The organism is Pseudomonas sp. Teo4 (assembly GCF_034387475.1).
GTDB lineage: Bacteria > Pseudomonadota > Gammaproteobacteria > Pseudomonadales > Pseudomonadaceae > Aquipseudomonas.
In genome coordinates, this window is record NZ_JAXCIL010000001.1 from 3,425,621 (window position 1) to 3,483,291 (window position 57,671).

At 63.5% G+C, this 57,671-nt stretch carries 27 protein-coding genes and 34 pseudogenes (2 of these 61 running past the window's edge); 31 read left to right on the forward strand and 30 right to left on the reverse strand.

Features of this window, described 5'->3' with window-relative positions; all coding sequences use genetic code 11:
- The 17 genes and pseudogenes from PspTeo4_RS15410 to PspTeo4_RS15490 all read left to right on the forward strand — a co-directional run.
- Window positions 1-93, forward strand: a pseudogene (locus PspTeo4_RS15410) (ABC transporter substrate-binding protein); it begins 935 nt to the left of the window's first position.
- Entirely contained in the window at window positions 90-866 is a 777-nt protein-coding gene (locus PspTeo4_RS15415) for an ABC transporter permease (protein ID WP_322364641.1), read from the forward strand. Before PspTeo4_RS15410 ends, PspTeo4_RS15415 begins: the two are co-directional and overlap by 4 nt.
- Window positions 863-1,628 (forward strand): annotated as a pseudogene (locus tag PspTeo4_RS15420) (SDR family oxidoreductase). The gene PspTeo4_RS15415 and the pseudogene PspTeo4_RS15420 overlap by 4 nt, the downstream one beginning before the upstream one ends.
- Before the next feature lie 16 nt (window positions 1,629-1,644).
- Window positions 1,645-2,183, forward strand: a pseudogene (locus tag PspTeo4_RS15425) (cupin domain-containing protein).
- A gap of 7 nt (window positions 2,184-2,190) precedes the next feature.
- Window positions 2,191-2,379, forward strand: a complete 189-nt coding sequence (locus PspTeo4_RS15430; RefSeq protein ID WP_322364642.1) for a hypothetical protein — start codon at window positions 2,191-2,193, stop codon at window positions 2,377-2,379.
- Window positions 2,337-3,017 (forward strand): alpha/beta hydrolase, encoded by a 681-nt coding sequence (locus PspTeo4_RS15435; RefSeq protein ID WP_322364879.1) that lies wholly within the window; start codon window positions 2,337-2,339, stop codon window positions 3,015-3,017. The genes PspTeo4_RS15430 and PspTeo4_RS15435 overlap by 43 nt, the downstream gene beginning before the upstream one ends.
- Window positions 3,018-3,030: 13 nt before the next feature.
- Window positions 3,031-3,851, forward strand: a pseudogene (locus PspTeo4_RS15440) (IclR family transcriptional regulator).
- A 1-nt stretch (window position 3,852) separates the two neighbouring features.
- Window positions 3,853-4,648: pseudogene (locus tag PspTeo4_RS15445) on the forward strand (SDR family oxidoreductase).
- Window positions 4,641-6,324: pseudogene (locus PspTeo4_RS15450) on the forward strand (thiamine pyrophosphate-binding protein). Before PspTeo4_RS15445 ends, PspTeo4_RS15450 begins: the two co-directional pseudogenes overlap by 8 nt.
- Before the next feature lie 10 nt (window positions 6,325-6,334).
- Window positions 6,335-7,138, forward strand: a complete 804-nt coding sequence (locus PspTeo4_RS15455) for an aspartate dehydrogenase (protein ID WP_322364643.1) — start codon at window positions 6,335-6,337, stop codon at window positions 7,136-7,138.
- Between the two features lie 9 nt (window positions 7,139-7,147).
- Window positions 7,148-8,636: pseudogene (locus PspTeo4_RS15460) on the forward strand (aldehyde dehydrogenase).
- Window positions 8,633-9,603 (forward strand): annotated as a pseudogene (locus PspTeo4_RS15465) (VOC family protein). The pseudogenes PspTeo4_RS15460 and PspTeo4_RS15465 overlap by 4 nt, the downstream one beginning before the upstream one ends.
- Window positions 9,604-9,613: 10 nt before the next feature.
- Entirely contained in the window at window positions 9,614-9,841 is a 228-nt protein-coding gene (locus PspTeo4_RS15470; RefSeq protein ID WP_322364644.1) for a recombinase-like helix-turn-helix domain-containing protein, read from the forward strand.
- A 20-nt stretch (window positions 9,842-9,861) separates the two neighbouring features.
- Window positions 9,862-10,896 carry an aromatic ring-hydroxylating dioxygenase subunit alpha gene (locus tag PspTeo4_RS15475; RefSeq protein WP_322364645.1) on the forward strand — a complete coding sequence of 345 codons (1,035 nt, stop codon included), beginning with the start codon at window positions 9,862-9,864 and terminating at the stop codon, window positions 10,894-10,896.
- A gap of 8 nt (window positions 10,897-10,904) precedes the next feature.
- Window positions 10,905-11,864, forward strand: a complete 960-nt coding sequence (locus PspTeo4_RS15480; protein WP_322364646.1) for a PDR/VanB family oxidoreductase — start codon at window positions 10,905-10,907, stop codon at window positions 11,862-11,864.
- A gap of 392 nt (window positions 11,865-12,256) precedes the next feature.
- Window positions 12,257-13,486, forward strand: a complete 1,230-nt coding sequence (locus PspTeo4_RS15485; protein WP_322364647.1) for a hypothetical protein — start codon at window positions 12,257-12,259, stop codon at window positions 13,484-13,486.
- A gap of 120 nt (window positions 13,487-13,606) precedes the next feature.
- Window positions 13,607-14,064: pseudogene (locus tag PspTeo4_RS15490) on the forward strand (DUF4265 domain-containing protein).
- A gap of 2 nt (window positions 14,065-14,066) precedes the next feature.
- Here the strand turns inward: PspTeo4_RS15490 and PspTeo4_RS15495 are convergent.
- The 4 genes and pseudogenes from PspTeo4_RS15495 to cysK all read right to left on the reverse strand — a co-directional run bounded on the left by PspTeo4_RS15495 (window position 14,067) and on the right by cysK (window position 17,453).
- Window positions 14,067-14,945 (reverse strand): annotated as a pseudogene (locus tag PspTeo4_RS15495) (DMT family transporter).
- 115 nt (window positions 14,946-15,060) lie between these two features.
- Window positions 15,061-15,222: a hypothetical protein gene (locus PspTeo4_RS15500; RefSeq protein WP_322364648.1), complete on the reverse strand. Its 162-nt coding sequence runs from the start codon at window positions 15,220-15,222 to the stop codon at window positions 15,061-15,063.
- A gap of 159 nt (window positions 15,223-15,381) precedes the next feature.
- Window positions 15,382-16,317, reverse strand: coding sequence for an aspartyl/asparaginyl beta-hydroxylase domain-containing protein (locus PspTeo4_RS15505; protein WP_322364649.1), 936 nt, complete (start codon window positions 16,315-16,317; stop codon window positions 15,382-15,384).
- Between the two features lie 161 nt (window positions 16,318-16,478).
- Window positions 16,479-17,453 (reverse strand): cysteine synthase A, encoded by a 975-nt coding sequence (gene cysK / locus PspTeo4_RS15510; RefSeq protein WP_322364650.1) that lies wholly within the window; start codon window positions 17,451-17,453, stop codon window positions 16,479-16,481.
- Window positions 17,454-17,805: 352 nt separating this feature from the next.
- Here cysK and PspTeo4_RS15515 point away from each other — a divergent pair.
- A pseudogene (locus tag PspTeo4_RS15515) lies at window positions 17,806-18,652 on the forward strand (AAA family ATPase).
- Between the two features lie 12 nt (window positions 18,653-18,664).
- Window positions 18,665-19,842 (forward strand): annotated as a pseudogene (locus PspTeo4_RS15520) (vWA domain-containing protein).
- Window positions 19,843-19,940: 98 nt separating this feature from the next.
- Here the strand turns inward: PspTeo4_RS15520 and PspTeo4_RS15525 are convergent.
- From PspTeo4_RS15525 to PspTeo4_RS29965, 5 genes and pseudogenes are all read right to left on the reverse strand, one after another.
- Window positions 19,941-20,856 (reverse strand): annotated as a pseudogene (locus PspTeo4_RS15525) (biotin-dependent carboxyltransferase family protein).
- A pseudogene (pxpB, locus tag PspTeo4_RS15530) lies at window positions 20,853-21,547 on the reverse strand (5-oxoprolinase subunit PxpB). Before pxpB ends, PspTeo4_RS15525 begins: the two co-directional pseudogenes overlap by 4 nt.
- Window positions 21,544-22,323, reverse strand: coding sequence for a 5-oxoprolinase subunit PxpA (locus tag PspTeo4_RS15535; protein ID WP_322364651.1), 780 nt, complete (start codon window positions 22,321-22,323; stop codon window positions 21,544-21,546). The pseudogene pxpB and the gene PspTeo4_RS15535 overlap by 4 nt, the downstream one beginning before the upstream one ends.
- A gap of 9 nt (window positions 22,324-22,332) precedes the next feature.
- The gene (locus PspTeo4_RS15540; protein WP_416196932.1) at window positions 22,333-23,139 is read right to left on the reverse strand and encodes an MFS transporter; all 807 of its coding nucleotides are present in this window, start codon (window positions 23,137-23,139) and stop codon (window positions 22,333-22,335) included.
- A complete protein-coding gene (locus PspTeo4_RS29965) occupies window positions 23,037-23,543 on the reverse strand; it encodes an MFS transporter (RefSeq protein WP_416196933.1) in 507 nt (168 codons plus the stop codon). Before PspTeo4_RS29965 ends, PspTeo4_RS15540 begins: the two co-directional genes overlap by 103 nt.
- A gap of 129 nt (window positions 23,544-23,672) precedes the next feature.
- On the opposite strand from PspTeo4_RS29965, the gene PspTeo4_RS15545 reads away from it, so the two are divergent.
- Window positions 23,673-24,587, forward strand: coding sequence for a LysR family transcriptional regulator (locus PspTeo4_RS15545; RefSeq protein ID WP_322364652.1), 915 nt, complete (start codon window positions 23,673-23,675; stop codon window positions 24,585-24,587).
- 289 nt (window positions 24,588-24,876) lie between these two features.
- Here the strand turns inward: PspTeo4_RS15545 and PspTeo4_RS15550 are convergent.
- From PspTeo4_RS15550 to PspTeo4_RS15560, 3 genes and pseudogenes are all read right to left on the reverse strand, one after another.
- Window positions 24,877-25,397, reverse strand: a pseudogene (locus PspTeo4_RS15550) (DUF2937 family protein).
- Window positions 25,398-25,406: 9 nt separating this feature from the next.
- A complete protein-coding gene (locus tag PspTeo4_RS15555; protein ID WP_322364653.1) occupies window positions 25,407-26,180 on the reverse strand; it encodes a class II glutamine amidotransferase in 774 nt (257 codons plus the stop codon).
- 14 nt (window positions 26,181-26,194) lie between these two features.
- Window positions 26,195-26,691 (reverse strand): annotated as a pseudogene (locus PspTeo4_RS15560) (MFS transporter).
- 200 nt (window positions 26,692-26,891) lie between these two features.
- Between PspTeo4_RS15560 and PspTeo4_RS15565 the strand changes: the two are divergent.
- Window positions 26,892-28,931, forward strand: a pseudogene (locus tag PspTeo4_RS15565) (S9 family peptidase).
- A 124-nt stretch (window positions 28,932-29,055) separates the two neighbouring features.
- Window positions 29,056-29,527 (forward strand): annotated as a pseudogene (locus tag PspTeo4_RS15570) (cyclic nucleotide-binding domain-containing protein).
- Here PspTeo4_RS15570 and PspTeo4_RS15575 read toward each other — a convergent pair.
- On the reverse strand, window positions 29,524-29,802 hold the full coding sequence (locus PspTeo4_RS15575; protein WP_322364654.1) for a hypothetical protein: 279 nt from the start codon (window positions 29,800-29,802) through the stop codon (window positions 29,524-29,526). The pseudogene PspTeo4_RS15570 and the gene PspTeo4_RS15575 sit on opposite strands and share 4 nt — an antisense overlap.
- A gap of 132 nt (window positions 29,803-29,934) precedes the next feature.
- On the opposite strand from PspTeo4_RS15575, the gene PspTeo4_RS15580 reads away from it, so the two are divergent.
- On the forward strand, window positions 29,935-30,306 hold the full coding sequence (locus PspTeo4_RS15580; RefSeq protein ID WP_023381762.1) for a YajD family HNH nuclease: 372 nt from the start codon (window positions 29,935-29,937) through the stop codon (window positions 30,304-30,306).
- Between the two features lie 69 nt (window positions 30,307-30,375).
- The gene (locus PspTeo4_RS15585; RefSeq protein WP_008095669.1) at window positions 30,376-30,846 is read left to right on the forward strand and encodes an RNA methyltransferase; all 471 of its coding nucleotides are present in this window, start codon (window positions 30,376-30,378) and stop codon (window positions 30,844-30,846) included.
- Window positions 30,847-31,019: 173 nt separating this feature from the next.
- Here the strand turns inward: PspTeo4_RS15585 and PspTeo4_RS15590 are convergent.
- The 8 genes and pseudogenes from PspTeo4_RS15590 to PspTeo4_RS15625 all read right to left on the reverse strand — a co-directional run bounded on the left by PspTeo4_RS15590 (window position 31,020) and on the right by PspTeo4_RS15625 (window position 40,987).
- Window positions 31,020-32,590, reverse strand: a pseudogene (locus PspTeo4_RS15590) (aldehyde dehydrogenase).
- Window positions 32,511-33,413 (reverse strand): dihydrodipicolinate synthase family protein, encoded by a 903-nt coding sequence (locus tag PspTeo4_RS15595; protein WP_322364655.1) that lies wholly within the window; start codon window positions 33,411-33,413, stop codon window positions 32,511-32,513. The pseudogene PspTeo4_RS15590 and the gene PspTeo4_RS15595 overlap by 80 nt, the downstream one beginning before the upstream one ends.
- Before the next feature lie 75 nt (window positions 33,414-33,488).
- Window positions 33,489-34,816: pseudogene (locus PspTeo4_RS15600) on the reverse strand (MFS transporter).
- A gap of 183 nt (window positions 34,817-34,999) precedes the next feature.
- A pseudogene (locus PspTeo4_RS15605) lies at window positions 35,000-36,318 on the reverse strand (NAD(P)/FAD-dependent oxidoreductase).
- Between the two features lie 86 nt (window positions 36,319-36,404).
- Window positions 36,405-37,097, reverse strand: a pseudogene (locus tag PspTeo4_RS15610) (GntR family transcriptional regulator); the annotation flags it as partial.
- Between the two features lie 411 nt (window positions 37,098-37,508).
- Window positions 37,509-38,904: pseudogene (gene gabP / locus PspTeo4_RS15615) on the reverse strand (GABA permease).
- Between the two features lie 375 nt (window positions 38,905-39,279).
- On the reverse strand, window positions 39,280-40,497 hold the full coding sequence (locus PspTeo4_RS15620; protein WP_322364656.1) for a hypothetical protein: 1,218 nt from the start codon (window positions 40,495-40,497) through the stop codon (window positions 39,280-39,282).
- A gap of 40 nt (window positions 40,498-40,537) precedes the next feature.
- Complete coding sequence (locus PspTeo4_RS15625; RefSeq protein WP_322364657.1) at window positions 40,538-40,987, reverse strand: YcgN family cysteine cluster protein; 450 nt, start codon at window positions 40,985-40,987, stop codon at window positions 40,538-40,540.
- Window positions 40,988-41,133: 146 nt separating this feature from the next.
- Between PspTeo4_RS15625 and PspTeo4_RS15630 the strand changes: the two genes are divergently transcribed.
- Window positions 41,134-41,727 carry a nitroreductase family protein gene (locus PspTeo4_RS15630; protein WP_322364658.1) on the forward strand — a complete coding sequence of 198 codons (594 nt, stop codon included), beginning with the start codon at window positions 41,134-41,136 and terminating at the stop codon, window positions 41,725-41,727.
- Between the two features lie 117 nt (window positions 41,728-41,844).
- On the opposite strand, the pseudogene PspTeo4_RS15635 reads toward PspTeo4_RS15630, so the two are convergent.
- The 5 genes and pseudogenes from PspTeo4_RS15635 to PspTeo4_RS15655 all read right to left on the reverse strand — a co-directional run bounded on the left by PspTeo4_RS15635 (window position 41,845) and on the right by PspTeo4_RS15655 (window position 46,565).
- Window positions 41,845-42,776, reverse strand: a pseudogene (locus PspTeo4_RS15635) (D-2-hydroxyacid dehydrogenase).
- Window positions 42,777-42,854: 78 nt separating this feature from the next.
- Window positions 42,855-43,146: pseudogene (locus PspTeo4_RS15640) on the reverse strand (YcgL domain-containing protein).
- A pseudogene (gene rnd / locus PspTeo4_RS15645) lies at window positions 43,143-44,275 on the reverse strand (ribonuclease D). The pseudogenes PspTeo4_RS15640 and rnd overlap by 4 nt, the downstream one beginning before the upstream one ends.
- A gap of 123 nt (window positions 44,276-44,398) precedes the next feature.
- Window positions 44,399-46,035 (reverse strand): annotated as a pseudogene (locus PspTeo4_RS15650) (phosphoethanolamine transferase).
- A gap of 164 nt (window positions 46,036-46,199) precedes the next feature.
- Complete coding sequence (locus tag PspTeo4_RS15655) at window positions 46,200-46,565, reverse strand: 5-carboxymethyl-2-hydroxymuconate Delta-isomerase (protein ID WP_322364659.1); 366 nt, start codon at window positions 46,563-46,565, stop codon at window positions 46,200-46,202.
- Window positions 46,566-46,682: 117 nt separating this feature from the next.
- Between PspTeo4_RS15655 and PspTeo4_RS15660 the strand changes: the two genes are divergently transcribed.
- The gene (locus PspTeo4_RS15660) at window positions 46,683-46,919 is read left to right on the forward strand and encodes a YdcH family protein (protein WP_322364660.1); all 237 of its coding nucleotides are present in this window, start codon (window positions 46,683-46,685) and stop codon (window positions 46,917-46,919) included.
- A gap of 113 nt (window positions 46,920-47,032) precedes the next feature.
- Here PspTeo4_RS15660 and PspTeo4_RS15665 read toward each other — a convergent pair.
- Window positions 47,033-48,216, reverse strand: a pseudogene (locus tag PspTeo4_RS15665) (trans-sulfuration enzyme family protein).
- Between the two features lie 128 nt (window positions 48,217-48,344).
- Between PspTeo4_RS15665 and PspTeo4_RS15670 the strand changes: the two are divergent.
- A pseudogene (locus PspTeo4_RS15670) lies at window positions 48,345-48,808 on the forward strand (Lrp/AsnC family transcriptional regulator).
- 211 nt (window positions 48,809-49,019) lie between these two features.
- Here the strand turns inward: PspTeo4_RS15670 and PspTeo4_RS15675 are convergent.
- The gene (locus PspTeo4_RS15675; RefSeq protein ID WP_322364661.1) at window positions 49,020-51,350 is read right to left on the reverse strand and encodes an FdhF/YdeP family oxidoreductase; all 2,331 of its coding nucleotides are present in this window, start codon (window positions 51,348-51,350) and stop codon (window positions 49,020-49,022) included.
- A 286-nt stretch (window positions 51,351-51,636) separates the two neighbouring features.
- Here PspTeo4_RS15675 and moaA point away from each other — a divergent pair.
- Together moaA and PspTeo4_RS15685 are read left to right on the forward strand one after the other, a co-directional pair.
- Window positions 51,637-52,639, forward strand: a pseudogene (gene moaA / locus PspTeo4_RS15680) (GTP 3',8-cyclase MoaA).
- Window positions 52,640-52,659: 20 nt separating this feature from the next.
- Window positions 52,660-53,557 (forward strand): annotated as a pseudogene (locus PspTeo4_RS15685) (bestrophin family protein).
- Between the two features lie 115 nt (window positions 53,558-53,672).
- On the opposite strand, the gene moaB reads toward PspTeo4_RS15685, so the two are convergent.
- Entirely contained in the window at window positions 53,673-54,212 is a 540-nt protein-coding gene (gene moaB / locus PspTeo4_RS15690) for a molybdenum cofactor biosynthesis protein B (RefSeq protein WP_322364662.1), read from the reverse strand.
- Window positions 54,213-54,520: 308 nt separating this feature from the next.
- On the opposite strand from moaB, the pseudogene PspTeo4_RS15695 reads away from it, so the two are divergent.
- A pseudogene (locus PspTeo4_RS15695) lies at window positions 54,521-55,407 on the forward strand (LysR family transcriptional regulator).
- Here the strand turns inward: PspTeo4_RS15695 and PspTeo4_RS15700 are convergent.
- Window positions 55,395-56,176, reverse strand: a pseudogene (locus PspTeo4_RS15700) (helix-turn-helix domain-containing protein). The pseudogenes PspTeo4_RS15695 and PspTeo4_RS15700 overlap by 13 nt on opposite strands.
- Window positions 56,177-56,551: 375 nt before the next feature.
- Between PspTeo4_RS15700 and PspTeo4_RS15705 the strand changes: the two are divergent.
- Window positions 56,552-57,671: pseudogene (locus PspTeo4_RS15705) on the forward strand (APC family permease) (it continues 512 nt past the right edge of the window).

A 57,671-nucleotide genomic window follows, 5' to 3' on the forward strand; every position in this document is an offset into this window, starting at 1 on the left:
GAACCCAAGCTCGACGACCTGTACAGCAACCAGTTCATCGAAACCACGACCGCGGCCAGTGATGGCCGGCAATCACAAGGTAACGCCCGATGAGAAACCTCAATCCGTCCGTAGCCGGCAGCGTCGGTCTGCTGGTCCTGTTCCTGGTGCTCTGGCAATGGGGCCCGGGGCTGGTCGGCATGCCCGAGTTCGTCATGCCGCAACTGAGCCGCGTCGCCCAGGAAAGCCTGCTGATGTGGCAGTCCGGCAACCTGTTGGAGCACACCCTGATCACCGCCTTCGAGATCATCGTCGGCTTCGCCCTCGGCGCCCTGCTGGGTGTGGCCATCGGCGTGTCGCTGGGCCTGTCGCCGTCGGCCGAGGCCATGCTGTCGCCGTACATCCTGGCCCTGCAGATCGCGCCCAAGGTGGCCTTCGCGCCGCTGTTCGTGATGTGGCTGGGTTACACCATCTACCCGAAGATCCTCATCGCCATCCTGATCGTGTTCTTCCCGGTGATGATCAACGTGCTCTCGGCCATCCGCACCGTCGACCCAGACATGATCAACCTGGTGCGCACCATGAACGCCAGCCGCTGGCAGATCTTCCGCCTGGTGGAGTTCCCCTCGGCCATGGCCGCACTGTTCTCCGGCCTGCGCATCGCCTCGACCCTGGCGGTGATCGGCGTGACCGTCGGTGAGCTGGTCGGCGGCAACCAGGGCCTGGGCTTCCTGCTGGTGGACGCCGAAGGCCAGGGCAACACCGCGGGCGTGTTCGTGGCCATCGTCATGCTCACGCTGATCGGCGTAATCGCTTACGGCGCGGTGGTCTGGGCCGAGAAGCGGGTTCTGCACTACCTCCCCAAAGCCATGCTGAGTACTCAATGATGAGCGCATTCAACAACCTGCTCGAAGGCCGCCGCGTGCTGGTCACTGGTGGTGCCCGCGGCCTGGGCTACGCCTTCGCCCAGGCCATCGCCCAGGCCGGCGCCCGGGTGGTGATCGCCGATGTGCTGGCCGGCCGCGTGCAACAGGCCGCCTGCGAACTGAGCGGCATGGGCCTTGATGTGAGCGGCGTGTCCCTCGACCTGGCCAACCCCGAGTCGATCGACGCCTGCATGGAGCGCACCGTCAAGCGCCTGGGCGGCCTCGACGGCCTGGTCAACAACGCCTCGATCACCAACTCCGGCGGCAAGAGCTGCGAAGAACTGGACATCGAAACCTGGGACCAGGTCATGCAGGTCAACGTGCGCGGCACCTGGCTGATGACCCGCGCCGCCCTGCCCGCCCTGCGCGAAAGCGGCCGTGGCGCGATCATCAACCTCGCCTCCGACACACCGCTGTGGGGGCGCCGAACCTGCTGGCCTATGTGGCCAGCAAGGGCGCAGTGATCGCCATGACCCGCAGCCTGGCCCGCGAGCTGGGCAACGCCAACATCACCGTCAACGCCATCGCCCCCGGCCTGGTGCTGGTCGAAGCCACCGCCTACGTGCCCGAGGCCGCCACCGCCTGTACACCGAACAACGGGCCATCCAGCGCCCGCAACTGCCCGACGACGTCAGTGGCGCGGTGCTGTTCGCCCTGTCCGACCTGTCGCGCTTCATCACTGGACAAACCCTGCCGGTCAACGGCGGGTTCGTCATGCCTTGAGCCAAGGAGACCAATCATGACTGACCTTTCCCAACAGCAAGACGCCCCGAAAAGCTGGGACCGCCCCGCCGACGCCGACCTCGCCAGCTGGATGCAGACCCGCATCGCCCGCTACGAGACCCGCCGCTACGACTGGGATGCGCTGAAGTTCCAGGCCGACTACGACCCCAAGTTCCGCCGCGCGCAGATGCGCTACGTGGGCACCGGCGGCACCGGTGTAAGCAGCGACATGAACACCATTCCGTCGGAGCACTTCACTTTCTCCACCATGGTCATCCCGGCCGGCCACGAAGGCCCGCCCCACCTGCACACCGACGTCGAGGAAGTGTTCTTCGTGCTGCGCGGCAAGCTCAAGGTGATCATCGAGAAGGACGGCGAGCGTTTCGAAACCGTGCTCACCGACCGCGACCTGATTTCAGTACCGCCAGGGGTGTACCGCGAAGAGATCAACATCGGCGATGAAGACGCGCTGATGTGCGTGATGCTCGGCGCCAAGAAGCCGGTGACCCGACCTACCCGCCAGCGCACCCGCTGGCCTCGATCAAGCGCGGGTAAGCCGATGATGCCGCTCACGCCTACCACCACCCTGCTCGATCAGCGTTTCGCCGAGCGCCTGCTGCGCCTGGACGGCGGCCAATTGGCCGTGCGCCAGGCCGGCAGCGGCGAGGCCGTGGTGCTGCTGCATGGCATTGGCTCGGGCGCCGCCAGCTGGCTGCAGGTGGCCATGGGCTTGAGCGAGCGGGCCGGGTGATTGCCTGGGATGCGCCGGGTTACGGCCAGTCCACGCCCTTGCCGATGGCCGCGCCTGATGCGCAGGACTATGCCGGGCGCCTGTTGCAACTGCTGGATGCCTTGGGCATCGAGCGCTGCGTGCTGGTCGGCCATTCCCTTGGGGCACTGACCGCCAGCGCCTTCGCCCTGGCGCATCCGCAGCGGGTCAGCCGCCTGGTGCTGATCAGCCCGGCGCGCGGTTACGGCGCTGCGCCCGACCAGGGCCAGGCAGTGCGCGCCAAGCGCCTGCACAGCCTGGAGCAGTTGGGCATCGAACAGATGGCCAGCGAACGCAGCGCGCACTTGCTGTCCGCAAACGCCAGCGCCGAGGCATTGGCCTGGGTGCGCTGGAACATGGCGCGGCTACAACCCCACGGTTACCGCCAGGCCATCGAACTGCTGTGCGGCGATTACCTGCTGCGTTACGCGCCCCAAGCGGTCACCTGCGAGGTGCATTGCGGCAGCGCCGACAGCATCACCCTTGCCGAGGATTGCGCGGCCCTGGCCAACGCCCTGGCTGCGCCGTTCCACCTGATTGCCGGCGTCGGCCATGCCTGCGCCATCGAACAACCTGACACGGTGACGGCCTGCTGGCCCGCGCCCTGGACGCCTCTCTGACAGGTAGCGTGCTATGAACGAAATGGATCCGTTGAAGGAAAACCAGGACAAGTACATTGTCCGGGTCTGGAGCGCGGCCTGCTCCTGCTGTGCGAATTCAGCCGGCAGAACCGTACCCTGACCGCCCCGAGCTGGCCCGGCGCCTGTCGCTGCCGCGCTCGACCATCTTCCGCCTGCTGACCACCCTGGAAACCATGGGCTTCGTCACCCGCAGCGGCAACGAATACCGCCTCGGCATGTCGGTGCTGCGCCTGGGCTTCGAGTACCTGGCCTCGCTGGAACTCACCGAACTTGGCCAGCCGTTGCTGGCGCGGCTGTGCGACCACCTCAACTACCCGAGCAACCTGGTGGGTGCGCGATGGCCGCTCGATCGTCTACGTGGCCAAGGTCTCGCCACCCTCGGTGTTCTCCAGCGCGGTCACCGTCGGCACCCGCCTGCCGGCCCATGCCACCGTGCTGGGGCGCATCCTGCTGGCCGACCTGAGCCTGGCCGAGCTGCGCGAGCTGTACCCCGAAGAACACCTGGAGCAGTACTCGCCGTGCACGCCGAAAACCGTGCTGGAGCTGTTCAACCTGGTGCAAGCCGACCGCATGCGCGGTTATGTCAGTGGTGAAGGCTTCTTCGAGTCGACCATCTCCACGGTGGCGGCGCCGGTGCGCGATGCCAGCGGCCAGGTGGTCGCCGCCCTGGGCCTGACCATCCCCACGGTACAAATCGGCCACGTCAATTTCGACAACCTGCTCGGCCAGGTGCGCGGCAGCGCCGATGAACTGTCGCGCCTGCTCAACTACCGGCCCGGCAGCGGCCACGTCACCGCGCTGATGAGGGACTGAGATGAACCCCTATCAACTTCAAGGCAGCACCGTGATCGTCACCGGCGGTTCGTCCGGCATCGGCTACGCCTGCGTCGAACTGTTGCTCGAAGCCGGCGCCCAGGTGGCCTTCTGCGGCCGCAACGAAGACCGCCTGCGCGGCGCCGAGGCGCGCCTGCGCGAACGCTTCCCCGAAGCCCGCCTGCTGGCCCAGGTGTGCGATGTGCTCGACGCCAGCTCCGTGCAGGCCTTCGCCGCCACCAGCCTGGCTGCCCTGGGCCCGGCCCAGGTGCTGGTCAACAACGCCGGCCAAGGCCGAGTGTCGACCTTCGCCGACACCACCGACGAGGCCTGGAACGAAGAGCTGCAGCTCAAGTTCTTCTCGGTCATCAACCCGGTGCGCGCGTTCATGGCGCAGCTGCAAGGCCAGCCGAACGCCTCGATCGTCTGCGTCAATTCGCTGCTGGCCAGCCAGCCCGAACCGCATATGGTCGCCACCTCCGCCGCCCGCGCCGGGCTGAAGAACCTGGTGCGCTCGATGGCCTTCGAATTCGCCGAACACGGCATCCGGGTCAACGGCATCCTCATCGGCCTGGTCGAGTCCGGGCAATGGCGGCGCCGCTTCGAGGCCCGCGAAGAACGCGAGCTGGACTGGTCGCAATGGACCGCGCAGCTGGCACAACGCAAGCAAATTCCTGGGCCGCCTTGGCCTGCCGAAGGAAGCGGCGCAGGCCATCCTGTTCCTCGCCTCGCCCCTGTCGGCCTACACCACTGGCAGTCATATCGATGTATCCGGAGGCCTGTCCCGCCATGCGTAACGAAAACACCGTCACCGTCGGTGCCGTCATCACCGCGTTCCTCGAACAATGCGACGTCAAGGCCGCATTCGGGGTGATCTCGATCCACAACATGCCGATCCTCGATGCCTTCGCCGTGCGCGGCAACATCCGTTTCGTCATGGCGCGCGGCGAAGCCGGGGCCACCAACATGGCCGATGCCTACGCCCGCAGCATTGGCGGCCTGGGCGTATGCCTGACCTCCACCGGCACCGCAGCCGGCAATGCCGCCGCCGGGGCCATGGTCGAGGCACTGACCGCCGGCACGCCGCTGCTGCACATCACCGGGCAGATCGAAACGCCGTACCTGGACCAGGAGCTGGCCTACATCCACGAAGCTCGCGACCAGCTGACCATGCTCAAGGCAGTGTCCAAGGCCGCCTTCCGCGTACGCAGCGTGGAGACCGCGCTGAGCACCCTGAAGCTGGCCGTGCAGACGGCCCTCACCGCACCGACCGGGCCGGTGAGTGTCGAGATCCCGATCGATATCCAGTCGGCGTTCATCCCCATGCCGACCGACCTGTCGCCGCTGCCGATTCCGGTGGCCGCGCCTGCCGCCGAAGCCCTCGACCTGGTCGCCGAGCGCCTGGCCAGTGCTACGCGTCCGCTGCTGTGGCTCGGCGGCGGTGCCCGCCATGCCGGGGCGCAGGTCAAGCGTCTGCTGGACATGGGCGTCGGGGTGATCACCTCGACCCAGGGCCGTGGCGTGGTCAACGAAGACGACGAGCGCTGCCTGGGCGCGTTCTCGCAGAACAAGCTGGTCGAAGGCTTCATGCAGACCTGCGACGCACTGGTGGTGGCCGGCTCGCGTCTGCGCAGCAACGAAACCTTCAAGTACGCCCTGAAGCTGCCGCGCACCACCCTGCGTATCGACGTCAACCCGGCCATCGAAGGCCGCAGCTACCCCAGCGACCTGTTCATCTGCGGTGACGCAGCCCTGGCCCTGGAAGGCCTCGCCGACCGCCTGCAAGGCCGCCTGAACATCGACCCGAACTTCATCGACGAGCTAAAGGCCGTGCGCCGAGGCCCGCCAGCAACTGGTGGCCGACCTGGGCCCTTACTCGGCCATGGTCGAACAGTTGCAGGCCCAGACCGGGCGCAACTTCACCTGGGTGCGCGACGTGACCCTGTCCAACAGCATCTGGGGCAACCGCCTGCTCAACCTGTACCACCCGCTGTCCGGCGTGCACGCCCTGGGTGGTGGCATCGGCCAGGGCCTGGCGATGGGCATTGGCGCGGCGGTGGCCGCCGCTGAAACCGCGCCGGGGCGCAAAGTATTCGCCCTGGCCGGTGACGGCGGCTTCATCCTCAACCTGGGCGAACTGGCAACCTTGGTTCAGGAAAAAGCCAATGTGGTCATCCTGCTGATGAACGACCAGCGTTACGGCGTGATCCGCAACATCCAGGACGCCATCTACGGCGCCCGTCACGCCTACGTCGAACTGCACACCCCCGACTACAGCAAGCTCGCTGAATCCCTCGGCCTGCGCCACGGCCTGGTCAAGGACCTCAAGGATTTCGGCAGCGTACTCGGTGGCGCCCTGGAGGCCAACGGCCCGTTCCTGCTGGAAGTGGACATGCTCAGCGTCGGCGGTTTCGCCACCCGCTTCGCCGGCCCGCCCAACAGCGAAACCAAGGCGCAGAAGGCCACGGCCTGAGGACCTCGTCATGCTCAACATCACCATGATCGGTTGCGGCGCCATTGGCGTCAGCGTGCTCGAACTGCTGGAGAAAGACCCGCAGTTGCACGTCGACGCGGTGATCGCCTCGGCCGGCTCCGAAGACCTGGTGCGCCAACGCCTGGCCTGCTTCCGTGAGCCGCCGCAGGTGCTCACGGCGCTGCCGGCCGACGCCCGTCCCGACCTGCTGGTCGAATGCGCCGGCCATAAAGCCATCGAAGAGCACGTGCTGCCCGCACTGGAGCGCGGCATCGCCTGCCTGGTGGTCTCGGTCGGCGCACTGTCCGAACCCGGCCTGGTCGAGCGCCTGGAGGCAGCTGCGGCGCGGGGTAATACCCGCATCGAGCTGCTGCCCGGCGCCATCGGCGGCATCGATGCGCTGTCGGCGGCCAAGGTCGGCGGCCTGGACACCGTCGACTACATCGGCCGCAAACCGGCGCGGGCGTGGAAGAACACGCCGGCCGAGCAGGTCTGCGAACTGGACACCCTGCGCGAGCCAACGGTGATCTTCCAGGGCAGCGCCCGCGAGGCGGCGCAGCTGTACCCGAAAAACGCCAACGTCGCCGCCACGCTGTCGCTGGCCGGCATCGGCCTGGACCGCACCCGGGTGACGCTGATCGCCGACCCGCTGAGCGAAGAAAACGTCCACCACTTCGAGGCCCGTGGCGCCTTCGGCGGCTTCGAGATGAGCCTGCGTGGCAAGCCGCTGCAGGCCAACCCGAAAACCTCGGCGCTGACCGTGTACAGCGTGGTCCGCGCCTTGGGCAACCACGCCCACGCCATTTCCATCTAGGGACTGTCAATGACACTGGAACAGACCTTACCCATCTGCATCGCCGGCACTTGGCGCCAGGGCGGCGGCGAACGCTACGCCACCTGCTACCCCGCCACCGGTGAACCGGTGGCCTGGCTCAACGCCGCCAGCCTGGACGACGTCGAAGCCGCCGTGCAGGGCGCGCACCAGGCCTTCCTGCACAGCGGCTGGGCCAGCGCAAGCCGCACGAACGCGCAGCAGTGCTGTACCGCATCGCCGGGCTGATTCGCGAACGCGCCGAAGAACTGGCGCAGTTGCAACGCCAGGACAACGGCAAGCCGATCGCCGAGACCCGTGCCCTGGTCGCCAGCGCCGCCGGCACTTTCCAATTTTTCGCCGCGGCCTGCGAAACCCTGGAAGAAACCATCACCCCGTCACGCGGCGACTTCGTCAGCATGAGCGTGTACGAGCCGATGGGCGTGGTGGCGGCGATCACACCATGGAACTCGCCGATTGCCAGCGAAGCGCAGAAAGTCGCCCCAGCCTTGGCCGGTGGCAACGCCGTGGTGATCAAGCCGGCGGAAATCACCCCGCTGCTGGCCCTGCAACTGGCACGTATCTGCGAGGACGCCGGGCTGCCCAAGGGCCTGATCAGCGTACTGCCGGGCAAGGGCTCGCTGCTGGGCGATGCCCTCACCCGTCACCCGCTGGTCAAGCGTGTGTCGTTCACCGGAGGCACCCGCACCGGCAAGCACATCGCCCATATCGCCGCCGACAAGATGATGCCAGTGTCGCTGGAACTGGGCGGCAAATCGCCGACCATCGTGCTCGACGACGCCGACCTCGACCACGCCGTGGCCGGGGTGCTGTACGGCATATTCAGCTCCTCGGGCGAAGCCTGCATCGCAGGCTCCAGGCTGTTCGTCGCCCACGCCCTGTACGAGCCGTTCATGGCCCGCCTGACCGCCGCCGCCGCGCAACTGCGCGTGGGCGACCCGGCCGACGAGCGCACGCAGATGGGCCCGCTGATCAGCGCCGCCCACCGCGAATCGGTGGAGCGTTACGTGGCCTGGGCCTTGCCGAAGGTGGCCGCCTGCGCCTGGGTGGCGAGCGCCCCAGTGGCGGGCTGTTCGACCAAGGCTATTTCTACCCGCCGACCATCCTTGAAGGCTTGGGCAACCACCAGCAGGTCTGCCAGGAAGAAATCTTCGGCCCGGTGCTGGTGGCCATGCCGTTCGACAGCGAAGAGCAACTGCTCGAACAGGCCAACGACAGCCTGTACGCCCTCGCCGCTGGCATCTGGAGCCGTGACTACAAGCGCGCCTGGGCGCTGGGCCGCAAGCTTCAGGCCGGCACGGTGTGGATCAACACCTACAAGCAGTTCTCCATTTCGACCCCGTTCGGCGGCTGGCGCGACAGCGGCCTGGGCCGCGAAAAGGGCCGCCTGGGCATCCTGCAGTACATGGAACAGAAAAGCCTCTACTGGGGCATGAACGATCAACCGCTGGCCTGGGCCGGCGTGGAGGCAGGGCAATGAGCGTACTGGGCATCGACGAAGTCACCTACGGCGTGGAAGACCTCGCCACCTGCGCGCGCTTCTTCGCCGACTGGGGCCTGACCCAGGTCAGCGAACAAGCCGACGAGGTGATCTTCGAAACCCTCAATGGCTGCCGCGTGGTGCTCGCCGCCATCGACAAGCCCGGCCTGCCGCCGGCCATCGAGCCGGGCTCGACCGTGCGCGAGGTGGTCTGGGGCGTGGAAAGCCAGGCGGACCTTGCGCTGTACAGCCAGCGCATCGCCAACGACCGGGCTTCGTGGAAGGCAACGGCCGCATCGGCTGCACCGACCCCAACGGCCTGGCGATCCGCCTGCAGGTGACCCGCAAGCGTCCGCTGGACATCGAGTGCAGTGGCCACAACACCTGGCAGACCAAGGGCCGCATCAACAAGCCGGCGCCGGTCTACGACCGTGCCACGCCCATCGAGGTGGGCCACGTGGTGTTCTTCGTCAAGGACGTCAACGCCTGTGAAGCCTTCTACCACGAGCGCTTCGGCTTCCAGGCCTCGGACCGCTACCCCAACCGCGCGGCGCCTTCCTGCGCACCGCCGAGGAAGGTGGCCATCACGACCTGTTCATGCTGCAGCTGCCAGCGCCGCGTGCGGGCCTGAACCATGTGGCGTTCACCGTGCGCGACCTGCACGAAGTGTTCGGCGGCGGCATGCACATTTCCCGCTGCGGCTGGGCCACCGAAATCGGCCCAGGCCGCCACCCGTGTGTCGTCGGCGTTCTTCTGGTACTTCAAGAACCCGGCCGGCGCCTTGGTGGAGTACTACGCCGACGAAGACCAGCTGACCGGCGAGTGGCAACCGCGCGAATTCGAACCCGGCCCGACGGTATTCGCCGAGTGGGCCATTGCCGGCGGCATCGACGGCAATACCCGGCGCCAGCAACACGCCGAAGCGCCACAAGGCAAATTCCTCACCGACAAGCCAAAGAACAATTGAGGTGCATTTCATGAGCACGACCGAGGTTTACCTGCAGCCGCACCAGGCGCGCAAACGCCCCAACACGCCGTTCGAGGACCTGCTCGGCGACTCCATCGAGCGCGCCTACGGCAACGGCGTGAGCGAACTGGGCGAGTTGCTCGCCCACCTCAACCTGGCCGGCCCGCCCTGCCCGCTGACCAGCGGCGAGTGGACCGAAGAGGCTTTCAAGACCCTGATGGCACGGCTGGGCGAGTGACCCGCTGGAGGTAGAACAAGATGAACATGCACGTAACCGTCGACCCTGTTGAACAACACCTGGCCAATGGCCTGAAAGACCTCTGGTTCCCGGTTCTACCGTCGGAACTGCTGGGCGAGAAGCCGGTCTCGATTCGCCGCCTGGGCTACAAGATCGCCCTGTGGCGCGACAACGATGGCAGCGTCCACGCCCTCGAAGACCACTGTCCGCACCGCGGCGCGCCGCTGTCCCAGGGGCCGGTGCTGGGTGACCGCCTGCAGTGCCCGTACCACGGCGTGGAAGTACGCTGCGACGGCACCGTGACCAAGGTGCCCGGCAGCCCCGGCTGCAAGCTCGAAGGCAGCCGCCCGACGCGGATGTTCCATACCCGCGAGGCTGCTGGCGCGATCTTCCTGTTCAACGCCACCGACCCGCACTTGGAGACGCCGCCAGAGCTGGTGCTGCCCGAGCAATTGACCTCGCCCGAGTGGAGCAGCTTCCTCTGCTACACCGAGTGGAAAGGTGACTATCGCTACGTACTCGACAATGTCATGGACCCGATGCACGGCACCTACCTGCACAAGATGTCCCACTCCATGAGCGAAGGCGAAGCCACCGCCAAGTTCGTCACCCGCGACACCGAGCAGGGCTTCTTCTTCGAGAAGGAAGGCCAGCGCGGGGTGAACTTCGACTGGACCGAGTTCCTCGACAACGGCTGCCACTGGCTGCGCCTGGAAATCCCTTACCCGAAAACCGGCGGCCCCGGCGGCAACTTCACCATCATCGGCAGCTACACCCCCAGCAGCCGTGCCCTGTCCGCTGTGTTCCACTGGCGCGCGCGGCCGCTGACCGGCTGGCAGCGCGACACCTGGCGCTTCCTCTACAAGAACCGTCTGGAAGCGCGCCACTGGGCGGTGCTGGAACAGGACCGGGTGTTGCTGGAGTTCATGGAGTTCGACGCCAACCAGCGCGAGAACCTGTACCAGCACGACCTCGGCGTGGTGCGCCTGCGCCGTTACCTGAAGAGCAAGGCCAAGGAACAGCTGGCCCTGATCGAAACCAAGCAACTGGGCTGAGGTGACCGATGTCCAACTCCTCCACCATCAATGCGCTGGTGCACACCCTGCGCCATGAAGCCGAGGGCATCATCAGCGTCGAACTGCGCCCTTGGGGCGACACGGTGTTCGCGCCGTTCGAGGCTGGCTCGCACATCGACCTGCACCTGCCCAACGGCCTGGTGCGCAGCTATTCGCTGCTCAATGCGCCAAGCGATCAGGGCCGCTACGTGGTCGGCATTCTGCGTGACCGCGCAAGCCGTGGCGGTTCGCGCTATGTCCACGAGCAATTGCGGGTGGGCACGCAGCTGCAGATCTCGCAACCGCGTAACAACTTCGCCCTGGACACCTACGCCAGCCACAGCGTGCTGGTGGCGGGCGGTATCGGCATCACGCCGATCTACTGCATGTTCCGCCAACTGCTGGCCCTCGGCAGGTCGGCCGAGCTGATCTACTGCGCCCGCTCGCGCAAAGAGGCGGCATTGCTGGAGGACATCGCCGGGCTTGGGGCGAAGGTGGTCTACCACTTCAACGATGAAAAGGGATGCCTGCCGGACCTCGCGGGCTACCTGGCCGGGCGCCCGACGGATACGCACTTCTATTGCTGCGGGCCGACGCCGATGCTCGACGCATTCGAACAGGCGTGCGAGAGCTTGGGTTACCCCCATGCCCACATCGAACGTTTTACCGCCGCCGAAGTGGCGCCGTCCGAGGATGCCCAGGACAGTTACAGCGTCGAGCTGAGCCGGTCGGGCAAGACGGTCAGCGTCGAGCCTGGGTTGAATCTGCTGGATGTGCTGCTCGAAGCCGGGTGCGATATCGAGTACAGCTGCCGTGAAGGGGTGTGCGGCTCGTGCGAAACGCGGGTGCTGGAGGGCGATATCGACCATCGCGACGGCGTATTGACCAAGGCCGAGCGCGCGGCCAACGGCTCGATGATGGTGTGTGTGTCAGGGTGCAAGAGCCGACGGCTGGTGCTCGACCTTTGAATTGAATGAGTTGCTTACGCGTATCTTTGACCGGTCTTTGAGGCCGGTTTTTTTGGCCGGGATTCATGCCGCTTGTTATGGCCTCTTCGCGGGTAAACCCGCTCCCACAGGCCAAAATTGACACAAGCACGTCACACTGGGGTGCACTTGCGCACTATCGATGGGCATATCCGTAACCAAACTTACAACCGGTTTCAGATAGGGAACAAACTCAAGCGTTTCAAATATAAATAATTGTTTTACATAGACTTTTAACCAAAAATAAATACTGGCACAAAACCTGCTCTTATCCCTGCGTAAAACAACATATCACCCATAAAACAAAAAACCCGCAACTAAGGGCGACGCTCCTTATTGCCTGCGGAAAACCACCCAACCTTGCAGGGCATGGCATGAACAAATATGTGATAAGCCTCGGTCTCATTCTCGGCAGTTGCGCAAGTTTCGCCTCGGAACCCGGCCCCGCCGCTCCCGACCAGCCGCCGACAGCCAAAAAGCCCTTCCCGCACATCGCCTGGCGCAGCGACGATGGGCAGAGCAGCCTCGACATCGGCGGCGCTCTGCGCGTCAACTACCGCGACGAACACTGGGACACCACAGAGAACAACGGCCGCTTCCTGTTCGACACCTTCCGCCTGGACGTCCAGGCCAGCCATCGCCAATTGTTCAGCGACGTCGGCTACTGGTTCCAGGATGACGGCAAACGCTCCATCGACCGTGGCTTCGTCGGCTACCGCTTCAGCCCACAAGCCAACCTGCAACTGGGTGCGCCGTTCAAACCCTTTGGCCTGGAGCCCTACCCGCAATTTGGCTGGAGCTACCACATTCCATTTTTCATGGGCTACGGCGTCAGTGCCGGAACAGGCCTGAAGTACAGCTACAAGGACGCACAGTGGGACCTGCAATTGGGCTACTTCCCGCGCATGCTGCCTTCAAGCCTGCGTTACTCGCCAGAGGTCGGGCGCTACGCCGACCTGAACGACAACGCCGTGCCCTTCACCCAGTCGCGCCAGGACAACGAAAAGCGCCACCAGCTCAACGCACGGGTGGCCCGCACTTTCAGCGGTGAAGGCTGGAAAACCGAACTTGGCGCCTCGCTGGCCGCGGCCGAGCTGCACAACGCTGCCACCGACGATGATGGTGACTACTGGGCAGGCGGCGTACATGCCCTGTTCAATCGCGGGCCATGGACGGTGACAGGTCAGGCAATCCGTTATGAATTCAACCCGAAGAACCCGGACGGGGTCAGCGACGATGTAATTCTGATGGGAGGCAATGGCCTTACCCCGGCTTACCTGATTGCCTCGAAGGCGACCATCGGCGCGGTGAACGTCGGCTATGACGTGTTCACACCGAACCTTGGGCAGTTGAAGAAGATCAAGTTCTACACCGACTACAGCCGGATGATGAAGGACAAAAGCGGCTGGGACGATTCGCAGATGTTCACCGTCGGCGCCCAGTTCCTGGCCATGCCGATCATGGCCTGGGTCGACCTGACCTGGGCACGCAATGCCAACCCCTTCGGCGGCGCGGAGAACGGCACGGGGTGGACCAGCACCAGTTCGGTGGGCAGCAATGACTGGTATTACCGGACCAACATCAACATCGGCTATTACTTCTGAAGCGTTCGGCCCTATCGCCGCGGTTCGTCGCCACGACAAGCCGCGGCGATAGGGCCGGTGCAGACAACCTCGGCAAAGGGCATTACGATAAGCCGCCCTCAAGAAACCTGAACCCCGACCATGTCCTCCGACCACAAGATCGTGCTCTGGCCCTGGAGCAGGACGCCCAAGGCTACCCACCCGCATCGGTCGAAGGCCTCTGGGTCACACGCAGCGCCATCGGCTACCAGGTCGACAGTATCCCCTTCTATGCCTACGGCATTGCCCCCGGTGACCTCATCAGCATCCACCAGGACGGCGAGCGGGTCTGGTTCGACACGCTGTTGCACAGCGGTGGCGCCACGGTGTTTCGCGTATTGGCCAAGGCACCCGACACGCTGGAGCAAGTACGCACGGCGCTTGAGGAATTCGGCTGTACCTGCGAAACCCAGCAGGCCACGAAGATGCTGGCGGTTCACGTCCCGCCCAGCCAGACGCTGGACACCCTGCTCTACTACCTGCTGACCCAACGCCAGGCCGGCACCCTGGACTTCGAAGAAGGCGTGCTGCGACACGCCATCCCCGAAGAATTCCGCTGAAATCAGGCCTCGGCCAGGCGTGCTGAAGGCTTGCGGAACACGAACAGCAAACCAACGACGATCAGCCCCATGCCCAACAGACTCAACGGTGCCAGGCGGTTACCGAAAAACAGGAAGTCCATCACCGCGGTTACCGCAGGCACCAGGTAGAACAGGCTGGTGACGTTGACCAGGTTGCCCCGGGCAATCAGCCGGTACAGCAGCAAGGTGGCCAGCAACGACACCACCAACCCCATCCACAGCAGCGCACCGATGAAGCCACCGCTCCACTCCACATGCAGCGTTTGCAGTGGTGCGAACAGCGCGCACATGGCAAAGCCGGCCAGGTACTGCAACGGCAAGGTGCCCATGGGGTTGTCGGTGATGCGCTTCTGCAGGATCGAACCGAGGGTCATGCTGGCTAGCGCCAGCAAGGCGAACAGCATGCCGGCCAGCGACACCCGCCCAGGTTGATGCCCTGGAATACCACCATCACCAACCCGCCAAGCCCCAAGCCCAGACCGAACAGCCGGCTCCAGGAACGCTGGCGTTCCATCAGCACGACGGTGAGGATCGGTTGCACGCCCATCACCGTGGCCATTACGCCTGGGGTGACATGGGTATTGAGCGCCAGCAGGTAGAAGATCTGGTAGGCGCCAAGCAGCACGCAACCGGTGCCCAGGGCGCGCAGCACCGCAACACGGCCTTGCGGCCAGCGCAGGCCGAGCAACGGGCTGATCAGCAGCAGGCCAACCAACGCCAGAGCCGAGCGCAGCAGTAAAGGCAAAGGGGCTGGCGTGGGCCAGGCCAAGTTTGGAAACGATTGCGCCGCTGCTCCACAGCAGGACGAACAGGCTGGTCGTGGCCGCCGAGGCCACGGATGCTTTGGAAAAGACAGACATGTATTGCCACCTGTAATCGGGCAGAAAAGCCGAACGGAAGGCGTGTGCTTCAGCGAGGGAAGTAGCCGACCGTGTTCAGTAGGTTGCGTGTGCGAAGGATACGGCCAGAAGCCGATCAGCCCAGCACGACCACGCAGCGAGGCGGAGCTACGCCGCCAACGACGCCACTGACAGGTGGTGGGTAATGACTGATCATGACCGGCTGCTGACTGCCACGCACGACCATGCCCGCGACTGGCGCGATGGCAAAGCATGTGGTGGAAGGGATGGCTGGCATGATCGGGACTTCGAGAAAGTGAGTGCCTGGACTATAGCGGTGGATGCTTCGCGGGTAAACCCGCTCCCACAGTTTTTTGCACCGCCTTCAAGCGCTAAGCAAAACCTGTGGGAGCCGGTTTGTCGTGGCGACGAACCGCGACGATTGGGCTGGACTGCTTTAGAACAACCAGCGATACAGCAGATAAGCCACCACCACCGCCAGCACCGGCCGCAGGATGCGGTAGGCCTTGGGGTTGGCGCGCTTGAACTGCTTCACGTGGCTGCTGATCTTGTTGCTGAAGCGCTTGCTCCAGGCATACGCCTGATTGATGCCGCCCACACGTTCGTCATCGGTGTTCTGTGGCGCGGTGGCGCGGCCGAGGAAGGCGCTGACCTTGCGGTTGATGCGGGTCATCAGCGGGCTGCTCAGCGGACGCTCGATGTCGCAGAACAGGATCACGCGGGTCACGTCTGTTTCATTCTTGACCCAGTGCACGTAGGTTTCATCGAACATCACGTCTTCACCGTCGCGCCAGGCGTACACCTGACCATCGACGTAGATGCGGCAGTTATCGGAGTTGGGCGTGGACAGCCCCAGGTGATAACGCAAAGAGCCAGCGAAGGGGTCGCGGTGCGGGTTGAGGTGGCTGCCACCGGGCAACAGGGCAAACATCGCGCCTTTGACGTTGGGAATACGGCTGACCAGTTCGACGGTCTTGGGGCACAGAGCCTCGGCCGACGGCAGCGGTTTGTCGTACCACTTCAGGTAAAAGCGCTTCCAGCCCTTCTTGAAGAACGACCCGAAACCGGCGTCGTTGTCTTTCTCGGCGGCGCGAATGTAGCCCTCGTCGAACAGGCGCATGGCCTCTTCACGGATTTCCTGCCAGTTATCCTTGAGCACATCCAGCTCAGGGAAGCGTGTACGGTCCAGGTACGGCTTGGACGGCACGCCAGAAAACAGGTACATCAGCGCGTTATAAGGGGCGAACAGCGCCGAATGGTTGACGAACTGGCGCAACACCGGCAACCGCGCCTTGCCCCGCAGGTGCACGAACAGCACGCTGCCGAAGAACACCAACAGTACACCTGCCTTGGCGACGAAGGAAAAGGTCATGCAACACTCCTTGCTGAGCAGCAGGCCAGCGCTGCCTGATGCTGACGAAAATCATCCGGCCATCATAAACCGATCCCGCGCCGGTAAAAATAACCGGAACGGGATGGCTGTATTAAAGATTTTGTAATAAACCGGGTCGCCGAGTGTTGCCCAGGGTCAGCTTACTGCTGGTTTTCCTGCTCGCTGAACATGTCGCTGAACAGCATGCTCGACAGGTAGCGCTCGCCGGAATCCGGCAGGATCACCACGATGGTCTTGCCCTGCATTTCCGGTTTTTCGGCCAGGCGCACCGCTGCCGCCATCGCCGCGCCGCAAGAGATACCGCAAAGAATGCCCTCTTCCTGCATCAGGCGGATGGCCATGGCCTTGGATTCTTCATCGGTGACGGTCTCGACCTGGTCGACGATCGACAGGTCGAGGTTTTTCGGCACGAAGCCTGCACCGATACCCTGGATCTTGTGCGGGCTGGGCTTGAGTTCCTCGCCGGCCAGGGTCTGGGTGATCAGTGGCGAAACCACAGGCTCGACGGCCACCGACAAGATCGACTTGCCCTGGGTGTGCTTGATGTAGCGCGACACACCGGTAATGGTGCCGCCGGTACCGACGCCCGCCACCAGCACGTCGATCGCGCCGTCGGTGTCGTTCCAGATCTCCGGGCCAGTGGTCTTCTCGTGGATCGCCGGGTTGGCCGGGTTGTCGAACTGGCCAGGCAGGAAGTACTGGGCCGGGTCGGAGGCGACGATTTCATTGGCTTTCTCGATCGCACCCTTCATGCCTTTGGCAGGCTCGGTGAGTACCAGTTCGGCACCGAGGGCCTTGAGCACCTTGCGCCGCTCCAGGCTCATCGAAGCCGGCATGGTCAGGATCAGCTTGTAGCCACGGGCCGCGGCAACGAAGGCCAGGCCGATGCCGGTGTTGCCCGACGTCGGTTCGACGATGGTCATGCCCGGCTTGAGCTTGCCGCTGCTCTCGGCGTCCCAGACCATGTTCGCGCCGATACGGCATTTCACCGAATAGCCCGGGTTTCGCCCTTCGATCTTGGCCAGGATGGTCACCCCACGCGGGGCGATGCGGTTGATCTGCACCAGCGGCGTGTTGCCGATGGAATGGGCGTTGTCTGCGTAGATACGGCTCATGGCAGGGTCCTTGAACATGAAAGGAGCAGGGAAAGCTTCAAGGGTAAGCCTGCCCCGGTGGCCAGTAAAGCCTGCGAGCCCTCCGGTAACGTTATGAGCACAGGGCGCCTGATTCCGACCGAACATTAGCGCGACGCATCATTCAGAGACTGAATGCCCGGTCTGCGTTTCCAGCTGCCTGGGGGCGGGTTATAGTCGCTGGCAAATGACAAACATGTGTAGTTCGGGCTGGCCGCTTCGCGGGTAAACACGCTCCCACAGCTACAGCACAGCTCTCAAGGGCTGTGATGACCCAGTGGGAGCAGGTTTACCCGCGAAAAGGCTGGCACTGACACCCACCGAGGATCGGTTCATGAAGTTCGAAGGCACCCGCGACTACGTCGCCACAGACGACCTGAAACTGGCAGTCAACGCAGCCATCACCCTGGAGCGCCCACTGCTGGTCAAAGGTGAGCCGGGTACCGGCAAGACCATGCTCGCCGAGCAGCTCGCCGCGTCCTTCGGCGCCCGCCTGATCACCTGGCACATCAAGTCCACCACCAAGGCCCATCAGGGCCTGTACGAGTACGACGCGGTCAGCCGCCTGCGCGACTCGCAGCTGGGCGTGGACAAGGTCCATGACGTGCGCAACTACCTGAAGAAGGGCAAGTTGTGGGGAGGCCTTCGAGGCCGAAGAGCGGGTGATCCTGCTGATCGATGAAATCGACAAGGCCGACATCGAGTTCCCCAACGACCTGTTGCAAGAACTCGACAAGATGGAGTTCTACGTCTACGAAATCGACGAGACCATCAAGGCCAAGCAGCGCCCGATCATCATCATCACCTCCAACAACGAAAAAGAGCTGCCCGACGCCTTCCTGCGCCGCTGCTTCTTCCACTACATCGCCTTCCCCGACCGTGACACGCTGCAGCAGATCGTCGACGTGCACTACCCAAACATCAGCCAGTCGCTGGTCAGCGAAGCGCTGGACGTGTTCTTCGACGTGCGCAAGGTACCGGGCCTGAAGAAAAAGCCGTCCACCTCCGAGCTGGTCGACTGGCTCAAGCTGCTGATGGCCGACAACATCGGCGAAGCGGTGCTGCGCGAGCGCGACCCGACCAAGGCCATCCCGCCGCTGGCCGGTGCATTGGTGAAAAACGAGCAGGACGTGCAACTGCTGGAGCGCCTGGCCTTCATGAGCCGGCGCGGCAACCGCTGACAGGAGCCGGCCATGCTGCTCAACCTGTTCAACGAAATGCGCGCGGCCAAGGTGCCGGTGTCAGTGCGCGAATTGCTCGACCTGCACCAGGCGCTGCAAAAGCGCGTGGTGTTCGCCGACATGGACGAGTTCTACTTCCTCGCCGGGCCATCCTGGTGAAGGACGAGCGCCACTTCGACAAGTTCGACCGGGCGTTCTCGGCCTACTTCAAGGGCCTGGAAAACCTCGACCGGCACCTTGAGGCACTGATCCCCGAAGATTGGCTACGCAAGGAATTCGAGCGTTCGCTCACCGATGAGGAACGGGCGCAGATCCAGTCATTGGGCGGCCTGGACAAGCTGATCGAAGAATTCAAGAAGCGCCTCGAAGAGCAGAAAGAACGCCATGCCGGCGGCAACAAGTGGATCGGCACCGGCGGCACCAGCCCGTTCGGCTCGGGTGGTTTCAACCCCGAAGGCATTCGCGTGGGCGAGGCTGGCAAGCGCCAGGGCAAGGCGGTGAAGGTGTGGGACCAGCGCGAGTACAAGAACCTCGACGACCAGGTCGAACTCGGCACCCGCAACATCAAGCTCGCCCTGCGCCGCCTGCGCAAATTCGCCCGTGAAGGCGCCGCCGAAGAGCTGGACATCGACGGCACCATCGACCACACCGCCCGCGATGCAGGGCTGTTGAACATCCAGATGCGCCCCGAGCGGCGCAACACGGTGAAGCTGCTGTTGCTGTTCGACATTGGCGGTTCGATGGATGCCCACGTCAAAGTCTGCGAAGAGTTGTTCTCGGCCTGCAAGACCGAGTTCAAGCACCTGGAGTATTACTACTTCCACAACTTCGTGTACGAGTCGGTGTGGAAGAACAACCTGCGCCGCACTTCGGAACGCTTCTCCACCTTCGACCTGCTGCACAAGTACGGCGATGACTACAAGGTGATATTCGTCGGCGATGCGGCGATGGCGCCCTACGAGATCACCCAGCCGGGTGGCAGTGTGGAGCACTGGAACGAAGAAGCCGGGTATGTGTGGATGCAGCGGTTCATGGAGAAGTTCAAGAAGATCATCTGGATCAATCCGTATCCGAAGCAGGCTTGGGACTACACGGCGTCAACGCATCTGGTGCGGGATTTGATCGAGGACAAGATGTATCCGCTGACCTTGCAGGGGTTGGAGGATGGGATGAAGTATCTGTCCAAGTAATTTGGGGGCTGTACCGGCCCTATCGCCGGCGAGCCGGCTCCCACAGGTATCTCACACGACCTACAGGAGCCGGCTTAACGGCGATAGGGCCAGCCGCCTCACTCCCAGCGGCGCAGATACGCTTGCTGCTCCCGCCAGGCCTCATCCTGCACCACCGCCCTGAACCGCACCGCAGCCCCCGGCATGCACTGCGCCAGCTGCGCCAACGCCAGCGGCGTCAACGCCCCCAGCCGCGGATACCCACCAATGGTCTGCCGGTCATTGAGCAATACGATTGGCTGCCCGTCCGGCGGCACCTGCACCGCACCCAGCGGAATCCCTCGGAAATCATCGGAGCGCCCTGGTACACCAATTGCGGCCCCAGCAAGCGAATCCCCATGCGGTCGGCGCGACTGTCCAGGGTCCAATCCGAATTGAACGCCTCGAACAGGCTGGTACCGCTGAAATCACCGATCTGCGCGCCCATCACCAGGTCGAGCACTGGCTTTTCCAGATAGCGCGCACGCATCGTCTCAGGCACCTCGCGCAACTCGGGCGAGGCATCGGCGAACGCCAGCATCTGCCCTTTGCCCAGCGCCATCCCGCGCCCATCGAGCCCCCCAGCTCTTCGCGCACAACCGTGGCGCTGCTGCCCAGAACAGCCTCGGCCTGAACCCCACCCGGCACCGCCAGGTAGGCACGCACGCCTTGCTTTGGTTGCCTGAGGGTCAAGCGCTGCCCCTTGGCCACGATGAACGAGCGCCAAGGGGCCACGGGTTGCTCATCAATCCGCGCATCCAGGTCAGCGCCCGCCAACGCCAACACGCAATCCTGCTCGGCCAGCACGCTGAACCCGCCCAACGCTACTTCGACAACAGGAGCGCCCAGCGGGTTACCCAGTAGCCAGTTGGCCCAGTGCATCGCCACCCAATCCAGCGCCCCGCCCTGGGTCACGCCCAGGTGCCGCACGCCAAAGCGCCCAGCGTCCTGCACCTGGCACAGCGCGGTGCTGGCTTCGATCCTCAATTGCTTCATGCCTGTGCCTCCAGCGGGCTGTCATCACCGCCCAACGCCACGAACTCGGCGTGGGAAACCGCCACGAAGCGCACCCGGTCGCCCGGTTGCAGCAAGCTGTAGCCCTCGCGTTCACGGTCGAACAAGCGTACCGGGGTGCGCCCGATCAGGTTCCAGCCACCTGGCGAAACCGCTGGGTACGCCGCCGTCTGGCGCTCGGCGATACCGACACTGCCTGCGGCAACGCGCTTGCGTGGGGTGCTCAGGCGTGGCGATGCCAGCCGTTCGTCCACCAACCCCATGAAGCCGAAACCGGGGGCAAAACCAAGGGCGAACACCGGGTACTCGCGCTCGCAGTGCAGGCGAATCACTTCGTCCTCGGACAGGCCGGCACGGGCTGCCAGAACCGGAAGTTCGGGCCGACGCTGGCGTGGTACCACACCGGGATTTCATGACGACGACCACTGTTGCCCACATCCGGCTGCAAACCTTCCAGCGCCTGCTTGATCAACACCCTCGCCTGTGCTGGCGCCAAATCATGCTGCACCATCAGCGTGGTATAGGACGGCACCAAATCCACCAGGCGCTCACCGAAAGCTGCGCGCAGCCGCTGGCTGGCCGCCAGGATCCACGGCATGTTGGCTTCGTCGATGGTGTCGAACAGGCGCACCATCAGGCTGTCGATGGCCACTACCTCGATGCGCACCTTCATGCTCGCTCCAGCGCATCGAGGGCCTGGCGAATCTGCCGCACGGCGGCCACGGAACTGTCGTTGTCACCGTGCACACACAGGGTGCTGGCGTTCAGGCGCACAGCGCTGCCATCGTTGGCCACCAGAGCCTCACCACGGGCCAGGCGCAAGGCCTGTTCGAGCACCAGCGCCGGGTCATGATGCACGGCCCCCGGCAAGCGGCGGGAAACAAGATGCCCGCTGGCGGTATAGGCGCGGTCCGCGAAGGCCTCGAACCACAGCGGCACACCGATTTCATCACCCAGCGCCTGAGCCGCGCTGTCATCGGCGGTGGCCATGAGCATCACTGGCAAATTCGCGTCATAGGCCGCCACGGCTTCAAGCACGGTACGCAGCTTGAGCGGGTCGGCCATCATGTCGTTGTACAGCGCGCCATGGGGCTTCACGTACGCCACCCGGCCGCCCAGCACCTTGCAGATGCCGTCCAGCGCACCGATCTGGTAATGCAGCAGGTCACGGATTTCCTCGCTGCTGCAGGCCATCGAGCGGCGGCCGAAACCGACCAGGTCGGGGTAAGCCGGGTGGGCGCCAATGGTCACGCCATGCTCCAGCGCCATGGCCACGGTACGGCGCATGATGCTCGGGTCACCGGCGTGGTAACCGCAGGCGATGTTGGCACAGTCGATGTAAGGCATCACTTCGGCGTCCAGGCCCATGCGCCAGCTGCCGAAACTCTCGCCCATGTCGCAGTTCAGTAGCAGGCTTTTCACCTTGCGTGCTCCCGTTTCGATGTTCATATGCCTACCTTAACGTGCCTGAAGCTGTTTGCCGCGGGTTTCCGGCAGGCTCAGCGCCGCCAGAATCACCACGCCGTACGACACGGCGGAAAACACGCCAATCCCCAGCCCCAACGGCACCTTCTGGCCAAGCACGCCGATCATCAGCGGGAACAGCTCGGTGAGAAACGCTCCCATGCCACTGAAGATGCCCGAGGCGAAGAAGCCCAGTGGAAAGCCCAGCCACAGCATCACGCCATCGCTGACCTGCATTTGCGTGTACAGCAGCACGATCACGAACGAACCCACGGCGAACAGGATGAAGTTCTTCTTGCGCCCCAGCAGGTCGGAAAGGTACGCACTGACCACGTAACCCACGTACGAGCCGACAATCACCATGGCCAGGTAGCCACCGGTGCCCAGCACGCTCAGGCCACGCTCGTTCTTGAGGAAGGTTGGCAGCCACGAGGTGATGGCGTAATAGCCGCCCAGTGCACCGGTGCAACAAGGAGGCGCGCACGGTAGTCCAGAGCAGGCCGGGGGCGAAGATCTCGTAGAACTGCGCGGGGCCTCGGTTTTCTCTTCGGCCTTGGCCTGGCGATAGACCTCCGGGTCCTTGACCAGACGACGAACGAAGATCACGAACACCGCCGGCACCAGGCCCAGCAGGAACAGCGCCCGCCAGGCCTGTTCCGCTGGCAGCCAGGAGAACAGCAGCGCATACAGAATCGCCGTCAGGCCCAGCCGATGGCCCAGCCCGATTGCACCATGCCCACCGCCTTGCCGCGGTCCTGGGCGCGGATCACTTCGCCGATCAGCACCGCGCCGGCGGTCCATTCGCCGCCGAAACCGAAGCCCATCAAAGTGCGGGCAATCAACAGTTGTTCGTAGTTCTGGGCGAAGCCGCAGAGGAAGGTGAAGAAAGCGAACCACAGCACCGTCAGTTGCAAGGTGCGCACGCGACCGATGCGGTCGGAGAGGATGCCGGCGATCCAGCCGCCGATGGCCGAGGCGATCAGGGTGCTGGTATGAATCAGCCCGGCTTCGGCGGTGCTGATGCCCCACATCAGGATCAGCGTGGGGATGACGAAGCTGAGCATCTGCGTGTCCATGCCATCCAGGCCATAGCCGATCTTGCAGCTCCAGAAGGTGCGTCGTTGCTGTTTGTCGATGTCGCGGTACCAGGCGAATGGCCCGGTCGAAGGTGGGGAAGACACCTGCTGCACGCCGGATGGGTTCATGCTTGCCTCGGCTTGTTGGTATTGTTTTATGGGCGACGTCTGGCGTCGCGGCCTGGCATCCATGTTCAGAGGCCGCGCGGCTTGAGTCCAACGAGAAAAACCGCCGGTCTGGAACAAGAAAAACTGATCATGAACCTCCGTTTCCTCGAAACTTTCGTCTGGGTGGCGCGGCTCAAGAGCTTCCGCCTGACTGCGGACAAGCTGTTCACCACCCAGGCGTCGGTCTCCAGCCGTATCGCCGCGCTGGAGGCAGACCTGGGAGTGAAACTGCTGCTGCGCGACTCGCGGGGCGTCAGCCTCACGCCGGAGGGCAGCAAGGTGCTGGAATACGCCGAGCGCATGCTCGACACCGCCAAGGCGATGAAGCAGTCGCTGGACAGCGACCGGGCCAAGGTTGGGCGCATCCGCGTCGGGGTGATGGACACGGTGATTCATACCTGGATGAGCGCGCTGGTGGCCGAGTTGACCGAGCGCTATCCACAGGTGGAAATCGAGCTGGTGGCCGACACCGCGCTGAACCTGCGCGAGCAGCTGCAAAAAGGCTTTCTCGACGTGATTCTGCAGACCGACCTGCTGCGCGAACAGTCGATCCGCAGCCTGGACCTTGCCCGCTACCCGATGGGCTGGGTGGTGGCCGCAGGCTCCAGCCACCACCGCGACTATGCTTCGCTTGCCGAGCTGGGGCGCGAACGTATCGTCACGTTTTCCAAGAACTCGCGACCGCACCAAGAAGTGCTCAGCCTGCTGCAAGGCGCCGGTTGCGACATGCCACGGCTGAACTGCGTGAACTCGGTGGCGGCGATTACCCGGCTGCTACGTGATGGATTCGGCATTGGTGCGCTGCCGCCGGCGTTGGTGGAAGCGGAGCTGGGCCGTGGCGAGCTGGTGTTGATCGAAGGGCTGCAGCCGCCGCCGAGCCTGGAACTGGTGGTGGCGTGGCAGACCGGGGTGGCGTTGGTCGATGAGGTGGTTGGGGTATGCAGGCAGGTGCTGGAGGGGTATGCGCGGGAAGTGGGGGAACAGCGGATTGTGTTGGTTTCGTAGGTGTTTGCCGCAACATCTGCAGCGGTTTTGAGATCGAGCGCCGCCCGCGCGGCGCATCGCGAGCAAAGCTCGCTCCTACGTTTGTTTCGGGCCAATTATTCCTGCGAGATTCGTGCGCGACCGCTCTTGGTGCATGGCGCGTTATCGCTTCGTACAAACAAGGCGGTCGCGCGCGCCTGTCACAGGCGTTATTGGCCGTAAAACAAACGTAGGAGCGAGCCTTGCTCGCGATGCGCCGCGCGGGCGGCGCTCGACCCCACGGGCCGCGCAAAATTTGAGGCAAGCGCTCTCAGCGCCAGCTCTCTTTGACCACCTTGCGCCGCCCACCCAGAATCACCCAGCCAACCAGCACCAGCAGACTCTCGACCACGAACGCCAGCACGAACCGGCCCCGATCCCCCAGCCGATGGCTTCAGGCACCAGCAAAATCTGGTAGCTGTACCCCTTGAGCGTCTCTTCGCGCAGCTGCGGCTCCGGCTGCACCAGCACATGCCAGGTGCGGCTCACCCACGAGCCTTGCAGCGCCTGCCATTCGTCCTCGAACAGCTGATTGCGGATCAGCAGGCTTTCGATGCTGTTGGCATCGCTGTTGAACACCGGGTCATCGCTGCTGCGATAGTGCTTGAGCAACGCCTGCAGATCGCCGTTGAAGAACCGCTCGGCCGTCTGCTTGAAACCGTCGAGCGCCTGGCGCGACTCGAACAGGTGCGCCTCGACCCGCTGGCTGTAGTCCTTGACCAGCCCCGGAACCTGGATACCGGCCAACAGGCCGAAGGTGAACAGTAACAACCGCAGGTAACTTCTGAACATGCAGCGTCCTTAGCTCTGGCCGTGCGAAACGCACTCTCCGTGCCGCCACAGCGCCCACTGACCCGGCTCGTAACGGTGCCAGGTCTCGTTCTCGGTGAGGGCTTCGGTGGCGATCACCGTGACCACGTCGTTCGGGGTGGTTTCGGTATGAAAATCGACGATCAGGTCGACATCCTTCAGCCGTGCGGCGCCAAAAGGCGCGCGACGGGTAATGTGAACCAACTTGGTCGAGCAGAAGCAGAACAGCCAGTCACCGTCGCTGAGCAGGCAGTTGAACACGCCTTTGCCCCGGTAGCCGGCACAGGCTTCGACCAGTACCGGCAGCAACTGTTCCACCGCCACCGGCTCTGGGAAGGCCGCACGGACCCGGTTGAGCAGGTCGCAGAAAGCCGCTTCGCTGTCGGTGTCGCCCACCGGCCGGTAGAACGTCGCCTCCCCCTTGAATTCGCCCAACTGGCCGTTGTGCGCGAAGCACCAGTTGCGGCCCCACATTTCACGGACGAACGGATGGGTGTTGGACAGGCAGACCCGGCCGACGTTGGCCTGGCGGATGTGGCCGATGACCACTTCGCTCTTGATCGGGTAACGCTGCACCAGGTTGGCGACTTCCGACTCGCTGCTCGCCGCCGGGTCCTGGAACAGGCGCAGGCCACGGCCTTCGTAAAAGCCGATGCCCCAGCCGTCACGGTGTGGGCCGGTACGCCCGCCACGCTGCATCAGGCCGGTGAAGCTGAAGACGATGTCGGTGGGGACGTTGGCACTCATGCCCAGCAGTTCACACATGCTCGTCGCTCCGTTTACAAGCGGGGTTCTACGCGGCCACGACCGGTCGGCGGGGCGGGCGGCGGGTCATTGCGGTAACGGTCACGGCGGTCGGCACCGAAGGCAGACTCGGACGCGACCTGCTCATCTTCGGCCGCCTGACGCTTGGCGGCGGCTTCGGCGTTCTCGCGGCGCTCGCGGGCGCGCTTTTCCAGCGGCCAGCGCAACAGCACGAACAGTGCGTAAAGGGCAAAGGCAATCATGCCGTACATGGCGAAATCGGACACCGCACGCCAGGCGTTGTTACCCACCTTGAAGGCGACGTCCAGGGCAGTGATGGCGATGGCCGGGCGAAGCTTTCCTTGACCGGGTCGACGATGGTCGGGGTCAGCAGCAGCACCGCCAGGATCACCCGCAGCGGTTCACGCAGCCAGCGCCACATCCAGCCGGTGAGTTTGAAGCCCACCAGCAGGCAGCCCAGGGCGGCAAGGGCGTAGAGGCCCCAGGCGAGGGTATAGTCGTTCTCGGTCATGGTGATCGTGCAAGCCAGGCAAAGAGATGCCTATGATAAACACTTTTCAGGGCGCAGACAGCGTCTCCATGCCCCAGCCTTATCGCCGGCAAGCCGGCTCCCACATGATCACCACTGCACTCGAGACCTGTGCAGTACCTGTAGGAGCTGGCTTGCCGGCGATGAGGCCAGTGCAGGCAGCCCCAGCCAAGAGATCTCCAATGCTCAATAAGCCCCAACCGCCCATCGCCCACACCGACGACACCACCGACCCGTACGCCTGGCTGCAACAACGCGACACCCCCGAGGTGCTCGCCTACCTGCAAGCGGAAAATGCCTACCAGGAGGCCTGCCTGGCCGACCAGGCGCCCCTGCGCGAACAGCTGTTCGAGGAGATCAAGGGCCGCATACTGGAAACCGACCTGTCGCTGCCCTCGCCGTGGGGCCCATACCTGTACTACACCCGCACCACCGCAGGCGACGAGTACCCGCGCCACTACCGCTGCCCACGCCCGGCGGACGACTCCAATACCGTCGATGAAAGCCGTGAGCAGCTGCTGCTCGACCCCAACGCATTGGCCAATGGCGGTTTCCTGTCGCTCGGTGCGTTCAACGTCAGCCCCGACCACCGGTTGCTGGCCTACAGCCTCGACACCAGTGGCGACGAAATCTACACCCTGTACGTCAAGGACCTGGACAGCAACGACGTCACCACCCTGCCCTTCGACGACTGCGACGGCAGCATGACCTGGGCCAACGACAGCCAGACGCTGTTCTTCGCCGAGCTGGACGACACCCACCGCCCCTGGCGCCTGCGTCGTCACACCCTGGGCGAGGCCTCGGCGCAAACAGTGTTCGAAGAACCCGACGGCCGTTTCTTCCTGCACTGCTACCGTTCCAGCTCCGAACTGCAACTGGTGCTGCTGCTCAATAGCAAGACCACCAGCGAGGCCTGGGTGCTCGACGCCAGCACGCCACAGGCCGCATTCACCTGCCTGGCGCCGCGGGAGGAAGACCACGAATACTTCCCCGACCACGGCCAACTCGACGGTGAGTGGCGCTGGTTCATTCGCACCAACCAGGACGGCATCAATTTCGCCCTCTACCAAGCCCCGGCCGATCAGGTACCGACCCGCCAGCAATGGCAGGTGCTGGTGCCCCACCGCGATGACATCATGCTCGAAGGCCTGAGCCTCAACGCAAGCGCCTGAGCCTGAGCCTGCGTGAAGGCGGCCTGCCGATCATCGAAGTTCGCCCACAAGGCCTTGCGCACTACCGGGTCGAACTGCCCGACGCCGCTTACAGCCTGTATGTGCAGGACAGCCTGGAGTTCGCCAGCACACGCATCCGCCTGCGCTACGAGGCCCTCAACCGCCCGGCCCAGGTACGCCAGCTGGTGCTGGCCACTGGCGCCCAGGAAGTGCTCAAGCAGACCCCGGTGCTAGGCCCGTTCGATGCCGACGATTATGTTAGCCAGCGCCTGTGGGCCACCGCCCAGGACGGCACCCGCGTGCCGATCAGCCTGGTGCGTCGCCGTGACGATCTGGGCAAGGTCGTGCCGCTGTACCTGTATGGCTATGGCGCTATGGCGAAAGCCTCGACCCGTGGTTCTCCCACGCCCGCCTGAGCCTGCTGGAGCGCGGCGTAGCCTTCGCCATCGCCCACGTACGGGGCGGCGGCGAGTTGGGCGAAGCCTGGTACCGTGCGGGCAAGCAGGAACACAAGCAGAACACCTTCAACGACTTCATCGCCTGCGCCGAGCACCTGATCAGCGAAGGCGTAACCGCCTCCGATCGCCTGGCCATCAGTGGTGGCAGCGCCGGTGGGCTGTTGATGGGCGCGGTGCTCAACCTGCGCCCGGAGCTGTTCCGTTGCGCCATTGCCGAGGTGCCGTTCGTCGACGTGCTCAACACCATGCTCGACCCCGACCTGCCGCTGACCGTCACCGAGTACGACGAATGGGGCAACCCCGAAGAGCCCGAGGTGTACGAGCGGATCAAGGCCTACGCCCCTTACGAAAACGTGAAGGCCCAGGCCTACCCGGCCATGCTGGTGGTCGCGGGCTATAACGACAGCCGCGTGCAGTACTGGGAAGCCGCCAAGTGGGTGGCACGCCTGCGCACACGCAAGACCGACGACAACCTGCTGTTGCTCAAGACCGAAATGGGCGCCGGCCATGGCGGCATGAGCGGGCGCTACCAGGGCTGCGTGACGTGGCTCTGGAGTATGCGTTCGTGTTCAATGAGCTGAGCGTGGTGTAAATCGCGTTTTTTGTTGTCATACCCAGCGCGGCGCACCTGAAGGCCCTATCGCCGGCAAGCCGGTTCCTACGGGCTGGGGTGCGCCCACACGCTCTTGGACAACAGCCGCGAAGAAGAACAATACATGCCCGACCAGACTCTCCTGAACGCCGAAATCCGCGACATGCTCATGGACTGCGGCCTGTTCGATACCCTGCAGCTCAGCGACTTCCAGGCCGCTGCTGGCTATTTCAGCCTGGCCGCCATCGGCGAAGGCCAGACCATCTTCAATGAAGGCGATGCTGGCACCTTCATGTGCATCCTGCATCAGGGCGTGGTCTCGGTACGCAAGACCGACGGCAATGGCACCCAGGTCGAAATCGCTACCCTGCGCAAAGGCCGGGCCTTTGGTGAAATGGCCGTGCTCGACGGCGAACGTCGCTCGGCCAGTTGCATCGCCGCCAGCGACTGTCAGCTGCTGACTGACCCTGGGCAAGGACTCGCTGGAAAAGATGCTGAACGAAGCACCACGCATCGCCGCACGGATCATCCGCGCACTGGCCGTGGCCCTGTCGAAACGTCTGCGCATGCAGGATGGCCAGCGCCTGGCACTCTAATCGTCCTCAGGCAATGGCTTTGCCGGCTCCTGACGCAGCCCTGGCAAAGGCTGGTCCTTGGGCGGCCCCGGCACTGGCATCGGCGGCAACAACGGCGCACCAGGCTGGCTGTCATAGGCTTTGGGTGGCGAACTTGGGGTGATCTGCGGGTAGGGCGTTGGCGTCGGCGTGCCTGGTGCCCCGGGTACGGGCGTGTTGATGCGCGGTGGCGTACCCGCAGCTTCGACTGTCGGCACAAGGGCCAGCAGCAGCGCGGTGAGGATCGCATGTAGCATCTGCAACCTCCGGTCGGGAACCTTCCTACAGGCTACGCCTTCCTGGCGGTTTTTGCCTGTCCGCCCGCCCCACAAGCGCGCTAGACTCAACGGTATAACCGTCATTTGCCTGATTACAACAAAGGAAACACCATGAGCTCGGCCTCCACTTCCGCCGCCACCGCCCGCCTCGACCGCATCCTGGCCGACGCCAAGCGCGATAAAGAGATGGGCTACCGCGACAAGGCCCTGAAAATGTACCCGCACGTGTGTGGCCGCTGCGCCCGCGAGTTCTCGGGCAAGCGCCTGAGCGAACTGACCGTGCACCACCGCGACCACAACCACGACAACAACCCCCAGGACGGCTCTAACTGGGAGCTGCTGTGCCTGTACTGCCACGACAACGAGCACTCGCGCTACACCGACCAGCAGTATTTCAGCGAAGGTTCGACCAGTACGCCGAGCATCGCCAAGGCCACCCACAACCCGTTCGCCGGGCTGGCGGGCATGCTCAAGAAAGACTGAACGTCGTTTCGCCCCCGTTACCGCCGGGTAGCCGTATAATCGCGCTTTTTCTGCGAAGGGCCCCGGCACGTGGCAAACAAACGGTACAGCTGCATCGGCCTGTTCAATCCCAAGTCAGCGGAGAACGTAGGTTCGGTGATGCGCGCGGCGGGTTGCTACGGCGTCAACTCGGTGTTCTACACCGGCAAGCGTTATGAACGCGCACGTGACTTCGTCACCGACACCAAGCGTGTGCACTACGACATTCCATTGATTGGCATCGATGACCTGCAGCGCATCATTCCGCTGGGCTGCACGCCGGTGGCCGTGGAGCTGGTCGAAGGCGCCCGCCCGCTGCCCGAATACACCCACCCAGACCGCGCCATCTACATCTTCGGCCCGGAAGACGGCAGCCTGAGTGCCGATGTGCGGGCGTGGTGTGAAGAGACCATCTACATCCCGACCGAGGGCTGCATGAACCTGGCTGCGACGGTGAACGTGGTGCTGTATGACCGGTTGGCCAAGGGGTTGAATACCCGCTCAGGGCCCAAGTTCAAATAAAAAGCCGCCTTGGCGGTGGCTGTACCGGCCCTATCGCCGGCAAGCCGGCTCCCACAGTCTGTCATGAACCTGTGGGAGCCGGCTTGCCGGCGATAGGGCCAGCACTGACACAACCAAAGCGGCCAGGTGCCGAACTCCGTCAGAACAGCACCGGTCTTGCTCTTGCGATCAAATCACGAAGCGTTGATCCAGATGGTCTTCAGCTCCGTGTACTGATCATGGGCCCAGATGGACTTGTCGCGCCCACCGAAGCCGGACTCCTTGTAGCCACCAAACGGCGTCGAGGCATCGCCCTCGCCGAAGCAGTTGACCGTCACCACGCCAGCGCGAATCTCACGCGACAGACGCAGCGCATTGCGCAGGCTGCCGGTGTAGGCCGAAGCAGCCAGGCCATAGATGGTGTCGTTGGCCAGCTCGATGGCCTCATCGATGGTCTCGAAGCTGGTCACGCTCAGCACCGGCCCGAAAATTTCCTCGATGAACAGCTTGTTGTCACGGCCCACGTTGTCGACGATGGTCGGCTGCACGAACACGCCGTCCTCGGTCTCGCCACCCTGGACGATACTGAGCTTCTGCACCGCGGCGTATTCCAGGTACGACTTGACCTTCTCGAAGTGCGACTTGCTGACCATGGCGCCCAGGCGGTTTCCGGGTCCAGCGGGTCGCCCAGCTTCCAGTCCTTCAGGTGCTTGGCGATCAGGCCGAGCAGCTCGTCTTTCACGTCCTTGTGCACGATCAGGCGCGAGGAAGCCGAGCAGTTCTCGCCCATGTTCCAGAACGCACCGGCGGTGACGAACTGGGCCACTTCGTCGAGGTCTTCGCAGTCGTTCATGACCACGGCCGGGTTCTTGCCACCCAGCTCCAGGACGATGCGCTTCAAGTTGGACTCGGCGGCGTACTTCAGGAACAACCGACCGGTGTCGGTGGAACCGGTGAAGCTGACCATCGGGATGTCCATGTGGCGGCCGATGGCCTCGCCTACTTCACGGCCACCGCCAGGCACCAGGTTGAACACACCGGCAGGCACACCCGCCTGGTGGGCCAGCTCGGCCACGCGCAGGGCGCTGAGGGTAGTTTCCTTGGCCGGCTTGACCACGATCGAGCAACCGGCGGCCAGCGACGGGGCGATCTTCCAGGCCAGCATCAGCAGCGGGAAGTTCCACGGCAGCACCAGGCCAACCACGCCAATGGCTTCACGCACCACCATGGTCACGGCAGCGTTGCCGGTGGGGGCGGTGTTGTCGTAGATCTTGTCGATCAGCTCGGCGTGCCAGCGAATGGTGTGGATGGTCTCTGGCACATCGACGTTCTGGCATTCGCTGACCGGCTTGCCGCTGTCCAGGCTTTCCAGCACGGCCAGTTCATGGGCGTTGTCTTCCAGCAACTGAGCGAACTTCAGCAGGATGTGCTTGCGCTCACCCGGCTGCAGCTTGGACCACGAACCGTCTTCGAACACACGCTTGGCGGCCGCCACGGCAACGTTGACGTCATTGACGTCGCAGGCGGCGACATCAGCGAGGTGCTGGCCGGTGGCCGGGTTGGTGGTGACGAACGTCTTGCCCGAGATGGCATCGCGGAACTCACCGTCGATGAACGCTTTGGTGCGCAGTTGCAGTTCGGCGGCGATGGCCGCGTATTGTGCCTTGCTCAGCAATTCAGCCATTTCATGCACCTCCGGTGATCTGGGCGATGTTGCGCTTGAGTTCGGTAACCACGCGTTGCAGCTCCTGCTTCTCGGCCGCATCCAGGTCGTACAGCGGCTTGCGCACGCCGCCGGTGCTCAGGCCGTTCAGCGCGACGCCGTACTTGATCGACTGTACGAACTTGCCGCCTTCGAGGAAGTCCATCAGCGGCATCATGGCGCCCATGATCTTGCGGCCTTTGTCGAAGTCCTTCTCGATCACGCAGGCCTCGTAGAGGGCCACGTGCTCACGCGGGATGAAGTTGGAGCCGGCGCAGACCCAGCTTTTGGCGCCCCAGGCAAAGAACTCCAGGGCCTGGTCGTCCCAGCCGCACGACAGCTGGATGTTCGGACGCTGGGTGGCCAGGCGGTGCAGCTGGTTCATGTCACCGGAGCTTTCCTTGATGGCAACGATGTTCTTCACATCGGCGACGGCATCGAAGAATTCCTCACCCATGCTCACACTCATGCGGCCTGGGTAGTTGTAGAGCATGATCGGCAGGCCAGCGGCGGCGTCGACGGCTTTGACGTGCAGGGCGATTTCCTGCTGGGTCGGCAGCGCGTAAGGCGGGGTGCCCACCAGCAGTGCGTCGGCCTTGATTTCCTTGGCGTGCTGGGCGAAGGCCACGGCGTCTTCGGTGCGGATGCCACCGGTGCCGATGATCAGCGGCAGGCGGCCGTTCAGCACGTCCTTGGCCTGGGCGGCCAGATCGATGCGCTCTTGGGTGGTGTGGGCGTAGTACTCACCGGTGGAGCCACCGATGATCACGCCATGGATCTTCGACTCGACCAGATATTCCAGGACCTCGGCGAACGCCGCCTTGTCGATCGAGCCGTCCGCAGCCAGCGGGGTGACTGCCGGGGTGTAGATGCCTTCGAATTTCACGGTAGGTTCTCCAGTGCGTTGATCAGTGTTGTAAAGGCCGCACCGGAACGACAGTGCGGCAGGTTGTCATTCAATTCAGCCCAGCGACGCGGCCTGCTGCAGGTTCAGCGAGCGGGTTTCCGGCGCCAGCGCGAGGGAGAACGCCAGGCCGACGAAGGTCACCGCCGCGGCGGCGTACATGGTGAAAGCGATGCCGTAGCTATCGAGGGCCATGGGCACCAGCCAGGTGCCGATGGCCGCGCCGACGCGCGACAGCGAAGTGCCGACGCCCACGGCGCCTGCGCGAATTTCAGTGGGGAACAGCTCGTTCGGGTAAACCAGTTGCAGTACCTGGGCGCCGCCGATAAACAAAGCATAGGCGCCGAACAGAACCAGAATCAGCACCTCGGCGCCGTCGTGGAAGGTGGCCAGGGCCAACAGGGCCAGGCCCGACCAGAAGAAGCTGTGCAGCAGCATGCTGCGCCGGCCCATGCTGTTGATCAGGCGGGTGGCGATGATGCAGCCGACCACGAACAGGAAGGTGATCGCCACCGAGCCGAACGACGCCCAGTCGCCCTTGAGGTTGAGCGCGCCCAGCACCTTCGGGGCAAAGGCATACACCGCGAACACCGGAATCACCGAGCACGACCAGAACATGGCGACGAACAGCATGCGTTTGCCATAGCCCGAGTGCAGAAGGCTCAGGAACGAGAGTTTCTTCTGCTTGGGTTCCTCAGGCAGGTTGCGCAGCGAGAAGCCGTTGCCGTACACCTGCTTGATGACCGCCTCGGCTTCGCTTGCCCGGCCTTTGCTAAGCAACCAACGAGGCGACTCGGGGTGCCGACACGCAGCAGGAACAACACCAGGCCGATGATTGCCGGGCTGGCCAGCACCAGGCGCCAGGACTCGTCGCCACCATGGCGCAGGATCAGATCACCGATCACATAAGCGAACGCAGCCCCTGCAAACCACAGGATGGTCAGGGTCGCCAGGCGCGGGCCACGGTTCTTCTTCGGCAAGAACTCGACCAGCAGCGAAGTGGCCACCGGGTACTCGATGCCCACGGCAATACCAATGATGAAGCGCAGCACGAACAGCATGAGCGCCGATTCCACCCAGAACTGGCTGATCGAGGCCAGCATGAACAGTACGGGGCCGACGAAGAACACCCGCTTGCGGCCGAAGCGGTCGGTCAACCAACCACCGAGGAAGCCACCGAAGAAGATACCGATCAACGCCGAGGCGGCGATCATGCCCTGCCAGAAACTGCTCAGACTCAGGCCGGCGGCCATCTGCACCAGGGCCACGCCGATGATGCTAAGCACATAGCCATCGACGAACGAACCACCGCCAGAGCGGATGGTCAGCAACTGGTGAAAGCGATTGAGCGGTACATCTTCAATTGAAATATTCGGAGTTGTCATTATTGTTCCTGCTACTTCTGTTCATGCACGTGTTCAAGGCGAGCGCATCCGCGAAACTGAAAACCGCATTCAGCTCCGTTTGATCGGACTACCCATCTCGATCATGGATTTTGGGCAAAGCGAGCCCGTGCCGGATAACCAGGACCCGGCCGTTAAAGGGGTAATACCTAACTCATTGAACGATCAGCTTTCTTTTCCGGCGCGGTATTGCCCCACATCAGATTCAGGTTCAAGCCCAGTGAAACCAGGGGCTGCGGCGGGTTGGCGCAAGGCCCCGGCGCATTGAGCAGGAAGTCGATCAACTCGTTCTTCTCGCCGGCCAGCCAGTCGGCCAGCAACTTGCCGGTTACCGTACCGCGGGTGACACCAAGACCGTTGCAGCACAGTGCACCAAATACATTCGGCGCCAACTTGCCAAAGAAGCCCATGTGGTTGCGCGACAATGCCAGCGCGCCACCCCAGGTATATTCGAAGTTCACATCCGGCAACATCGGGAAGCGTCGGGCGAACGAATCGCGATGGCGTTCGACGAAACGTTCCAGGTATTTACGATTGCTTCGCCCGTCCGGGTTGTAACTGAAACTGTTGCGCACCAGCAGACGGTTATCCACGGTGCGGCGCAGCGTGGTGCCGAACGGGTCGGCCGGGATCACGCCCCAGTAGGGCTTGCCGCCCAGACGCGCCTGCTCTTCCTCGGTCAGCGGCCGGGTGATGCTGCCGTAGGTGAACACTGGCAACATGCGGCCCTTGAGGAAGCCGAAGCTCATGCCGAAGGCGTTGGTGGTGAGAATGAGCTTGTCCGCGGTAATCGAGCCATTGGCGTGGCGCAGTACCACCTTGTCGCCGTATTCGACGTCAGTGATCGGGGTGTTTTCGTACAGCGATACGTTGCTCGGCAGGCTGTCGGCCAGGCCCTTGACCAGCGCCGAGGGTTGCAGCAGCGCGGTGCCGGGGGTGAACAGGCCCTTACGGTAGAAGTGCGTGCCGATATGCTCGGGCAGGTCGCGCCCCTCGATGACTTCATAGGGTTGGCCAAGCTTGTCCAGGCCACGGCGGTAGGCGTCCAGCACGGCGATACCACGGTCCTCGACGGCGGCCTGGTACTTGCCGCAGTGGCGGAACTGGCATTCGATGCCGTGGCGGTCGATCAGCTCCTTGAGGAACGACTGGCCACCGAGGTTGAGCTTGAGCACGGTCTTGGCGATGTCGATATCGCCAATGTAGTCCTCGGCCCCGATGTCATGGGGCAGGTCGATGGCAAAGCCTGCGTTGCGCCCTGAGGTGCCGAAACCGACCTCCTGGGCTTCGATCAGCACGATCTCGTCGTCAGGGAAGTTCGTTGCCAGCTGACGCGCGGCAGCCAACCCGGTGAAACCGGCACCCACCACCACCCAGCGAGCCTTGCTGTTGCCACTGTGGGCCGGTCGTGGCGTACGACCCTTGCTCAGGTGGTACCAACCACAGGTGGCGTCATCGGCAGGTAACGAACTAATTCTTGTCATCTCACTAACCTGGATCTTGTTGTTGACGAGCGTTCGACGCCAGTGGCGACGACCTGGAACTTCATATTTCGATAGGTACATCCAGCCCCTTGCGGGGCGGCATATTCGGCCATGCGACGGCGGGACAGCTCGAAGTGCTCGCGCACCAGTTGCCCGGCGGCCTGCGCATCGCGCCGCTCGATAGCCTGAATCATCTGGTCGTGCTGCTCGCAGGCGACTTCGAGGTCGCGCTGCATGTCATCGGTGGTCGGATGACGGTAGAAAATCTTGCCCAGGCGGGTGTGGTCGATCAGCAGGCGACGCAGGCTGGGCAACAGGTAGTCGTTGTGCGCCATCTTGCCGATTTCCAGATGGAAGGCATCGTTGTGAAGCACACGGTTTTCCACGTCACGCTCTTCGATGGCGCGGCGGAACAGCGCCTGGATGCCCTTGAGCGCCTCGATTTCGGCTTCGCTGGCATTGAGCGCCGCCAGCTGCGTGGTGGCGACATAGACCAGTGGCGCGGCCACGAAGAAGCTGTGCAGCGACTCATGGTTCATCGCCGCCACCCGTGGTGCGCGGTTGGCTTCCAGCTCGATGTAGCCTTCGGCGGCAATCTGGCGCAGCAGCTCACGTACCGGCGGGCGCGACAGGCCGAACTCGTCGCTCAGGGCCAGTTCGTCGACCACCGCGCCCGGCGCCAGCTCCATGCTGAGGATCCGGCGGCGCAGCGCGTCGGCCAGCACCGCCTTGCGGTCTTGGGGCACTTCGGCGCTGATCGGTTGGACGGTGGCTTTCATGGCGGCCTTCTTGGTTGTCATAGCGCTGTGTCTACTATTTGTATAACGACTATAGGGCACTGTTAGATAATATGTCTACAGCAATTCAGATAAACGGCTGAATCTCTACAGCCCTTGATTTACGGGGCTTTCAGAACGTTCACGGGAGAGATTAAACACGCTGCAGGCTGCATTGCCAAACCGGACAGGAAATTCGCCAGACAAGACACAACCGCTGAAAACACGATTGGGGCCGCTGCGCGGCCCATCGCAGGCTTCGCCAGCTCCCACGGAGAGGGTGCATATCTGAAGGTGTGCACTTCTCGTGGGAGCTGGCGGAGCCTGCGATGGCTGCGCAGCGGCCCCAAATGTCTTAACTGACTGACATCCACCCGCAGGTGGCCTTCATTCGTTCACCCAACAACCCTCAAATCAAGCAGCCGCCAACGCCTCCCGACGCTCATGCCGCCTGCTGCTCATCACACCCAACACCAAAATCCCCCGGCCAACGCCAAAGTCAGCGACACCTCCATCCGGTGCTGCGGCATCACGAACATCGTTCCCAGGGCAAACACGATGAAGCCGATCACCGCCCAGGTCAGCCACGGGTACAGCCACATCCGGAAGGCAATCTCGACATTCTGCCGCTGCAGCAGGGCACGCATGCGCAGTTGCGAGATGGCGATTGCCAGGTACACCAGCAGGGCGATGGATCCGGAGCTGGCGAGCAGGAAGGCGAACACTTCGGCCGGTGCAAAATAGTTGACGACGGTCGCCAGCATGCCGATCAGCGTGCTGCCGATCACCGCGGCGCGTGGCACGCCAACCTTGGATGTACGCTGGATGAAGCCTGGGGCATCGCCGCGTTTGCTCAGCGAGTAGAGCATCCGCGAAGAAATGTAGATCGACGAGTTCAGGCAGCTGGCCACCGCCACCAGCACCACCATGTCCACCAGCAACTTGGCGTAGGGAATGTGCATGATCTCCAGCGCACGCTGGTAGGAACCTTGCACCGGCAGCAGTGGGTCGTTCCACGGCACCACCGAGATGATCACGAAGATCGACAGCAGGTAGAACACGCTGATGCGCCAGATCACCGAGCGGGTGGCCTTGGCGATGTTGCGGGCCGGGTCCTTCGACTCCGAGGCCGCGATGGTCACCGCCTCCGTGCCCAGGTAGCTGAACATGGTGGTGAGCAATGCGCCGATGATGGCGGTCCAGCCGTTTGGCATGAAACCGCCCTGCTCCGCCAGCAGACGCTGCAGGCCACTGACCTCACGCCCCGGCAAGCCCCCGCCAGGGCAAAGGCGCCCAGTGCGATGAAGGCCACGATGGCGATGACCTTGAGCATGGCGAACCAGAACTCGAACTCGCCGTACTTGGCCACGCTGAACAGGTTGGTGGCGGTCAGCAGCACGGTCATGCTCAGGGCGAACAGCCAGGCATCGACCTGCGGGAACCAGTTGTTGAGCACCACGCCCGCGGCAATGGCTTCGATGGGAATCACCAGCACCCAGAACCACCAGTACAGCCAGCCGATGGTGAACCCGGCCCAGCGCCCGATGGCGCGGTCGGCATAGGTGGAGAACGAGCCGGTATCGGGGCTGGCCACCGCCATTTCCCCAAGCATGCGCATCACCAGCACCACCAGGGCGCCCGCCAGGGCATAGGCGACGATGGCGGCAGGGCCGGCGGCGGCGATTGCGTGGCCGGAGCCGACGAACAGCCCGGCACCGATCACACCAGCGATAGAGAGCATGGTCACGTGGCGTTGCTTGAAGCCTTGCGCCAGCTGATTGCTGGCGCCACTCGCGCTTGTCATTGTCATCCTGATCCCTGCTTTTGTTTTCTTTGTGGGGACGTGAAGCTCCTGGGTCGAAACCCAGCGTGGATGAGCTTCGCGCCTGGCCAAGGTAATGCAGCAGGGGGCGGGTTAGTTGCCCCAACCCGCCACGCAGTTGACCAGACATGACATTGAAACAGCGCAGAAGCCGCATGCTAGAGAGACTGCAGAGGTTTCATCGCCTGCAAGTCGGCGTCTACAGGTACGACGGTGACCTCAAAGACAACACGGTCCATGTGGGAGCCGGCTTGCCGGCGATGCAGCCGACGCGGAGCATGGCACCGGCTTCGCCGGTGATCGCCGGCAAGCCGGCTCCCACAGGTTAACTGCGGGCTCAAAGAGCGGTGTGTTTATCCAGTGTCAGTGGCCCGAGGCCAGAACCTTGCTCTGCAACACTTCGGACCGACGCCCCAGCACGTTCTCGCTGATCTGCACGAATTCCTCGGTGCTGACGCTCGGCAAGCGCATCAACGCCCGGGCCACGTCATCGAGCGAGCGCTTGGCCTGGGTGTGCAGACGAACTTCCTTGTCCAGCGCCTGCAGCAACAACACGCCACGCGCCACCTGGGCCGGGCTTGCATGTTCACCGGCAAGGTGGGTGACCTTGGCGGCCTGCTTGTGCAAACGCGCCTGCCAGGCCTGGTAGCGGTCATCGCTCACACCACCCGCCCGGCGCAGCAACTCGCTGGCGTAGTAGTCGGTGAGGCTTTCGCCGACCCAGTCACTGTCTTCATGGCCATGGATCTGGGCGAACAACTGCACCAGTTCACGCAATAACGGGCTGCTGCCGTTCTCGCCAACCATCGGCCTGGCGCTATGCAGGTACAACGAACCATGGGCCGCCATGGCCCCGCGCCACATGCCGTCACGGGCGCCTACCAGCAGCAGCTTGGGCGGATTACGCGGAAACACCGCCTGCAACTGCGGCCAGACGAATGTCAGCAGCGTCAGGTTATCCATACGGCGCATGCCCTGCCCCACCGGAGCGGCGACGGTGACCTCGGTGTCGCCCAGGCGCGCACGACGGCTGCCCAGGTTGCCCGCCAGCATCCAGCCGGTGGGGCGGTCGAACAATCGCGACACGTTGTCGATACGGAACTTGTCCTTGCCGATGCGCGGCCATGCCGTTTCCACGCTTTTCCACCCGGCAGGCAGGTCGAACGCCAGGCGCGCCACCAGTTCGGTGCCGTCCTGCTGGTCAAGGCGCGCTGGCGGCACCAGCTGGTCGCCCAGGAACAACGCCCAGTGCGGGGTCATGCGCGAGGAATGCACACCGCTGCGCAGTGTCTGGTCCAGTTGTACGCGGTAGCTGAGGCTGGTCTTGCCCGCCGCCGGGTGCCAGACACCCCGCTCGCCCTGCTGCTGCCACTGGCCATCGGCCTGAAAGCCGCTGTAGACGCCGGCCTTGCCCAGGTCGAAGTCCAGCGTGCGCACCGCAACGCCATCGCCCAGGGTCAGGCGCACTTCAGCCTGGCCCTGTTCGGGCAGCAGGCGCACCTGGTAATCCAGGTCAACCTTCTTGGCCCAGGCCGGGGCACAGGCTACCAAGCCCAGAAGCAACAACAGCTGACAACGCATACAGACACTCCTTGTTTCCCAGTGGCGACTGGGGCGCGGCTCAGCCGGCGCGGAAAATCAGGTGGTCTTCCCAGTCGTCTTCGTCCACATCATGCTCGCTGAGCATACGCCCGGACTGGGAAATGCGCTGTTCGTGAACTTGTTTGCGGTCACCGCACACCAGATGGTGCCAGGCGGGCAGGTCCTTGCCCTCGCTGACCAGGCGGTAGCCACAGGTGGTCGGCAGCCACTTGAACTGGTCCGCCTTGCCCGGGGTGAGCTGGATGCAGTCCGGCACATGGTCGAAGCGGTTGGGGTAGTCGCTGCACTGGCACGTGTCGAGGTCCAGCAACTTGCAGGCGATGCGGGTGTAGTAGACGCTGTTGTCGTCCTCGTCCTCGAGCTTTTGCAGGCAGCACAAGCCGCAGCCGTCGCAGAGCGATTCCCACTCCTGCGGGTCGAGTTGTTCGAGGGTCTTGCGCCGCCAGAACGGCGCGCTGTCAGCAATCATCACACGGGTTTCCTGCAGTCATCTTGAGTCCGCGGCGCGCGGCGGCGCCAGTCTAGAGCCCTGGCCTTCGGCAAAGCCAGACCGCTTGTCAGTGGCGACGGGAGGCAGTAGCGTGCGGTTTTTCCCGTCCACTTGCAGGAGCAGCCATGAGCGCCAACCCTCGCATCGCCGATTACGCCATCAACGAGCAGTTCATCAACCGCTGGTCGCCCCGTGCCTTCACCGCCGAGCCGATCAGCGAGGAAACCCTGCTGAGCTTCCTTGAGGCCGCACGCTGGGCGCCTTCGGCCTACAACTCGCAGCCGTGGCGCTTCCTCTACGCGCGCCGCGACACGCCGAACTGGGAGCGCTACCTGAGCCTGCTGGTGCCCTTCAACCGCAGTTGGGCGCAACAGGCCTCGGCGCTGGTGCTGGTCATCTCCAAGACCACCTTCACCGCCCCAGGCGCCAGCGAGGAAACCCCGGCGCTGTGGCACACCTTCGACACCGGCTCCGCTTGGGGTCACCTGGCCCTGCAGGCCAGCATCAGCGGCTGGCATACCCATGGCATGGCCGGGTTCGATCAGGAACTGGCGCGTCAGGAGCTGAAAATTCCTGATGGCTACGTGCTGCATGCCATGGTGGCCATCGGCAAACTGGGCGACAAGGCCAGCCTGGCTGAAGCCCTGCAGGCCCGCGAAGTGCCAAGCCCGCGCCGGCCGCTGAGCGAGTTGGCGGCTGAGGGGGATTTCAGCCTGTAAGTAGTTTGGCTGGCTTTTCCGGCCCTATCGCCGGCAAGCCGGCTCCCACAGCATTGCGGGAAACAAACCCTGTGGGAGCCGGCTTGCCGGCGATGAGGCCGGTAGAGTCACAGAAATTCAGTACCCTCGCGCAAAATCCACTTCGCCACGCAACTCCTGCCCCGCCCCGTACCCCGCACATTCTCGACAAACAACCGCACCATCGCCGCCGGCGAAGTCGGTGCCGAACTGTGCCCGGTCAGCAGCAACCCCCAGGCCGTCCAGAACGGATGCCGCTGGGGCAACGGCTCCTGCCGGCATACATCGATCACTGCACCTGCCAAATGCCCCTGCTTCAGCGCCTCGACCAGGTCGGCATCGACCACCGCCGCGCCACGCCCGGCATTGATGAACAGCGCACTGGGCTTGAACTGCTGGAACAGCGCCGCATCGTAGATATCATGGGTAGCGGGAGTATCCGGCAGCAGGTTGAGCACGTAGTCGACCTGCCCGACCAGCCGCGACAGCTCCGCAAGGCCTGCTACCTCGACGAACGGTGCCTGCTCGCGGGCACTGCTGGCAACGCCGTACAGCGTCACCCCGAACGGCTGGAGAAACTCCGCCACGCACTGGCCAATGTCGCCAGTACCGACAATCAGCACCTTGCGCCCTTCCAGGGAGCGCCCCGGACGGTCATCCCAACGCCGCTCGACCTGGCTGACCAGGCGCGACAGTACTTCACGCTCATGCACCAGCATGTACGTCAGCATGTATTCGGCCATCACCTGACCAAAGATACCCACCGCCCGGGTCAAGCGGTAATCACGCGGCAACCCCTGGGCCAGCAACGGGGTGATTCCGGCCCAGGTCGACTGCATCCAGTCAGGCTTGTGGCCCTGGCGCAGCAGGCTGGCAAGCAAGTCGGGCTGTCCCAACCATACCGGGCACTCTGGTGCCTGGCGTGCCAGCTCGGCGGAATCGCCGCTGGTCAGGATTTCCAGGTCCGGGGCCAACTCACCCAGCAGGCGGGCGTAAGTGGCATGATCCTGTTCAGCGATCAGAACGCGCATCGACGTGACAACCTTGGCAGATAACGACAGCGGCCCGACATGCGGGCCGCCTGGCAAAAGTGAGGGACCGCGCCTGGCTCAGGCGGGGTCGTTACGGCGCAGCAGTTCTTCTGGCAGGTGCTCGATGTAGTCGTCATCCGGCGGCGGCATCTGCAGGTGGTAACCCTGGTTATCGAGGTTTTCCAGCACCTTGGCGATGTCCTCGCGGGCCAGTTTGCGCTCGGGGTCAGCACCAGGTCGAACGCGTGCTTGGGGGTGCCGAAGAACGGCAGCAGGCCTTCGGGCACACGCTCCAGGCCGTCGGCCTTGAGCACATACAGGTACATTTCGTTCTTGCGGGGCTCTTGTAGATCGAGCAAATACGTTTCATCGGGTCTCTCCGGCGCCCGCCAGGTCGTCCAGCAGGGCCTGGCCCATGCGCTCGCGACGCCAGCCGCGCAGCGAATCGGGCAGTTGATAGGGGCCGTTGGGGTAGCCGCTCTTGAGCAGCGCTTCCAAGGTCTTCTTGCGCAGCATCAGTTCCGGCGCGATGCCCAGCCGTTCACCTTCAGCCTGGCCGACGGCGCGCAGGCGCTTGAGAATACCGGCCGCTTCGATCGGCAGTGGCTCAGGCAACGCCTGCGGCCACTGCTCCTTGGGCAGGCTGGCAGCACGCTTGATCAGCTGGATCAGAAACTCGCCGTCCTGACGAATGGTGCGCGGGTGCATCTCGTCGATCTTGGCCAGGCCTGACAGGCTGTCCGGCTGGCTCTTGGCCATAGGCCACAGCGAGTGTTCCTTGAGGATACGATTGCGCGGCACATCGCGGCTACGCGCCTCACGCTCGCGCCAGGCACAGAGTTCACGCAACACTGCCAATTGCTGGGGCGACAGCTTCCAGGCCAGCTTGACGTCACGGTACAGGGTTTCGGGCTCGACTTCACGGCGCAGCTGGGCCACCAGCTCGGCACCGTCTTCCAGCACCCAGGCGTATTTGTCATCGGACAGCCGCGGACGCAAGGCAGCGAACAGCTCGGCCAGGTGCACGGCATCCTCGGCGGCATAGCTCACCTGGGTTTCCGACAGCGGCCGCTGCAACCAGTCGGATCGGGTTTCGCCCTTGGGCAGCTCGATATTCAGCACTTCCTGGACCAGGCGCGAATAGCCCATGGAGAAGCCCAGGTTCAGGTAACCACCGGCCAACTGGGTGTCGAACAGCGGCTGCGGCAGCTTGCCGGTCAGTCGCAACAGCACCTCCAGGTCTTCGCTGCAGGCGTGCAGCACCTTGACCACCGCGCTGTCGTCGAGCAGATCGGCAAAGGGTTGCCAGTTGCCGATCAGCAGCGGGTCGATCAAAAACGCTCGTTGCCCATCACCGACCTGAACCAGGCCAGCCTTGGGGTAAAGGTGTCGACCCGCATGAACTCGGTGTCGAGCGCGACGAAGGGCAGTTCGCGCCAGCGCAGGCAGTGTTCGGCCAGGGTCTGGTCGTCACGGATCCAGTGAATTTCGATGGCCACAAGGCTCTCCCACTAACAATGGCGCGCAGTATATACGGCGCGGGCACTGCTGGTGAAACCTGCGCCATCCTTGGAAAAGATAGACGGCCCTGTCGCTGGCGACAGAAGCCAACACCGACCGGCTCAGCGCTTGGCCGCCAGCCAAGGCCGGCAACTGGCGAACATGTCCAGCGACTGCTTGTAAACCTCGGTATGCACCTGCAGCAGGCCAAGCATCGAGTGGAACAGGTTGTCCTGCGACAGTGGCGCATCGCTGAGCTTGGCCAGGCAGTCGTTGTCGATGCCGAAGTCTTCGCGGTAGCTGTCGGAGAACCAGGTCAGCAGCGGCACATGCTTCTGTTGGTCCGGCGCCATCATGTAGGGCGTGCCGTGCAGGTACAGGTTGAATTCGCCCAGGACTCGCCATGGTCGGACAGGTAGATCATCGCGGTATCGACCTTGTCCTGCTTGCTGCGCAGGGTGTCGATCAACGAAGCCAGTACCTTGTCGGTGTAGGCAAGGGTGTTGTCATAACCGTTGATGATTTCCTGCTGGCTGCACTGGTTCAGCGCATTGCTCTGGCACACCGGCGTGAAGCGTTGGCTGCCCGCCGGGTAGCGCTTGTAGTACTCCGGCCCATGGCTGCCCATCTGGTGCAGTACCAACACGGTGTCCTTGTCGAGGTTGTCGATCAGTTCACCCAGGCCTTGCAGGAGTATCTCGTCGTGGCATTCGTCATTGGCGCACAGCGCCGGGTCCTTCAGGTTGCTGACATCGACGAACTGCACGCGGTCGCAGGTACCTTTGCAGCCCGACTGGTTGTCGCGCCACTGCACGGCCAGGCCGGCACGCTGGAGAATGTCCAGCAGCCCCTCGCGGTTCTTGGCCACCCGTGCGTCGTAGTCCTTGCGCCCCATGCCAGAGAACATGCAGGGCACCGACACGGCAGTTTCGGTGCCGCAGGAATGCACATCGGAAAACGCCACCAGGCCCTGCTCCTTGGCAAGGTTCGGCGTGGTGTCGCGGTCATAGCCGAGCACGCCGAAGTTCTCTGCCCGCGCACTTTCGCCCACCACCAACACGGTCAGCGACTTGCGCTCGTGGTGCTGCCAGGCCGCATCGCGGCGGGCATCTTCGCCATAACTCTGGAAAGGCCGCGCGGCGGTGCCGACGCGCTCGCTGACATAACCAATGGAGGCGCCCACGATGTTGCTGGGGGTGAGCATCAGGCGCAGTTCGTGGTGGTTGCGAAACAGCGATGACAAGCCTTGGTAGTTGACCAGAGCCACCGAACCCAGGGCCACGACACAGGCGCCACTGACTACCAGTTTGCCAAGCAGTTCGCGGTGCCAGGCGCGGTAGGCGATGGGCGCTTTCCACAACAGGACCGAAGGCAATACGCCCAGCAACAGCAAGTAAAGGGCGAACTTCAGCGAGAGCAGGTCACGCACTTCGGTAACGTTGGTCTCGGCAATATTACGGAACATGCCCGAATCAATAAGCACACCATATTGATTCATGAAATAGGCGACACCGGCGCCACTCATGAACAACAGGATCAATATCGGTTTTAATACATAACGGAAAGCAAATAGCGTCAGTATTAGATTAAAGGCGAACAACATCAGCATGGCGAATGCCAGGCCGAGCCAAAGCCCTGTCATGCCCGGCGGAAGAATTTGCTGCAGGTGCTGCCAGAGGAAGGCATTGAAGCCAATCAACAGGTAAAGGCTGGCCAGCAGCGTAACCCATTCGGTCCGCAGGGATTTGAAGTTGAGCATCGGCGTTCGCAATCAAGAGTGATTATCACCCAAGGGTCAAAAGACACCTTGGTAAAGTTGGCGAAACTCTAGAAAGCAAACCATCAATTTTTTGTGAAAAAGACGCCAACAAATTCGTGAGCCGGCGTCTTTTTTGGATTAAATGAAGTTCATTCAGCTGCCATTCAGCCCGGCAGGTAAAGTTTGGCGTACGGCGCACGGTCGATGTCCAGCACCTCCACGCACAGCTGCAGGTCCAGGCCTGGGCGTTCCAGAATGGCTTCACGCAGCACGTCCAGCAGGCTGGCGGACAGTTGTGACTTTACTTCGGGCGAACGTCCGTCAAGGATGGCCAGCCGCACATGGGCGAAGGCGCGCTCGCCTGTCCCGGTGCCCACGCGGTAGTGGGCGAAGGCCTGGGCACGGCTTTTGATGTCCCGTTCATCGGCAAATTGGCCGCTGCCGACCAGGGCATGGTTGAGGCGCAGCAACAGCGTATCGACATTCAGTTCGCGCAGGTTGTCGCTGTATTCCAGGTTCAGATGAGGCATGGCGCAGGTTCCGGTTCGCCGAAGGGATGCGACAGCCTACCCCAGTCCCCTACCCGCGCAAAGGCGGCTATCCTCAAAGGTCAGGACCTTACCGACAACCCCGATCGAGGTGAAGAAATGCCAGTTCCGCACGATCTGCTCGCTGACCTGCACGTATCCGCCGACCAGTTCCAGGCACTCATCGACAAGGACCAGGAGCTCCACAAGCTGCACAAGGAATACAACGCCAAGGACAAGGAAGTGCTGGTCGCCGAAGGCAACGCCAGTGGCGATGAGGCCGTCAATCGCCTACGCAAGGAGCGCCTGCTGATCAAGGACAAGATCGAACGGATCATTCATCCGCCCAAATCCTGATTGATCGCCAGATTTTCATTGAATTCACCGGCCTTTTCGCGGGTAAACCCGCTCCCACATTGACTCTGCAGAACCTGTGGGAGCGGGTTTACCCGCGAAGAGGCCGGTAACCCTCACACGCCAGCAGAAGCCTTGAGCGCCGTATCCAGGTCCTCGATCAGATCGCGGTAATCCTCGATCCCCACCGACAGGCGCAACAGGCTTTCACTGATCCCCATCGCGTCCTTCTGCTCCGGGCTCAACGAGTTGTGCGACATGCTCCAGGAGTGGTTGATCATGCTTTCGACCCCGCCCAGCGAATCGGCCAGAACAAAGATCCGCAGTGCTTCCACCAGACGATTGAGCGCCGCCCGGTCGCCGCCCTTGATCTTCATCGCCACCACCGCACCGCCAGCGCGCATCTGGCGCTTGCACAGCTCATGCTGCGGGTGGCTTTCCAGGCCTGGGTAGTACACTTTCTCGATCTGCGGATGGCTTTCGAGGAAGCGCGCCACCTGCAGCGCATTGGCGCACTGGCGCTCCATGCGCACATCGAGGGTCTTGAGCCCCGCAGGGCCAGGTAGCAGTCGAACGGCCCCTGGATTGCGCCAACCGCCATGCTGATCTTGCGCAGGCGCGCCAGCAGATCTTCGTTGGCGGCCACTACCACGCCACCCGTGAGGTCGGAATGGCCACCGATGTACTTGCTCGCCGAGTGCATAACCAGGTCGACGCCGAGGGTGATCGGGCGCTGGTTCCAGGGCGAGCAGAAGGTGTTGTCGATGCAGGTGAGGATGCCGCGTGAACGGGCCAGGTCGCACACGGCTTTGATGTCAACCAGGTGCAGCAACGGGTTGGTGGGCGACTCGATCCAGATCAGCTGGGTCTCGGGACGAATCGCCTGCGCCACGGCGTCCAGGTCGTTGAGGTCGACATAGGTGGTGGTCAGCCCGGAGGTACGCCCGCGGTAGTCCTCCAGAATCCGGAAGGTGCCGCCATAGACACCGTTCATCACCACCACGTGGGCGTCCTTGGGCAGCAGCTCGAGCACCGTGGCGGTGGCGTTCACACCGGAGGCACAGGCCACAGCGCCGACGCCCTCTTCCAGGGCGGCAACACAGGTTTCATAGGCATGCCGCGTCGGGTTGCCTACGCGGCTGTAGGCGTACTCGGGGTTATCGTCCAGGCTGCGCTTGATGTACGAACTGGCGGTGTAGATCGGCGGGAAGATCGCATTGTCGGCGACACTGAACTGCTCACCGGCGTGGATGGTGCGGGTGGCGAAATTACGCGGCTTGTCGGACATGGTGGGGGCCATTTGCTGAAAGGGGGCAGGTTGAAGAGCGCCACTATCTCACACCCATGCAAGGTGCTCCTATAGCGGTATTTTTTGCTAGATCAGGCTAATCTCGGAGAATATTTTTCTCTGCAGGCCGCCAGACACCTATGGACAGTTTCGACCAGCACATCCTGACCCTCCTCCAGCGCGACGCCTCGATTTCCCTCAAGGACCTGGCCGAAGCCGTCAACCTTTCCACCACACCCTGCTGGAAACGGGTCAAGCGTCTGGAGGAAGAAGGCTACATCATCGGCCGCGTTGCGCTACTCGACCCGGAACGCCTGGGTTTGGGCCTGACCGTGTTCGTCCAGCTCAAGACCCAGCGCGCCATGACAGTGCGTGGCTGGAGCAGTTCGCCACGACGGTGAAGGGTTTCGAAGAGGTCATGGAGTTCTACCGGATGTCCGGCGACTGGGACTACATGCTGCGCGTGGTGGTGGGGGATATTGCGGCGTATGACCGCTTCTACAAGAAACTGATCACCAGTACCGATGGGCTTTCCAATATCACGTCGAGTTTTGCCATGGAGCAAATGAAGTACACCACGGCGTATCCGGTGCATCGTTCGTGATGGTCTTGGTCAGTGCTGGCCTCATCGCTGGCAAGCCAGCTCCCACAGGTACTGCAGTGATCTCAAGAACTGCGCGGTCCAAGTGGGAGCCGGCTTGCCGGCGATGCAGGCAACGCGGTGCATGGCACCGGCTACGCCGGTGATCGCCGGCAAGCCGGCTCCTACAAGGACCGCGAGGATCCGACATAGCTGCAGATTGGGCCCGCCTTGATCAGTCCGCTGTCTGCACAGCCCCGATCAGGTTGCCGGCCTTGGCCTTCTCCAGGCGAATGGCGACGAACTTGGAAGTTGGCGTGTATGTGCCTTCGCCGTAACTCTCCAGCGGCACCAGCGGGTTGGTCTCGGGGTAGTAGGCCGCCGCTTGCCCCTCGGGCACGTCGTAAGCCACCAACCGGAACCCCGATACCCGACGCTCGCGGCCATCCTCCCACAGCGACACCATGTCCACGTGCTCTCCCGGCTCGAAGCCAAGGCGGCGAATGTCGGCCTCGTTGACGAACACCACCTCGCGCAGCCCGAACACGCCGCGGTAGCGGTCATCCAGGCCGTACAGCGTGGTGTTGTACTGGTCATGGGAGCGCAGGGTCTGCAGGATCAGGTCCGGCTTGTCGCCACGGGCCAATACCTGGGCGTTGACCAAGTGTTCAGGCAACTGGCTGGCACTGAAGCGCGCCTTGCCGGTGGCGGTGCGCCAGTTGCGCTCGGCGGCGCTGTTGCCCAGGTGGAAGCCACCCGGATGCTGCAGGCGCTCGTTGAAATTGGCAAAGCCGGGAATCACGTCGGCGATCAGGCTGCGAATACGGCTGTAGTCGGCGATGGCGTATTCCCAATCGATGGGCTTGTTGCCAAGGGTGGCCTTGGCCATGCCGGCAATGATGGCCGGCTCCGAACGCAGGTGGGGTGAACGTGGGCGCAGTTGGCCGTTGGAGATGTGCACCATGCTGAAGGTGTCTTCCACGGTCACGCCTTGCGGGCCGGTGGCCTGCAGGTCGATCTCGGTGCGCCCCAGGCACGGCAGAATCAGCGCATCGCGGCCGGTGACCAGGTGCGAGCGGTTGAGCTTGGTGGAAATCTGCACGGTCAGCGCGCAGTTGCGCAGGGCGGCGTGGGTGCGCGGGGTGTCCGGTGTGGCCTGGGCAAAGTTGCCGCCTAGCGCCACGAAGACCTTGGCCCGGCCCTCTTCCATCGCCTTGATCGCCAGCACCGCGTTGTGCCCATGGTTACGCGGGACACGGAACTGAAAGCGTTTTTCCAGCGCATCGAGCAGAGCGTCCTTTGGTTTCTCGTCGATGCCCATGGTGCGGTCGCCCTGCACGTTGCTGTGGCCACGTACCGGCGACAGGCCTGCGCCTGGCTTGCCGACGTTGCCGCGCAGCAGTTGCAGGTTGACGATTTCCTGCACCGTGGGCACCGAGTGACGGTGCTGGGTGACACCCATGGCCCAGCACATGATCACGCGCTCAGCCTTGCGGTACATGCGCGCCGCCAGCTCGATCTCGGCCAGGGTCAGGCCCGACTGCTCGACGATGTGTTCCCAGGTGGTGGCATCCACCGCTTCCAGGTAGGCGTCGACACCACTGGTGTGCTCGGCAATGAAGGCATGGTCGAACACCGCCGGCTCGCCTTTGGCCTGGGCTTCGCGCTCCCATTGCAACAGGAACTTGGCGATACCGCGCATGGCCGCCATGTCGCCACCCAGGGCTGGGCGGAAATAGGCGGTGTTGGTGGGTTCGGAGCCATTGCTGAGCATCTCGAACGGGTGTTGCGGGTGCTGGAAGCGCTCCAGGCCGCGCTCCTTGAGCGGGTTGAAACACACCACCTGGGCACCGCGTTTCACCGCTTCGCGCAGCGGTTCGAGCATGCGCGGGTGGTTGGTGCCAGGGTTCTGGCCAATGACGAAGATCGCATCGGCCAGCTCCAGGTCATGGAACACCACCGTGCCCTTGCCCACCCCGAGGGTGCCGGACATGCCCGCGCCGCTGGCCTCGTGGCACATGTTCGAGCAGTCGGGGAAGTTGTTGGTGCCGTAGGCACGGACGAACAGCTGGTAGAGGAATGCCGCCTCGTTGCTGGCCCGGCCGGAGGTGTAGAACTCGGCCTCGTCGGGTGAATCGAGCGCTTGCAGGTGCTCGGCAACCAGGGCAAAAGCGTCTTCCCAAGTGGTTTCCACGTAGTGATCGGTGGCAGCGTCATAACGCATCGGGTGGGTCAGGCGGCCCTGAAATTCGAGCCAGTAATCGGTCTGTTCGGCCAGGGCGCTGACGCTGTACTTGGCGAAGAATGCCGGGTCGACCGAACGGCCGGTGGCTTCCCAGTTCACCGCCTTGGCGCCGTTCTCGCAGAACTTGACCATGTCGCTTTCCGGCGATTCGCCCCACGCGCACCCGGGGCAGTCGAAACCGCCGTTCTGGTTGGTCTTGAGCATGGCCCGCAGGTTCTTGAAGGCGTTTTCGCTGCCGAGCCAGCTCTTGGTCACGCTTTTGAGCGCGCCCCAGCCGGCGGCTGGGCCTTTGTAGTCCCTGATGTGTTCGTCTTGGCTCATGCGGTGGATCCTCACGCGGGGCATTCGAAAAAGGCCGCCAAGTCGATGTGCCTGGCGTTTTCTCAAGCCTATGGAGCCTGCCCCAAGGCCGTCCAATCGAAATACCTTACGGCACGATAAGCACGCTCGATCATGCCCTACAGCCCTTGCCTGGCGGGGCCTGCAGCCGCGATAGAGGGTATTTATCAATTGGTCGGAGAAAGCAATTTGACGGGGGTGCCGGCAGGTTATAGCTTGAACCTGACACGCGGCGTTCATGCCGCCCCCAACCCATTCGAGCGCAAACGTGGAACAGAACAGCCGGCCCTGATCGACGGCTTCAACCGGAAAATCGACTACCTGCGGATGTCGGTCACGGACCGTTGCGACTTCCGTTGCGTGTACTGCATGGCCGAAGACATGCAGTTCCTGCCGCGCCAGCAGATTCTCAGCCTCGAAGAACTGTTCCAGGTGGCCGAGCGCTTCGTCGCGCTGGGTACCCGCAAGATCCGCCTGACTGGCGGCGAGCCTCTGGTTCGCCAAGGCATCGTCGAGCTGTGCGGGCGCATCGCCGCCCTGCCCGGCCTGCGTGAACTGTGCCTGACCAGCAACGGCTCGCAGCTCGGGCGACTGGCCCAACCGCTGTTCGACTCCGGCGTCTCGCGCCTGAACATCAGCCTCGACAGCTTGAAGGCAGAGCGTTTCAAACAGCTGACCCGCACGGGCGACCTGAGCCAGGTCATCGCCGGCATCGACGCCGCCCGCAGCGCGGGTTTTCGCCGGACCAAACTGAACTGCGTGGTGCTCAAAGGCCGCAACGATGATGAGCTGGTCGACCTGGTGCGCTTTGCCATCGACCGCGAGCTGGACATCACCTTCATCGAAGAAATGCCCTGGGTGTGATCAGCGAACATGAGCGGGGCGAATCGTTCTGCTCCAGCGACGAGGTGCGGGAACGCCTGGCCGAGCATTTCACCCTGGTCGAGTCCACCGAATCGTCCAAAGGCCCGGCACGCTACTGGCGCCTGGCCGAGGCACCGCTCAGCCGGGTCGGCTTCATTTCGCCGCACAGCCACAACTTCTGTGCCACCTGCAACCGCGTGCGCCTGACCGTCGAAGGCCGTTTGCTGCTGTGCCTGGGCAATGAACACTCGGTGGACCTCAAGCAAGTGCTGCGGGCCCACCCAGGCAACGCCGAGCGCCTGGAAAAAGCCATCCGCGATTCGCTGCACCTCAAGCCGTACCGCCATCACTTCGAAGTGGGTGGCGAAGTACAGATCCTGCGTTTCATGAACATGACCGGCGGCTGACCAGCCGCCTCTGGACTTCCATGATCGTCCATTCCCGCCCCGATGTACTACGCGTGCTGTTCACCCTCAAAGGCTCGATCGTCAAACGCATCGCCCTGCGTTGCCTGATGGTCACCTTGCTGGCTGCCCTGATCGTGCTGATCGAACATCGCTACCCGGCCTTCTTCTACCCGGTCAGCGCCACCCCTTCACCCTGCTCGGCCTGTCGTTGTCGATCTTCGCGAGCTTTCGCAACAACGCCTGCTACGACCGCTGGTGGGAAGGGCGCAAGGCCTGGGGCAAGCTGATCATCGAGACCCGCTCGTTCGTGCGTGAAAGTGTGGTGATCCACGACGAGCAGTTGCGCAACCAGGTGCTACGCAGCCTGTGTGGCTTCGCCCATGCGCTCAATGCCAAGCTGCGCAACGAAGACGACCTTGCCGCGGCCCGGCCTTGGCTGGCCGACTTGCAAGGAATCAGCCCGCACAACGTTTGCGACAGCATCCTGCGCCAGGTCGGCGCGCAATGCTCACGGCTGGCCGAACAGCAAGGCATCAGCGAGTGGCGCTACACCTTGCTGGAGCAGCGGCTGGCGGGGCTGTCGGAGGTTCAGGCCACCTGTGAGCGGATCAAGGGCACGCCGTTGCCGTTCCCCTATACCCTGCTGCTGCACCGCACCATCTACATCTTCTGCCTGCTGCTGCCGTTTGCCCTGGCAGAGCCGCTGGGCTGGCTGGCACCGCTGTTCACCACCATCGTCGGTTACACCTTCTTTGGCCTGGATGCGATCGGCAACGAACTGGAAGACCCGTTCGGACGCGATGAGAACGACCTGCCCACCGATGCCATGGTGCGCACCATCGAACGGGATGTGCTGGCAGGGTTGGGGTGGAGCCACTGCCACCGGCGTTGCAGCCGGTGGAGCATGTGTTGAGCTGAGGTGGGCACGCGAGGTGTACGGCTTGTTTTTTTGGGCGAAAATCGAGCGCGCCGCGCGGGCGGCGCTCGATTTCACAGGCGTCAAAATCCTACCGACAGGCACACCCCACACAACTCACCCGCGGCTTTCACACGCCCCGATCGGCTTCAGGTGTGGCACGAAATTGCACGGTCGATGCCGAGCGTCGAGTTGCTCGACCAGAATCCCTTCCCAGGCCGTGCGACAAGCTCCAGTCGAACCAGGCAGGCAGCACACCAGCGTGCCATTGGCCAAGCCGGCCAGTGCCCGGCTCTGGACGGTGGAAGTACCGATATCGAGGATCGACAACGCACGGAACAACTCGCCAAAGCCATCGATGCGTTTGTCCAGCAGGCATTCCACCGCTTCAGGCGTGCTGTCGCGCCCGGTGAAACCGGTGCCACCGGTGATCAGCACCACCTGCACGTTGTCATCGGCGATCCAGGTGGCGACCTGGGCGCGGATCTTGTACAGGTCGTCCTTGAGCAGCGACCGCGCCACCAGGCGATGGCCCATCTGCACCGAACGGCTGGCCAGCAGCTCGCCGGAGGTATCGTTGTCGTAGGTGCGGGTGTCGCTGACAGTCAGCACGGCGATGTTGAGCGGTACGAAGACCGCGTCGGGTTTGACGCTCACGGTGGTGCTCCTCGAATGGCATTGTGGTCACGCTAGAGCCATGACCGAGGGGCGTCCAATCGATATGGCGAACGGGTTAATCGACAGAGTCTATCGGTGCCTGTACCGGCCTTATCGCCGGCAAGCCGGCTCCCACATGGACCGCGACCATCTTGAGATCGCTGCAGGGCCTGTGGGAGCCGGCTTGCCGGCGATAGGCCCCAACTGGTGCAGCACCGCCCCAGTGATCGGAGCCGTCCCAATACCATCAAACAATGGCCAGCCAAGACTTGGTTAAGGTCAACTTACTCAGCACACCAGGCCGCACCATGGACATCAAGCAACTCAAATTCCTCATCGCCCTCGACCAGACCCGCCATTTCGGCCAGGCCGCGGCGCTGTGCCATATCACCCAGCCCACGCTGTCCATGCGCCTGCGCAACCTGGAAGACGAGCTGGACCTGGTGCTGGTCAAGCGTGGCCAGCGCTTCGAAGGTTTCACCGAGGCCGGCGAGCGCATTCTGGCCTGGGCGCGTACCCTGCTCGCCGCCCACGACGGCCTGCAGGCCGAGGCCGCCAGTTGCCGTGGCCAGGTGGTCGGCAGCCTGCGCCTGGGCACTGTGCCGCTGGCCAGTTTCAACCCAATGCACTTGTTGATGCCGCTGCGCGCCAAGTACCCGGAACTGCACTTTCAACTGAGTTCGCTCAGCTCCGAGCAGATCATCGATGGTCTGAGCCGCAACCAGCTCGACCTGGGCATCTGCTACCTGGACCAGGTCAACGCCAGCTTCTTCGACGTGATCGAACTGGGCACCACCACCATGGGCCTGCTGCATGACACGCGCTTTTTCCAGTTCGACACCCCACAACTGCGCTGGGACGAGCTGGCCGACATCCCACTGGGCCTGCTGAGCAAAGGCATCACTACCGCCAGTCGCTGGACCTGAGTTTCCGCAGCCGTGGCCTGGAGCCGCTGGCCGTGCTGGAAAGCGACTCCAGCTTCCAGCTGGTGCAGGCGATCACCGCCGGGGTGTGCTGCGCGGTGATGCCGCTGGACTGTGGGCTGGAAGAGCTCAGCGCACACATGCGCATCATTCCAGTGGCCGACGCCAGCATCCACAGCCCGGTCGGCCTGCTGCTACGGCGCAGCGAGCCGCGCTCGGCCATTGCCGAGCAATGTTTCGACGAAGCCCGCGCCCTGTTTCAACCTTCCTGAACCGCCGTCGCCTGGCGGTATTGTCTGGGTGTGAAGCCGGTCAGTTGCTTGAACTGTCGGCTGAACGCGCTGTGGTCGGTATACCCACATTGCAAGGCCACCTCGGTGATCGGCAAATCGCTGTGCAGAAGGCGATGGGCGTGTTCCAGACGTGCCTTGTGAATCATCTGCCGCGGCGTGAGGTGGAACACCCGCTTGCAGTAACGCTCCAGCTGCGCCACCGAGATACCCGCGATACGGGTCAGTTCGCCCATGCTGATGGGCTGGTGGAAATGCCGGCGAATGTGCTCATCCACAGCGGCCAGGCGTTGGTAGGCGGGGTGCGTGTCGGCGGCTGACTGCAAGTCGACCGAGATACCCACCAGGCCGATGATCGCCCCTTCAGGGTTGTACAGCGGACGTTTGTGAGTCAGGCACCAGCCCGGTTCGCGGCTGCCGTACAGGTGCAGTTCCAGTTGGTCTTCCAGCACCAGTCCATGCTCCAGCACTCGGCGGTCCTGTTCGGTGTAGCCGGGGCCCAGCTGCGCGGGGAACACCTCGGCGCTGGTCTTGCCCAGCAACGGCTGCAACTGCTTGAGGCCGCAGCGCTGGACCAGGTGCGGTTGGCCAGCACGTAGCGGGCCTGGGGGTCCTTGATGAAGATCGCGGCGTTGGGGATGACGTCGAGCATCGGTAGCAGCAAAGCGACACCCGCAAGCAAGGCTTCCAGAGTTGCAGGACGGTTTTGGTCAAGCGATTGGTATAGCGTTGCCAGGGGATTGTTTGTCATCTGACGCTCTTGCCTGAAGCGACTGGCCTCTTCGCGGGTAAACCCGCTCCCACAGAGACCACGTGGAGTCTGAAGTCAAAGGATAACCTGTGGGAGCGGGTTTACCCGCGAAGAGGAGGCAGAAACCACCACACCTCTACAGCCCCCACCCGATAGGGCCTTCAGCCTATCTGGTCACCTCACCGCCCGACCAGCCTTTTTCCAAACTGTGCCGATTTCGTCACCCACCCTGCAGAAAACCATCAAGAACCAACCCCCTCCCCGGTTCACTCTATGCCCCACGCAAGCCGCCCCACACCTACAAGAGCGCGGCCAAAAAGCCGCACATCGTGACATCAGACCTGCCTATCCAATAACCAACAAAAAGGCGAACCCATGTCAGGCAAATTCAAGAAACAGTTGTCATTGCTGGACCTCACCTTCATCGGCCTTGGGGCCATCTTCGGCTCCGGGTGGCTGTTCGCCGCCAGCCATGTTTCGGCCATCGCCGGCCCCGCCGGTATCCTCTCCTGGTTCCTCGGTGGCTTCGCCGTGCTGCTACTGGGCATCGTCTATTGCGAACTCGGCGCCGCCCTGCCCCGCGCCGGTGGCGTGGTGCGCTACCCGGTGTACTCCCATGGCCCGTTGCTTGGCTACCTGATGGGCTTCATCACCCTGATCGCGTTCTCCAGCCTGGTGGCCATCGAAGTGGTCGCTTCGCGTCAGTATGCGGCAGCCTGGTTTCCCGAACTCACCAAGGCTGGTTCCAGCGACCCGACAATCCTCGGCTGGCTGGTGCAGTTTGGCCTCTTGTGCGTGTTCTTCCTGCTCAACTATCGCAGCGTGAAGACCTTCGCCAAGGCCAACAACCTGGTCAGCGTATTCAAGTTCATCGTGCCGTTGCTGGTGATCGGCGTGCTGTTCACCTTCTTCAAGCCGGCCAACTTCGAGGTCCAGGCTTCGCCCCGTTCGGAATGTCGGGCGTGGAAATGGCGGTCTCGGCCGGTGGCATCATCTTCGCCTACCTGGGCCTGACACCGATCATCTCGGTGGCCAGCGAGGTGAAGAACCCACAGCGCACCATTCCTATCGCGCTGATCTTGTCGGTGCTGCTGTCCACCGCGATCTACGTGCTGCTGCAACTGGCCTTCCTGGGCAGCGTGCCGACCGAGATGCTGGCCAACGGCTGGGCCGGCGTAACCAAGGAACTGGCCCTGCCCTACCGTGACATCGCGCTGGCCCTGGGCGTGGGCTGGCTAGCCTACCTGGTAGTGGCCGATGCCGTGATCTCGCCAAGCGGCTGCGGCAACATCTACATGAACGCCACCCGCGCGTGGTGTACGGCTGGGCGCAGACCGGCACCTTCTTCAAGGTCTTCACCCGCATCGACGAGCAGTCCGGCATCCCGCGCCCTGCGCTGTGGCTGACCTTTGCTCTGTCGGTGTTCTGGACGCTGCCATTCCCGTCCTGGGAAGCGCTGATCAACGTGGTGTCGGCCGCCCTGGTGCTGAGCTAC

What these genes read in the sequence shown, in the direction of transcription:
- PspTeo4_RS15415 (WP_322364641.1), top strand. Translation starts at nt 90, where the DNA reads ATGAGAAACCTCAATCCGTCCGTAGCCGGCAGCGTCGGTCTGCTGGTC.
- PspTeo4_RS15430 (WP_322364642.1), top strand. Translation starts at nt 2,191, where the DNA reads ATGCCGCTCACGCCTACCACCACCCTGCTCGATCAGCGTTTCGCCGAG.
- PspTeo4_RS15455 (WP_322364643.1), top strand. Translation starts at nt 6,335, where the DNA reads ATGCTCAACATCACCATGATCGGTTGCGGCGCCATTGGCGTCAGCGTG.
- PspTeo4_RS15470 (WP_322364644.1), top strand. Translation starts at nt 9,614, where the DNA reads ATGAGCACGACCGAGGTTTACCTGCAGCCGCACCAGGCGCGCAAACGC.
- PspTeo4_RS15475 (WP_322364645.1), top strand. Translation starts at nt 9,862, where the DNA reads ATGAACATGCACGTAACCGTCGACCCTGTTGAACAACACCTGGCCAAT.
- PspTeo4_RS15480 (WP_322364646.1), top strand. Translation starts at nt 10,905, where the DNA reads ATGTCCAACTCCTCCACCATCAATGCGCTGGTGCACACCCTGCGCCAT.
- PspTeo4_RS15485 (WP_322364647.1), top strand. Translation starts at nt 12,257, where the DNA reads ATGAACAAATATGTGATAAGCCTCGGTCTCATTCTCGGCAGTTGCGCA.
- PspTeo4_RS15500 (WP_322364648.1), bottom strand. Translation starts at nt 15,222, where the DNA reads ATGCCAGCCATCCCTTCCACCACATGCTTTGCCATCGCGCCAGTCGCG.
- PspTeo4_RS15505 (WP_322364649.1), bottom strand. Translation starts at nt 16,317, where the DNA reads ATGACCTTTTCCTTCGTCGCCAAGGCAGGTGTACTGTTGGTGTTCTTC.
- cysK (WP_322364650.1), bottom strand. Translation starts at nt 17,453, where the DNA reads ATGAGCCGTATCTACGCAGACAACGCCCATTCCATCGGCAACACGCCG.
- PspTeo4_RS15535 (WP_322364651.1), bottom strand. Translation starts at nt 22,323, where the DNA reads ATGAACATCGAAACGGGAGCACGCAAGGTGAAAAGCCTGCTACTGAAC.
- PspTeo4_RS15540 (WP_416196932.1), bottom strand. Translation starts at nt 23,139, where the DNA reads ATGGACCGCCGGCGCGGTGCTGATCGGCGAAGTGATCCGCGCCCAGGA.
- PspTeo4_RS29965 (WP_416196933.1), bottom strand. Translation starts at nt 23,543, where the DNA reads ATGAACCCATCCGGCGTGCAGCAGGTGTCTTCCCCACCTTCGACCGGG.
- PspTeo4_RS15545 (WP_322364652.1), top strand. Translation starts at nt 23,673, where the DNA reads ATGAACCTCCGTTTCCTCGAAACTTTCGTCTGGGTGGCGCGGCTCAAG.
- PspTeo4_RS15555 (WP_322364653.1), bottom strand. Translation starts at nt 26,180, where the DNA reads ATGTGTGAACTGCTGGGCATGAGTGCCAACGTCCCCACCGACATCGTC.
- PspTeo4_RS15575 (WP_322364654.1), bottom strand. Translation starts at nt 29,802, where the DNA reads ATGCTACATGCGATCCTCACCGCGCTGCTGCTGGCCCTTGTGCCGACA.
- PspTeo4_RS15580 (WP_023381762.1), top strand. Translation starts at nt 29,935, where the DNA reads ATGAGCTCGGCCTCCACTTCCGCCGCCACCGCCCGCCTCGACCGCATC.
- PspTeo4_RS15620 (WP_322364656.1), bottom strand. Translation starts at nt 40,497, where the DNA reads ATGCGTTGTCAGCTGTTGTTGCTTCTGGGCTTGGTAGCCTGTGCCCCG.
- PspTeo4_RS15625 (WP_322364657.1), bottom strand. Translation starts at nt 40,987, where the DNA reads ATGATTGCTGACAGCGCGCCGTTCTGGCGGCGCAAGACCCTCGAACAA.
- PspTeo4_RS15630 (WP_322364658.1), top strand. Translation starts at nt 41,134, where the DNA reads ATGAGCGCCAACCCTCGCATCGCCGATTACGCCATCAACGAGCAGTTC.
- PspTeo4_RS15655 (WP_322364659.1), bottom strand. Translation starts at nt 46,565, where the DNA reads ATGCCTCATCTGAACCTGGAATACAGCGACAACCTGCGCGAACTGAAT.
- PspTeo4_RS15660 (WP_322364660.1), top strand. Translation starts at nt 46,683, where the DNA reads ATGCCAGTTCCGCACGATCTGCTCGCTGACCTGCACGTATCCGCCGAC.
- PspTeo4_RS15675 (WP_322364661.1), bottom strand. Translation starts at nt 51,350, where the DNA reads ATGAGCCAAGACGAACACATCAGGGACTACAAAGGCCCAGCCGCCGGC.